We start from the raw sequence: 57,671 nt of genomic DNA on the forward strand, positions 1-57,671 counted from the left end.
CGCGCAGCACCCACAGCAGGGGCATCTCCGCGGGGACGTCGACCTCGACGTCCTTGCCGTTGACGGTGAACTCGTACTTGGGCATGTCGCTCGGGGACTCCTTAGCGGAAGATCTCTTCAGGCCGGAATCAGTAGTTGACCGGGAAGCTGCGCGGCTTGGTGCCGGTCGCGCGGGCGTAGGCGGTGGCGATCGCACCCGCGGACACCGGCACGCCCAGCTCGCCCACACCGCCCGGCTCGTCGGTGGTGGCCGGCATGACGTGGATCTGCAGGTCGGTGGGGGTGTGACGCTGACGCGCCCACAGGAAGTCCCCGAAGCTGCCCTCGCGCACCGCACCGTTGTCGATGTGGATGCCCGCCTGCAGCACCGTGGAGATCGCGTCGGTCAGGCCGCCCATCATCTGAGCCTCGATGCCGCGCGGGTTCAGCGGAACGCCCGCGTCGACGGCGATCACGGCCTTGGTGACCCGCGGCTTCTTCGGGTCGGTGGCGTTGATCTCGACCAGGCAGGCCGCGACCGACTTGAACTCCTCGTGCAACGAGATGCCCTGCGCGTGGCCCTGGGGCATCGAGCGGCCCCACTTGCCGTCCTTCATGACCTTCTGCAGCACGGCCTTGGCGCGGTCGCTCTTGGCGTTCTCCAGCCGGAAGTTCGCCGCGTCGGAACCGGCCTTCTCCGCGATCTGGTCGACGACCAGGTCCTCCGCGGTGCGGAAGGTCGCCGAGTGCACCGACCGCCAGCTGCCGGTGTGCACGCCCTCCAGCGGGTAGTCGCTCAGCGAGATCGTGGTCGCGCCGAACTCGTAGGGCACGGACTGGGTGAGGTTGAAGTACAGCTGCGCGGCCGGGAGCTTGCCGATCCCGGACTGCACGGCGGTCGAGGTGATCAGGTCACCGATGCCGTGGTTGAAGTCGGTCGAGACGCTGGCCATCTTGTGCGCCCAGGACCGCACCTTGCCGCTGCGGAAGGAAGCCTTCACGCGGTGGTGCGAGGCGGGACGCATCCGGCCGTGGCGGGTGTCGTCGTTGCGGGTCCACATCAGCTTGACCGGCTTGCCGATGGCCTTGGAGACCTCGGCGGCCTCGATCGCGGCGTCGTGGAACAGGTGCCGGCCGAAGGAACCGCCGGCGCGGGTGACGTGCACCTTGACGTCGAGGACGCCCACGGCCGCGGCGACGTCCTTCTGCGTGACCTGCGGGGACTGGGCGGGAACCCAGATCTCGGCGCTGCTGTCCTTGACGTCGGCGATCGCGTAGTTGACCTCCATCGGCGCGTGGCTGACGAAGGCGAAGTCGAAGCTCTCGTCGATCTCGTCGCCGTCGCTGTCGGAGATCGCGTCGTCGAGGCTGCCGGTCATCCCGGCCAGCTTCTCCTGGATGTCCGCCGACGACATGTCGGCGATGGGGCCCTGCTTCCAGGTGACGTCGAGCTTCTTGGCCAGCTCCATGGCCTGCCAGGTGTACTCGGCGCACACCGCGACACCGGTGGAGATCTCAGCGGTGCCCTTGAACCCGGGGGCGTTGCGGATGGCGGAGTCGTCGTAGGACTGGACCTCGCCGTCCAGCGTCGGCGGGCGGACCACGACGGCCACCACGGAACCCGGGATCTTCAGGTCGGAGACGAAGTGGGCCTGGCCGGTGACGATGGCGGCGGCGTCGGAGCGGGTGTGCCCCTTGCCGAGGACCTTGAACTCGTCCGGGCTCTTCGGCGTGGCCGGCACCGAGGGGGCGACCACCTTGGCGGCGTCCTTGGCCAGCTCGGCGAAGGTGGCCTTGCGGCCGCCCGGACCGACGATGCCGGTGCCCTGGGCCGTGAGGCCGCTGGCGGAGACGCTCCACTTCTTGGCGGCGGCGGTGACCAGCCGGGAACGCGCGGTGGCGGCCATCTGGCGCAGCGGCTTCCAGAACGTGCGCACCGACGACGAAGCCGCGGTGAACTGGTTGAACATCAGCTCGGGGCGGGCGTCGGAGAGCTCGACCACGACGTCCTGGGTGCGCGCGCCGAGCTCCTCGGCCAGCATCATCACCACTGCGGTGTTGAGGCCCTGCCCGGATTCGAGGCGCGGGAGCTCGAAGCGGACCTTGTTGTCCGCGGTGAACTCCAGCTTCATCAGCGCCATGGTCGGCGCGGTGGCGATCTCCATGAGGTCGCCGAAGTCCATGAGCCCGGAGACGGGGGGAAGTGGCAGCTGACCGGCGACCGGGCCGGGAGCGGCGGCGGCTTCGCCTTCCAGGACGAACTTGCCGGCGACGGTCAGCATCGGAGCCGCCGCGACGTAGGTGAGGAAGCGTCGGCGTCCCGTGCCGGGCGCCGGAGCGGCTTCCTCGTGAGCGGTGGCGGGGTGAACCATCCAAACTCCTCTCGCGCGCCAGCACTCAAATGGCCGACCGGGGACCATTCACCGAGCGGAAAAGACGTGCCGACGTACTCAAACAGGCCAAGGCAGGACTTGTCCGACTTCAGGTCCGTCGCTAACCCCGTGCGATGCGGAGGGGTGTGCACCGCGTCATCGAAAATTCATTTCCGGTCGCCAGGAGTAGTCGAATTGCGACGTTTGGCCGCGCCGTCACTTCCAGTGACCAGAAGCTATTCGAAGATGACTTTCCGGGGTTGTGTTGACTTCCTCTGGGGTCGGGGGAAATGGTGCTTGAAAAGTCGGTGCGGCCGGTTTTCACCTGCCAACGTCGCGAGAGCCTACCTGACGGTAAAGTTGGGTCTGAATCACCCTTTCAGCAGAGTTTTGACTACTCTGAATGGAGTAGTCGTGCGTAAGTCCGGACCAGTTCTGACCGGGTGGCCAATCAGTCGGAACCGGTACAGGACAGGCGGTCTCGCCCCTGGAGTTCTGAAGCAGTTCGCTGCGTGATGGGATAAGTCGCAATGCAATTCAGCATTGCCGAGCGCGTCTGCTAATCTTCCCGCGCATACTGCCCGACCAGCGTATATAACAATTGTGTCGATAGGTCCCAATAGCGCGTTGACCATGCATGACTGCAGTCCTAGGCTGCGTCGTCATCTGATGCGCCGGTGGGTCCGAAATTTTTCGGCGCACCCGCAGGCCCGGCCGTTTCGGGGTACGCAGGTCGGCGTGGGTTCTTCTTGCTGCGGCCAACCAACGGAGAAGGTTTGAGACGAGGTCCATGTCAACGCTGAAAAGCTCCTTCGCCTCCGGCACGATCAAGGCGCGCCTGCTGGCCATCGCACTCGTCCCGAGTGTCGCGGCCCTGCTCGTCGGCGTGGGCTTGTCCGGGTACCTGATCTTCCACGGCCTGAGCGTTCAGAACTACGTCGGCAGACTCGCCGACGCCAAGGACCCCTCGGCCCGATTCGTCGCGAACCTGCAGGACGAGCGCCAGCTGACCCTCGTCTACCTCAGCAACCGCAACGAGCGCCGCAACCTCGACGAGGTCCGCCAGAAGTTCGACGCCTCGCTGGCCGAGATGGACGGCGTCGCCGAGGAGTTCTCCGACGCCGTGCCGAGCGACGCGCGTGGCAACTTCGACGAGTTCCGCTCGCAGCTCAACACCGTCAAAGAGGTGCGCAAGCAGGTCGACGGCGGACCGGCCGAACTGGACGCGGTCTACAAGTTCTACAACGGCCTGTTCGACGCCTACAACATGAGCCTGCGGACCTACGTCCGGTACGCGCCGGACGCCCAGGTCTCCTACGAGAGCTCGGTGTCCGCCGACCTCATGGACGCGGCCGACGCCATGGCCCGAGGCCACGCGCTCGCGCTTGGCCGCACCTCGGTCGGCATGACCCCGGCGCAGTACCACGAGTACGCGCACCAGATCGGCGCCTTCCACGACAACCTGAACTCGCTGACGCCGCGAATGACGCCGGTCGAGGAGCAGACCTACAAGGACCTCCAGAAGGGCTCGGCCTGGACCCGCGTCGACGCGGTGCAGGACGCCATGGAGGTCGCCGGTGCCCAGGCCGCGGCCGGTCAGGTCATCAAGGTCCCGGTCAGCACCACCGACTGGATCAGCTCCACGCACGACCTGGCGCGCGAGCTCAACGCGCTGTCGACCTCGCACTACCAGTACGCGCTGGTGCTCGGTGGCGCCGTCGCCGGCGAGACGCTGCTGACCTCGGCGATCACCGGCGCGATCATCGTGCTGATCGTGCTGATCGTCTTCCTGATCGCCCTGCGGCTGGCGAACCTGCTGGTGCGACGGCTCAACAAGCTGCGCAGCGAGACGCTGGCGCTGGCCGAGCGGGAGATGCCGTCGGTCGTGGCGCGGCTGCGCAACGGGAAGCAGGTCGACGTCGAGCGCGAGGTCTCCTGGCTGCGCTTCGGCGACGACGAGATCGGTGAGGTCGCCAACGCCTTCAACGAGGCGCAGCGCACCGCGATCCGCGCGACCGTCGCCGAAGCCGAGACCCGGCAGGGCGTCCGCTCGGTGTTCCTCAACATCGCCCACCGCAGCCAGGTCATGGTCCACCGCCAGCTGCAGGTGCTCGACAAGGCCGAGCGCAAGCTGGAGGACCCGGACCAGCTGGAGCTGCTGTTCCAGCTCGACCACCTGGCCACCCAGTCCCGCCGGAACGCCGAGAACCTGATCATCCTCGGTGGTCAGCGCCCCGGCCGGCAGTGGCGCAACCCGGTTCTGCTGCACGACGTCGTGCAGGGCGCGGTCGCCGAGACCGAGCTCTACGCACGCGTCGAGATCCAGCAGCTGCCGGAGATCTCGGTGCAGGGCCGCGCGGTCGCCGACCTCGTTCACCTGCTTGCCGAGCTGGTGGACAACGCGACCTCGTTCTCGCCGCCGGAATCGCACGTCGAGGTCCGCGGCAACGTGGTCGGCAAGGGCATCATCGTCGAGATCGAGGACCAGGGCATCGGCCTGGAGGCCGAGAAGCTCGAGGAACTCAACCAGCTGCTGATCAGCCCGCCCGACTTCTCGGTGATGGCGCTGTCCGAAGAGGCCCGGATGGGTCTGTTCGTGGTCGCGCAGCTGGCGGGCAGGCACGGGATCAAGGTCACCCTGCGCGACTCCGCCTACGGCGGGATCCGGGCCGTGGCGCTGATCCCGAACCACATCGTCGCCGAGCGCGGTCCGCAGACCGAGCGTCAGGAACGCGTCGAGCAGAGCGGCTCGCAGCCCGCGATCGCGGCCGCCGAGCCCGAGACCCGGCCGAAGATCCCGCGCAAGCGCTGGATGGAGGGTCGGCTCGACCCGGACGTCATGCCGGACCCGATCGGACCGGACAGCCCGATCACCCCGCACAACCCGGTCGGCCACGAGACGGCCACGCAGCGCTGGACCCACCCGGGTGCCAACGGATCCGGGCCGGCCACCGGTGAAATCGGTGCGCCGAAGCAGAACCCGGCCGAGCAGCGTCGCCCAGCCGCGCCGCCGCGCCAGCCGGAGCCGCCGCGCCAGCCCGAGCCCCGGGTCAACGAACAGCAGCGTCCGGCGATGGGACGGCGGATCGCGCCGGAGACCCCGGCGAACATGCCGGGGCTGTCGTCGAACATGCCCAACGCGTCTGGTGAAATCCTCCCGACGGAGGTCGTTGCGAACGGAACCAACGGCTCTGGCCCGCCGAAGAGCGGTACCACGGCCGGGGTTTCGGTGAACACGTCGGTTTCCAGCTCGGCCGACAAGCCGCCGCTCCCGCAGCGTCGGCGCGGTCAGAAGGCCAATCTCGCGGCGCCGCTCCGCGCCCAGATCGACCAGAACCAGAAGCCGGAAGCCGCGCCGCAGCAGCCCGCTCCCAGCAGCGGTCCGCCGCGGACGCCCGACAGGTTCCGCAACAGCATGAACGCCTTCCAGACAGGCACCAAGCGAGCGCGCACCAACGACGTGAACAACGACGGTGCGCGGCCAGGAGGAAACGAGGCATGACGCTGAAGGCTTATAGCAAGGAAGTTGACTGGCTGCTCAACGATCTCGTGCAGCGGCTGGCCGGTGCGGACAAGGCCGCGTTGCTGTCCTCCGACGGTCTGCTGCTGGGCAAGACGCCGCAGCTCGGCCAAGCCGACGCGGAGCACTTGGCGGCGGTCGCCTCCGGTTTCCAGAGCCTGTCGAAGGGCGCGGCGCTGCAGTTCGACGGCGGTGAGGTCTACCAGACCGTCGTGGAGATGGCGAACTGCTTCCTGATGGTCACCGCGGCCAGCGAGGGCGCCTGCCTCGCGCTGATCGCCGCCGCGGACGCCGACCTCGGCATGATCGCCTTCGAGGCGAACCGCATGGTGACCAGGGTGGGCAACTACCTGAGCTCCGCGCCCCGTGCCGCCGGTTCTCCCCTTGATGTGTGAGCGCCATGTCAGGTGGGCGAGGATGGTTCGACGAGGATGCGGGACCGGTGGTGCGTCCGTACGCCCTGACCAAGGGGCGTACGCGGGCCACGAGCTACGAGCTCGACCTGATCACGCTCGTCGTGGCGCGCCAACCGCTGCCGCCGAACGCGCGTGCGCTTTCGCCCAACTACCAGCGGGTCCTGGCGGGATGCGGCTATCCGGTCTCGGTCGCCGAGGTCGCCGCACGAGCGGACTTGCCGCTGGGCGTGGTGAAGATTCTGATCAGTGACTTGATCGAGCGGGACTACGTGGTCTTCGGACCGGATTCGTCGCCGACGACCGGCCCGAGCCTCGACATGATGCAGAAGGTGCTGGATGGGATCCGCAAACTCTGAACAAGCCAGCCTCAACGCGGTCGCCGCGAAGATCCTCATCGCGGGCGGGTTCGGTGTCGGCAAGACGACCCTGGTGGGGTCGGTCAGCGAGATCGTGCCCCTGCGGACCGAGGAGACGCTGACCGAGGCGAGCGCCGGGGTCGACGACCTGACGGGCGTGGAGCGCAAGACCACCACCACGGTGGCCTTCGACTTCGGCCGCATCACCATCAGTTCCGACCTGATCCTGTACCTGTTCGGGACCCCGGGCCAGGAGCGCTTCTGGTTCATGTGGAACGAACTGGCCAACGGGGCGCTCGGGGCGATCGTGCTGGCCGACACCCGGCGACTGGACACCTGCTTCGCGGCGATCGACTACTTCGAGGGCCGCGGGCTGCCGTTCATCATCGGCGTGAACTGCTTCAACGGCACCCAGATCTACGATCCGGAAGAGGTCCGGCGCGCGCTGGACATCGACGAGAACGTGCCGATCATGCTGTGCGACGCGCGGCAGCGGGACTCCAACAAGCAGCTGCTGACGACCCTGATGGAGCACGTCATGGCCGTCACCCGCGCCAAGCAGCAGCACGCGATGCGCTGATCGTCCCCACGGGAGCTGGCCCCGGTGCGAGCCGGGGCCAGCTCGCACCCGGGGTGCGGTCGCAGCGGTGTCCGCTGCCCCGATGGACGTCCGTGACCAGCGCTGACGTACGCTGGATAGCTGTGCTCGTCATTGCGCTGGACACCTCGACGCCCGCGGTCACGGCGGGGCTGGTCGACCTCGACGAAGGCCGCCCGCGGGTTCTCGCCGAGCGCGTCACGATCAACCCGCGCGCGCACGGCGAACTGCTGATGCCACAACTGGTCGACGTCGTGGAGGAGGCCGGTCGCGGCTTCGCCGAAGTCGATGCGATCGTCGCCGGGATCGGACCGGGGCCCTTCACCGGCCTGCGGGTCGGCCTGGCCACCGCCGCCGCGCTCGGCCAGGCCTGCGACGTCCCGGTGCACCCGGTGTGCAGCCTGGACGCCATCGCCGCCGCCGCTGAGGTGACCGGCCCGCTGCTGGTCGCCACCGATGCGCGCCGCAAGGAGACCTACTGGGCCGCCTACGACGGCGCGACCCGCGTCGACGGCCCGCACGTCGCGCGCCCCGCCGACGTCCCCACCAGCGGATACGCGGTCGCGGCGGGGGAGCTGGCCGAGGACGTCGGCCTCGACGCCGTCGAACCGCGGTTCCCCACCCCCGCCGGGCTGGTGGCCGCCGCCGCGCTCGACGCCGACCCCGAGCCGCTGGTGCCGCTGTACCTGCGGCGACCGGACGCCGAGGCGCCCGGGAAGCGGAAGTCGGTGCTCACCCGGTGAGCGAGTCGGTCACCGAGGTCAAGGTCCTCAAGCTGCGGCGGGCCGACGTGCGCCGCTGCGCTCAGCTGGAGCAGGTGCTGTTCGACGGCGACGACCCGTGGTCGCAGTCGGCGTTCGCCTCCGAGCTGGACCAGGGCCACCACTACCTCGGCGCCTACCTCGGCGAACGGCTGATCGGCTACGCGGGCCTGGCGGTCAACGGCCGCCCGCCGCACGCGGAGGCCGAGGTGCACACCATCGGCGTCGACCCCGCGCACCAGGGACGCGGCGTCGGCAAGGCCCTGCTGCGCGGTCTGCTGACGCGCGCCGACGAGCACCGGGCGACGACGTTCCTGGAGGTGCGCACCGACAACGAGCCGGCGATCGCGATGTACCGCGACCACGGCTTCGAGATCGTCGGCCTGCGCCCGCGGTACTACCAGCCCTCGGGGGCCGATGCCCACACCATGCGACGCGAAGCCGTGGAGGCGTCATGAGCGACACTGTTGCTCCCCGCGCTCGTGTAAGCCGACCGGGTGCGGGTGCCCCGCATGACACTGGAGGCGTCATGAGCGACCGGATCGTTCTGGGGATCGAGAGTTCCTGCGACGAGACGGGAGTCGGTCTGGTCCGGCTCTCCGCCGACGGCCGCGTGGAACTGCTGGCCGACGCGGTCGCGTCCAGTGTGGACGAGCACGCGCGGTTCGGCGGTGTGGTTCCGGAGATCGCCAGCCGCGCGCACCTGGCCGCCATGGCGCCGACGATGCGCCGCGCGCTGGGCGAATCCGGGCTCTCGCTGTCCGATGTGGATGCGATCGCCGTCACGGCCGGTCCCGGCCTGGCCGGGGCGCTGATGGTCGGCGTCGCCTCCGCCAAGGCGTACGCGACCGCGCTCGACGTGCCGCTGTTCGGCGTGAACCACCTGGGCGGGCACGTCGCCGTGGACACCCTGGAGCACGGCCCGCTGCCGGAACGCTGCCTGGCCCTGCTGGTCTCCGGCGGACACAGCCAGTTGCTGCTGGTGGAGGGCGTCGGGGAGAAGATCACCGAGGTCGGCACGACCATCGACGACGCCGCGGGCGAGGCCTACGACAAGGTCGCCCGCATCCTCGACCTGCCCTACCCGGGCGGTCCGCCGATCGACAAGCAGGCCAAGCTCGGCGACCCGAAGGCCATCGCGTTCCCGCGCGGACTCACCGGGCCGCGCGACGCCAAGTACGACTTCTCCTTCTCCGGCCTGAAGACCGCCGTCGCCCGCTGGGTGGAGACCGAGCAGCGCGCGGGCCGGGACATCCCGATCCCGGACGTGTGCGCCTCGTTCCAGGAGGCCGTCGCCGACGTGCTCACCCTCAAGGCGGTTCGCGCGGCGCGGGACCACGACATCGACACCCTGGTGATCTCCGGTGGGGTGGCGGCGAATTCGCGGCTGTCGGAGCTGGCGCGCGAGCGCTGCGCGGCGGCCGGGATCACGCTGCGCGTACCGCGTCCCCGGCTGTGCACCGACAACGGCGCGATGATCGCCGCGCTGGGCGCGCACGTGCTGCACTCCGGCGCCAAGCCGTCGCCGCTGGACATGCCGGCGAACCCGGGGCTGCCGGTGCACACCATCGTCGTGCGGTAGGGGTCAGCGGGGCAGCCAGAACGCCTTGACGGTCGCGAGGACCTCGCGACGGGTCGCGCGCGCGTTGACCCGCCGCAGCCCGTCCGCGGCGGCGTCGTGGCCGACGCCGTGGGCGTCGATCCCGTGGCGTCGCGCCAGCGCGATCGAGCGCCGCAGGTGGAATCGGGTGGTCACCACGATCAGCGAGTCGTGCTCCTGGGCCGCCGTCCGGCACGAGGAGTAGGTGTCCACACCGGATTCGTCGAGCACCACGGCCTCGTCCGGGACCCCGCGCGCCCGCAGGTAGCGCCGCATCACCACCGGCTCGCTGTGCCCCCGAGACTCCGGCGACCCGCTGACGATGATCCGCCGGACCTTCCCGGCCCGGAACAGCTCGAACGCCACGTCCAACCGCCCCTGCAAGATCCGGCTGGGCACGCCGTCCCACCGAACCCCAGCCCCCAGCACCAGGGCGACACCCGTCGCGGGCACGTCATCGACCCGCCGAACGCGCCCGAAGCTCCGCCCCCAAGCCCACCCCAAGGGCAGCGCGATCCCCCCGACGACCACCCCGAAAACCACCCACACGGCACGCACACCCCAAGTCTGCCACCTCCCACCCACCCGCAGCCGACCCGAATACCCCGGTAATCCGGCCCCGAATACGGCGGTATTCCGGTCGAGAACCCGAATACCCCGGTAATCGGGGACCTGATCACCGGGGTAATCCGGGTCCGTCCGGTGCGGCTCGGGGTCAGGCGGGGTTGAGGGTGGGGTTGCCGTCTTCGACCGTGAAGGTCTTGGCGGTCTTGGCCGGGGCGTCCTGTTCGGACACCTTCGTCAGGGTCCGGTAGTCGGCCGTGAGCTGGGACTCGGTGAACTTCGTCCGGACGTAGCCCCGGCGGTTCGCGTAGTACTTCACGTGCGGGTTCTCGGCCAGGACGTCCTCGTTGGTGTCGTCGCTGCCGTCTCCGCCGCTGGTGATCGACGTGGTCACCAGCTCGGTGCCGACCGCGGGGGAGTCCGGGTCGTCGTGGGTGCGCTTGATCTCCGCCGCCCAGTGCCGGTGGACGTCACCGGTGAGCACGACCCCGTTGCGGACCGCGCTGTCGGCCATGGCGTCGGCGATGCGGTCGCGGTTGGCGACGTAGCCGTCCCAGGCGTCCATGTTGTAGCCCTCTTCGGAACCCGGGGTGAGGTCGATCTTGGAGAAGAACACCTGCTGCCCCAGCACGTCCCAGCGGGCCGACGTGCTGTTGAACCCGTCGATGAGCCACTGCTCCTGCTCGGCGCCGGTCAGCGAGCGGTTCGGGTCCTCGCGATCGTCGCAACCGGATTGGACGCCGTCGCCGCAGGCCTGGTCGCTGCGGTACTGCCGGGTGTCGAGCATGTGGAAGTTCACCAGCGAACCCCACGAAAGTCGCCGGTAAAGCTGGAGATCGATCCCGTTGGGCTTGGAACCCGAACGCAGCGGCATGTTCTCGTAGTACGCCTGGAACGCGGCCTCGCGGCGGTCGAGGAAGCCGTCGTCGGGCTTCTCCGGGGTCTCGTCGGCCCAGTTGTTCTCGGTCTCGTGGTCGTCCCAGACCACGACCCACGGCGCCGTGGCGTGCGCGAGCTGCAGGTCCGGGTCGGTCTTGTACTGCGCGTGGCGCTGCCGGTAGTTGGCGAGCGTGCGGGTCTCCGGTCCGAGGACCTTCCGGACGTCGTCGTCGGACGCGGCGTACTCGTACTGGTAGTCGCCGAGGTGCAGGATCAGGTGCGGTTCGTCCTCGGCCATCCGCTTGTAGGCGGTGAAGTAGCCCTCGCCGTAGTGCGCGCACGAGGCGAAGCACATGGTCAGCTCGCCGAGCGATCCTGCGGCCGGCGCGGTCCGGGTGCGGCCGACCGGCGAGATCGCGTCCTGCGCCTTGAACCGGTAGAAGTACTCCGCGCCCGGCCGGAGGCCCTCCAGCTCGACGTGGACGCTGTGCCCGAGCTCCGGCGCGGCCTGCGCCTCACCGGACTGCACGACGTCGCTGAACTTCTCGTCGGTGGCGACCTCCCACTGCACCGGCACGACCTTCTCGGGCATCCCGCCCAGGCCGTCGTCGTTGGTGGGTTCGGGTGCGAGCCGGGTCCACAGCACCACGCCATCGGACAGCGGGTCGCCGGAGGCGACGCCGAGAGTGAAGGGGTCGGCCAGCTTGCGCACTCCCGCGCCGGGCATCGCCAGCGCATTGGCCACGGCCGATCCACCCAGCGCGGTCGCGCCGAGGGCGGCGGCGCCGCCCAGCAGCACGGCGCGCCGGGTGAGTCGGCCGGGTAACGGAACGTTGGAATCGGACATCTCAAGCCCTCCAGGTCTTCCTGCGGACGCATCCGGAGTTCGACGGTGCTCGCCTGGCGAAGGCGAAAACTACCGACATGCCTGGAGGGTTTGGTGAATTGTCGGCAAAATCAGGCGACCGCACCAGTGCGGTCTGGTCTGAGTGGAGCCCGCATGCGCTGCAAGCGGCGCAGCCGCGAAATCCACCCTCGGGGCCGGCACCGCCGCGGGTTCTGAGACGCCGTCTGGGGAGGACGCCGCGACGCCGTGCATTGGCATGCATCAGGAGTGGCGCCCGGAGCCAGGCGGCGTCTCAGGTTCCGCTACCTGCACCGCTGCGCGAATTGGGCATTGAAGATCGGCTTGCGGCGTCGCTTACTTCGGACGCCAGCCGGATCGGGTCGGGGGGCCGGACGGACCAGGCGGGCGAGCGGGTCGGGGACGTCGCTCCCACGGCCGGTTCGCGGGCTTGGAGAGGGCTGGCATGCCGAGCAACCTAGGCCACCGGACACCGCAGGTGTGAACCACCTGGAGGCATTGGTGAGATTCCCCGCATGCCGATCTACCAGCGATGATCACTGTCCGCACAGCACAGGTCACGACTTCGCAGGTGGGCTGGGGTGCGGTGATCGACACCGCGTTCCGCCACTTTCGGTGATGCTGTGGCCCCGTTGGGTGAAAGAGGTCGAAACGGGGATCGCGGAGGGTTCGGTGCGGGTTGAATGAACCCCGCTCGTCGTGAGCTGTGAGCGGTGCCGTTGAATGCGCGAAGTCGCGTTCCGGCGTTCGGGTGAGCGGGTGGTTGTTGAGCGCTGGCACTCTCCTGGGTAGAGTGCTAGCAGCACGGCGCCAACGCGTCCCGGCACCCGCGACGACGGGGGGCAGCGGAGCCGTCATTCCCAGCCAACGCTTCGAAGGCCCCAGAAGGTGGAGGTCACACCGTGGCGAGCATCAAGCCGCTTGAGGACAAGATCGTGGTCCAGGCGAGCGAAGCCGAGACGACGACTGCGTCCGGCATCGTGATCCCGGACACCGCCAAGGAAAAGCCCCAGGAGGGCAAGGTCCTGGCAGTCGGCCCGGGTCGCATCGACGACAAGGGCAACCGCATCCCCGTGGATGTGAATGAAGGCGACGTCGTCATCTACTCGAAGTACGGCGGCACCGAGGTCAAGTACAACGGCGAGGAGTACCTGATCCTCTCCGCCCGCGACGTGCTGGCCGTCGTCAACTGACGCCAGATCATCGTGCGCCCACGCAGCGTGGGCACAGCCGCCCCGGCGGTCCCGACCGCGGGACCGCCGGGGCGGCTGCATGTTCGGGATCAGGCACTCATCTGAAGGGCTGTAGCAAAAATGGCTAAGCAGATCACCTTCGACGAGCAGGCGCGCCGTGCGCTGGAAAGCGGCGTCAACCAGCTCGCCGACGCGGTGAAGGTCACGCTCGGGCCGCGAGGCCGGCACGTCGTGCTGGACAAGCAGTTCGGCGGACCGCAGATCACCAACGACGGCGTCACCATCGCTCGCGAGATCGAGCTCGAGGACCCGTTCGAGAACCTCGGCGCCCAGCTCGCCAAGAACGTCGCGACCAAGACCAACGACGTCGCCGGTGACGGAACCACCACCGCGACCGTGCTGGCCCAGTCGCTGGTCCGCGAGGGCCTGCGCAACCTGGCCGCGGGCGCGAACCCGGCGTCGCTGAACAAGGGCGTCACCCTGGCCGCCGAGGCCGTGGTCGAGGCGCTGAAGGCCAAGGCCACCCCGGTCAAGGGCCGTGACAACATCGCCCAGATCGCCACCGTGTCCTCGCGCGACGAGGCCATCGGCGACCTGATCGGCGAGGCCATGGAGAAGGTCGGCGAGGACGGCGTCATCAGCATCGAGGAGTCCTCGACGCTGGCCACCGAGCTGGACCTCACCGAGGGCGTGCAGTTCGACAAGGGCTTCGTCTCGCCGCACTTCGTCACCGACGCCGAGCGCCAGGAAGCCGTCCTGGAGGACGCGCAGATCCTGCTGCACCGGGAGAAGATCTCCACATTCCAGGAGCTGCTGCCGCTGCTGGAGAAGGTCGTGCAGGACGGCAAGCCGCTGCTGATCGTGGCCGAGGACGTCGAGGGCGAGGCGCTGTCGACCCTGGCCGTCAACGCCGTGCGCAAGACCCTCAAGGTCGTCGCGGTCAAGGCTCCGTTCTTCGGCGACCGCCGCAAGGCGTTCATGGACGACCTGGCCATCGTCACCGGTGCTCAGGTCATCGCGCCGGAGCTGGGTCTGAAGCTCTCCGAGGTCGGTCCCGAGGTGCTGGGTGCGGCCCGCCGCGTCACCGTCACCAAGGACGAGACCACCCTGGTCGACGGTCGCGGTTCCGCCGCGGACGTCTCCGAGCGCGCCGCTCAGCTCCGCAAGGAGATCGAGGCGACCGACTCCGACTGGGACCGCGAGAAGCTGCAGGAGCGGCTGGCCAAGCTGGCCGGCGGCGTCGCGGTGATCAAGGTCGGTGCGGCCACCGAGACCGAGCTCAAGGAGCGCAAGTCCCGGATCGAGGACGCCGTCGCGGCCTCCAAGGCCGCCGCGGAGGAGGGCAGCGTGCCCGGTGGTGGGTCCGCGCTGATCCACGCCGCCAAGTCGCTGGAGGGCAACCTCGGCCTGACCGGTGACGAGGCGACCGGTGTGCAGCTGGTCCGCCGCGCGCTGGAGGCTCCGCTGTTCTGGATCGCCGCCAACGCCGGGCAGGAGGGCGCCGTCGTGGTGTCCAAGGTCCGCGACCTCGACTGGGGCTCCGGCTACAACGCAGCCACCGACGAGTACGGCGACCTGGTGCAGGCCGGCATCGTCGACCCGCTGAAGGTGACCCGCTCCGCGGTCGCCAACGCGGCCTCCATCGCCCGCATGGTGCTCACCACCGAGAGCGCCGTCGTGGACAAGCCGGAGGAGACCGAGGAAGCCGCGGGCCACGGTCACGGCCACGGCCACGGTCACTGACCAGAGCTGATCTGAGCGACTCGCCTCGCGCGGCGGTGCGGGTCGCTCAGCTGCGGCGAGAGGGAGCGACCGCGTCGCCCCCTTGACATGAAGATCGGGGCGGTACCCATGCCTGGGTACCGCCCCGATCTCTTTCGTCTGCGCCGGGAGCGAATGACGCCCCTCGTGCCATTCGTTCCCGGCCCACCTGACCTGCGGAGCTTCCCCCACCGCCGGTCATGGGCCTGGGGTCAGCCGGCCGCTACCGCCAGCTGGTGGCGCTTGCGCGCCTTGATGATCACTTCTCGTTCCGACTCGGACAGTCCTCCCCAGATGCCGTACGGCTCCTGGACCGCCAACGCATGAGTGCGGCATTGGGCTAGCACAGGGCAGTGCTGGCACACCTCCTTCGCCTTCGCCTCACGCCTCGCTCGTGCCGGACCTCGCTCTCCGTCCGGATGAAAGAAGTACGCGCTGTCCATCCCCCTGCACGAGCCCCGTATCTGCCAATCCCAGATATCGGCGTTCGGTCCTGGAAGACGTCGAGTGTCTGCCATTGCGACAACCACCTCCCACCGGTGGATCCCCTCCCTCGCTACGACGGGACCGCCGCAGCCTCGCATGATCCGACCGTAGAACCGAGTCAAAACTTGTTCAACCCCTTTCGCGTCAAAAGCTGTTCATCGTTGGTGTGATCCTTGGAAATGGGGTGATCGAAGTCCGACCGGCTTGCTCTCGGCGGGCGAGAACCGGAATATGTGCCGGGTGACGACGCGGCCTGAACCAATTGCGGGGGTGCACGCCCCCGACCCGCTCGGCGATTCACCGGCTGGTGATCGAGCGGACGCGTCGGAGACGTCAGCGCAGGAGCCGGAGGGGATCGGTCTGGACGACGAACCGAGGCTCAGCGTCGCCGCGGTCGCACGCAGGCTGGGCGTCGCGCCCGCCACGCTGCGCACCTGGGACCGCCGGTACGGCTTGGGTCCCAGCGATCACACCAGCGGCAGGCACCGCCGCTACGGGCCGGACGACATCGCTCGCCTGGAGCAGATGCAGCGCGCGCTGCTGCGCGGCGCTTCGCCGATGGAGGCCGCCCGCTACGCCCGCACGGTCGCGGCACCGCCTCCGCAGCGCCGCTCGGACGGTTCCTCGCCGGAGCGGGCCGAGATCGAGGAAGGTCCGCTGCTGCTGTCCGGCGTGCTCGACGGCGCCGATGACGAACTCGCCCTGGCCGGGGCCAACACCGGCGGCCGGGGCCTCAAGCTCTCCGGTGCCGGGCCGCGAACCCGCGGACTGGGCCGTGCCGCGCTGGCGCTGGACTCGTGGTCGGTGCAGCAGCTGCTGCTCGAGGCCATGGACGGCGACGGCGTGGTCCGGACCTGGCAGGCGATGTTGCAGCCGGTGCTGCGCGCGGTCAGCGAGCGCAGGCAGCGCTCCGGGACCGGTGTGGAAGTGCTGCAGCTGCTCAACGACTGCGCGTCGACCGCGCTGCGCTCGGTCATCGCGCGGGCCCCGAAGCCGGAGAACCCGCGCCCGGTGGTGCTCGCGCCGGTCCCCGGCGAGAACCAGGAGCTCGAACTGGTGGCGCTGGCCGCGGCGCTGGCGGCGAACCGGATCGGGCACCGGCTGTTCGGCGCCGCCCTGCCGCGCGAGGGCCTGGCCGCCGCTGTGAAGCGCTCCGCGCCGGCCGCGGTGGTGCTGTGGGCGGACCAGCCGTACTACGCGGCTCCGCGCGTCCTCGACGACATCCCGATCACCCGGCAGCGGGCCCGCGCGTTCGTCGCCGGGGCGGGCTGGTCGGCCGAGGCGCTGCCCGGCCACGTGGAGCTGCTCGGGTCGCTCGAGACGGCCGTGTCCCGGGTTTCCGCTACCGTCCTGGGCTGATTTGAGTACGATGTGACCCAAATCACAGAACCATTTGCGGGGTCGATCTCGATGTTCGTTCGGACGGGCGAAGTGATCGCCACCTTCTCAGCGATCGGGTGAACACCGCAGGTATGACCCGGGGTCGAGTCCTCTCAGGGGGTAACGATCGGGGCCTGCTCCGTTTTGGTGAATATCCCTCATGAGTGTCCGCGGCTCGAATTCTGGAGGGAATAAGCACCGGATCGTGTCAAGGTTTCGCCCCATGCGTCCGATAGGGGATGTGGAACGTCACTCGCCTGCAGGAAGGAGTTCCCGTGACGACGGTCTTGATCTGTGATGACCGACGTAGCGTCCGGGAAGGGCTCACTCGTGTGATGTCAGCTGTCCCCGGAGTGAGCCGGATCGATTGCGTCGCACATGGCGACGAGCTGTTGGCCCGTTTCTCGCGGCAGGCCGTGGACGTCGTGCTGGTGGGAACCCAGCGCGCCGTGCCCAACGGCGTCGAGGCCACGCGTCGGCTCGTCTCCGCGCATCCCCAAGCCAACGTGATCGTCTTCGGCGCCCCCGACGACGCGGCGAGCATCGCCGCGGCCATCGCCGGTGGTGCCCGCGGTTACCTCCGCTGGGACGCGTCCCGGCCCGAACTCGTCGCGGCGCTGGCCCACACGCTGGCAAGCACCTCGGTGCCCGCACCGCGGCAACCGTCCGACCCCGGCGTGCAGCTCACGGAGCGCGAGCTCCAGGTGCTGCGCGGCATGAGCCAGGGCAAGAGCAACGGCCAGATCGGCCGCGAGCTCTACCTCTCCGAAGACACCGTCAAGACCCACGCGCGCCGGCTGTTCCGCAAGCTCGGCGTCCGCGACCGCGCTCAAGCGGTGGCGCACGGGTTCCGCCGCGGTCTCGTCGCCTGAGCTGGTGACGAGGTGGCACCGGCACGGAGTTGGGGGACGCCGGTGACCGCCCGACGAGAGTGCCTTCCGGTGAGCTGACGCTTCGGGAGTGGCTGTGGCTCGCATCGCGCTCGCCCCCGCCGTGTTTCACGGCGATGCAGGGGGTTTCGTGATGTGAGCCATAGCCGCCTCCGGTCGGCCCGATTTCAGGTGCCGGCGGCGAGAACCTTCTCCACTCGGCCGTCGCCGCCGCCGCGCACCTACGCCGAGACGATGTGAAGATCGTCTCCGACCGCTGTCCCACGCACCACGACGATGTCGGTGGCCTGGACAAACACCGCCGGCCACAGCTTCTGGTAGATGTGGATGGGTGACGACGACGGCCCCCGACCCCCGGTCCCTGTTCTGCGAACGCCTCCTGCCCGGTACGGTGACCACGGCGCGGCGTGCGGTGCACGCGAAACACGCCGGGCAAATCCGAATCGCTTGAACGCGTAACACCAGGGCTGCTGTCTGCGATGACCAATGTGGGGGACGGGCTGGACGCTCTTGTAAGCGCCGCCGTCGACGGCGATCGTCAGTCGATTGAGCGCTTGCTGGCCGAAATCCGTCCTTTGGTGGTGCGGTACTGCCGCGCCAGGGTCGGACGAAACGAGAGGTCGTTCGCGTCAGCGGACGACGTCGCCCAGGAAGTGTGCTTGGCGGTGCTCACCGCGCTGCCCACTTACAAGGACCAGGGTCGTCCGTTCTTGGCGTTCGTGTACGGCATCGCCGCGCACAAGGTGGCTGATGCGCACCGTGCGTCAGCTCGCAACCGTTCAGAACCGGTCGCGGACATGCCGGACACCCCGGAGTCCGAGGCCGGTCCAGAGCAGCGGGCGATGCAGGGTGAGCTCTCGGGCAGGATGGCGCAGTTGCTCCAAATCCTTCCGGCCAAGCAGCGGGAAATCCTGCTGCTCCGGGTGGTAGTCGGGCTGTCGGCGGAGGAAACCGCCGAAGCGGTCGGCTCGACACCGGGCGCTGTGCGCGTAGCACAACATCGCGCACTGGCCCGGTTGCGGAAGACGCTGTCCGCGGAGGAGGTGGTCTGAATGGCTGAGCGGAAAGGGCCCGATGGGGAGCTGGGAGGCGAACCCGTCGAGGAATCCGCCCTGGAGCAGGACCGTTCGACCCATGCAGACGAGCGGGACGTAGCTCCTGCTGAGGGATCCGCAGGCGAGGGAACGGAACTGAGCGACAACCACCGGGACTCCGGCTCTGATGAGTCCGAGACCTCCCGCGAAGAGGCCGGCGCCGAGGTGCTGACCTTCCGCCCGCGCGGTGACGCGGGCGAGGAGCTCACCGACCTCGACGACTTCAGCGACGAACCGATCGACCTGGCCGCGCTGCAGGAGGACGACGCCCTCCTCGACGCGCTGGGCGGGACCAACCCAGACGTGCCCGTGACGGCCGACGGCGGCCCCAGCCTGGAACAGCTGCTGGTGGCGTGGCGTCAGGACGTCGACTCGGCACCGATCGGTGACCTGGTGGACACCGACACCGCCGTCGCGGCGATCGCCGAGGCCGGCCGGCCGCGCAGTTTCCTGCGCCGCAGGCACCTCGTCCCGGTGGCCACCGCGGCAGCGGTTCTGATGATCACCTTCACCGGCGTCGGCGTGGCCGCTCGCGATGCGCAGCCCGGCGACATGCTGTGGGGCGTGGCCCAGGTGCTCTACACCGATCACACGCGCGCGGTTCAGGCAGCCGCCTCGGCTCGCACGGACCTCGACACGGCCGAGAGCGCGGTGGACCGGGGCAACCGGATCGCCGCCGAAGAAGCGCTGCGCTCGGCCAAGGAGCACATGGCCAAGGTCGACGCCGAGAACGGGTTGTCCGAGCTCAGGGCCGCGCACGAGTCGCTGACCATGCGCATCGATCACGGTGGCAGCGGTTCCTCGCAGTCCTCGACGCCGACGACGACGCTGCCGCCGACCAGTCAGCCGTCCCCGTCCCAGCCGTTGCCGCCGCCCCCGGGCGTGCCGCCCACCGGCAGCACCACCCCGCCGTCGAGCACCACCGGCCCCACCTCGCCGACCACGTCGCCGAGCGAGACCAGCAGCTCGGAGAGCTCGTCAGGCGGATGGTTCTGGCCCAACCAACCGCAGACCTCAACGCCTTGATCAGGGAAGGACCCCTCTTTGAAAGAGGGGTCCTCCTTCTTGCGCCTTCTGCGTGGCGGTGCGGGTGGCGGAACCTCAGACGCCTTCCGGCTCCGGGATCCGAGACTTGAGTATGAACGGATACGCGGCGCTACGGCTGTCCTCGCCAGACGACGTCTGAGAACCCGCGGCGGTGCAAGTTGCTCAGGTGGGTACTGAGAAAGCACCTTCGGCGCTTGCCTGACGTGAACCGCGTAGGAGGGCGCCCTTAGAGTGCGCTTTCGCTCTCGGTCATTCCGTCTGCGTAGCCTCGGCAGTACTCCCAGGTGACGTACTGGCCCGGGTCCGGGTCGAAGGCCGGTTCGTGGGGGCGCATGCGGCCGTCGTGCAGGAGCTGGGAAAGACTGGAACGCAGCAGCTCCCAGTCGTGGTAGTGGCACTCTCCGCAGTCCGCGCAGTCGACCACGATGCCCCGAACGCCCCTGGGCTCCAGGAGTGCCTGGTAAACGGCCAGGTCGGTCAGGTCGGCGAGCAGCTCGGCGCGCTCCTCGTCGCCGAGCGGCGGGCCGTCCTCGGCGTCGTGATCACCGAGTGCCATGCTCGGATCTTCCGGGTCACCCGCGAACGGGTCTGGTGGCATCGGATCGTGCGGCACGGCCCGCACGGTACCGGGCGCATCGCCTGCGCGGGGCTCTCGGGGCGGGTTTCACACGCCTGCGACCACTGTCCGTGGTCTGGGGCACCCCTGCCGGGACGGGGCAACCGCGCCCTGACCTGTGGTCTCTATCATCTGGGGAATCCTCTATCCGGACACCGCGTTGCTACTCAGCACAGCTGATGCGCAGGACGCGATCGCCGTGGTAATCCCAGCAAGCCGCACCTTGAAGGTTTGTGGGCCATATCGTGAAGGAAGGCACATCCCTCGCCATGACCAGCGAACTCTCCGCACCCGGCCTCCCCTCGAAGTTCGCGACGCTGGGTCTGACCTTCGATGACGTGCTCCTGCTGCCCGACGAGTCGGACGTCATCCCGAGCGCGGTGGACACCTCGACCCAGCTCTCCCGCAACGTCCGCCTCCGCGTCCCGCTGCTGTCCGCCGCGATGGACACCGTGACCGAGGCTCGGATGGCGATCGCGATGGCCCGCCAGGGCGGCGTCGGCATCCTGCAGCGCAACCTCTCCGTCGAGGAGCAGGCGTCGCAGGTCGAGGTCGTCAAGCGCTCCGAGGCGGGCATGGTGACCGACCCGGTGACCTGTTCGCCCGAGGACACCCTCGCCGAGGTCGACGCGCTGTGCGCCCGGTTCCGGATCTCCGGTGTCCCGGTGACCGACCCCGACGGCACGCTGGTCGGCATCATCACCAACCGCGACATGCGCTTCGAGGTCGACTACACGCGCAAGGTGCGCGAGGTCATGACCACCGCGCCGCTGATCACCGCGCAGGTCGGCGTTACCGCCGACGCGGCGCTCGGCCTGCTGCGCCGCAACAAGATCGAGAAGCTGCCGATCGTCGACGGCGCGGGCAAGCTGCGCGGCCTGATCACCGTCAAGGACTTCGTCAAGACCGAGCAGTACCCGAGCGCCACCAAGGACCCCGACGGCCGGCTGCTGTGCGGCGCCGCCGTCGGCGTCGGCGCGGACTCGCACGAGCGCGCGATGGCTCTGGTCGACGCGGGTGTGGACGTGCTGATCGTGGACACCGCCCACGGTCACTCCCGCGCCGTGCTGGACACCGTCTCGACCCTGAAGAAGGAACTGGGCAACTCCGTCGACGTCATCGGCGGCAACGTGGCCTCCCGCGCGGGCGCGCAGGCGCTCGTGGACGCGGGCGCGGACGCGGTCAAGGTCGGCGTCGGTCCGGGCTCGATCTGCACCACCCGCGTGGTCGCCGGCGTCGGCGTCCCGCAGATCAGCGCGATCTACGAAGCCAGCGTCGCCTGCAAGCCGGCCGGTGTGCCGATCATCGGCGACGGCGGCATCCAGTACTCCGGTGACATCGGCAAGGCCATCGCCGCCGGTGCCAGCTCGGTCATGCTGGGCAGCCTGCTCGCAGGCACCGCCGAGTCGCCCGGCGACCTGGTGCTGGTCAACGGCAAGCAGTTCAAGGTCTACCGGGGCATGGGGTCGCTGGGCGCGATGCAGTCGCGCGGCCAGGCCAAGTCCTACTCCAAGGACCGCTACTTCCAGGACGACGTGCTCTCCGAGGACAAGCTGGTCCCGGAGGGCATCGAAGGCCGGGTCCCGTTCCGCGGCCCCCTGTCCCAGGTCGTCGACCAGCTCGTGGGTGGTCTGCGCTCCGGCATGGGCTACACGGGTTCCACCACGATCCCGGAGCTCCAGGAGGCCAAGCTGGTGCGGATCACCGCGGCCGGGTTGAAGGAGTCGCACCCGCACGACATCACCATGACGGTAGAAGCCCCGAACTACACGACGCGCTGATCGGCTGGTCGTTTTGCTGAGCGGTGCGGGTGGCAGAACCTGAGCGGCTCTCTGGGCTGCGGGTGCCACTCCTGATGCATGGCCAATGCACGGCGGAGTGGCCGTCCTCGCCAGAGAGCCGCTCAGAACCTGCGGCGGTGCCGGTTGCTCGGGTGGGTTGCTGAGGAAGCGGCTTCGCCGCTTGCCTGACGTGCGCTGCGTCGGGTTGCTGCTGCGGAGTGCGGCTTCGCCGCTGCCTGACGGTGTGAGTTGTGTTGTGCGCTGAGCGTGATCGTGGGACCCGGCCAGCGGGAGTTCTGGGCCTGCGGAGAGAATGTTTCGCTGGACATCCGCTGCTAGGAGGGACACACGGTGCGCGATCAGGTTGAGATCGGCATGGGCCGGACCGCGATGCGCGGCTACGACTTGGACGATGTCGAGATCGTGCCCTCGCGGCGCACCCGATCGTCCAAGGACGTGTCGCTGGCCTGGCAGATCGATGCCTACCGCTTCGACATCCCGGCGATCACGCATCCGACCGATGCCGTCGTCTCGCCCGCCTCGGCGGTGCGCATGGGCGAGCTCGGTGGTCTGGGCGTGCTCAACGCCGAGGGCCTGTGGGCCCGGCACACCGACGTCGAGGACAAGCTCGCCGACGTGGTCCGCCTCGCCGAGGAGAGCAGCGACCTGGAGGCGCCGATCGCGCGGCTGCAGGAGCTGCACTCCGCGCCGATCCGGCTGGACCTGCTCAGCGAGGCACTCAGGCAGGTCAAGGACTCCGGTGTCACCGTCGCGGCTCGCGTCAGCCCGCAGCACGCCGAGGAGCTCACCCCCGACCTGCTGGCCGCGGGCGTCGAGCTGCTGTTCGTGCAGGGCACGATCATCTCCGCCGAGCACGTGGCCCGCGACGGCGAGCCGCTGAACCTCAAGCGCTTCATCAACGAGCTGGACGTGCCGGTGGTGGCCGGTGGCGTCGGCGACTACCGGACCGCGATGCACCTGATGCGCACCGGTGCCGCCGGTGTGATCGTCGGCTTCGGCCAGTCCCGCGCGGCCACGACCACGCAGGTGCTGGGCATCGGCGTGCCGATGGCGACCGCGGTCGCCGACGCCGCCGCGGCCCGCCGCGACTACCTGGACGAGACCGGCGGCCGCTACGTGCACGTCATCGCCGACGGCGGGCTCTCCTACTCGGGTGACATCGCCAAGGCCATCGCCTGCGGTGCCGACGCGGTGATGCTGGGCGAGGCGCTCAGCGAGTCCACCGAATCGCCCGCCCAGGGCTACTACTGGACCTCCGCCGCCGCGCACCCGAACCTGCCGCGCAGCGAGATCGTCGGCTTCGCCGGGACCGACGCCGACCTGGAGAAGATGCTGTTCGGCCCGAGCAGCGACCCGTACGGAACGCTGAACCTCATGGGCGGCCTGCGCCGGGCCATGGCCAAGACGGGCTACCGCGACCTCAAGGAGTTCCAGAAGGTCGGTCTGATGCTGCGCGGGTGACGGGTTTTCAGCCCGAAACTCACCTCCCACACCCCGGAACGGGACTAGCTACTGACCAGTAGGTTCCTTTAGTCTGTCGCGCATGGCACAACGTGGTGATGGCGGTACCGATTTCGACGTGGTGGTGATCGGTTCGGGCTTCGGCGGCAGTGTTGCCGCTCTGCGCCTGACCGAGAAGGGCTACCGGGTCGCGGTGCTCGAAGCGGGTCGCCGGTTCTCCGACGAGGAGCTGCCGAAGACCTCCTGGGACCTGCGCAAGTTCCTGTGGGCCCCGCAGCTGGGCTGCTTCGGCGTGCAGCGGATCCACATGCTCCGCGACGTGCTCATCCTCGCCGGGGCCGGCGTCGGCGGCGGATCGCTGAACTACGCCAACACGCTCTACCGGCCGCTCAAGCCCTTCTACCAGGACTCGCAGTGGGCGCACATCACCGACTGGGAGTCCGAGCTGGCGCCCTACTACGACCAGGCCACCAAGATGCTCGGCGTGGTCGAGCAGCCCTCTGAGACCCCGCACGACGTGGTGATGAAGCAGGTCGCCGCGGACATGGGCGTGGCCGACACGTTCCACGCGACCCCGGTCGGCGTGTACTTCAACGAACCCGGCCGCACCGACGGCGACCCCTACTTCGGCGGGGCGGGACCGGCGCGCACCGGCTGCACCGAGTGCGGCGCCTGCATGACCGGATGCCGGGTCGGGGCGAAGAACACGCTGGTCAAGAACTACCTGTACCTCGCGGAGCGGGCCGGAGCGGAGATCATCCCGCTCACCACGGTCAACCGGCTCGGCAAGGGCGCCGACGGGCGCTGGCGGATCGCCACCTCGCGCACCGGCGCGAAGCTCAACCGCAGGCCGAAGATCTTCAGCGCCGACCAGGTCGTGGTCGCCGCCGGTACCTGGGGCACCCAGAACCTGCTGCACGGCAGCGTCGACAACGGCGACCTGCCGCGGCTGTCCAAGCGGCTGGGCAAGCTGACCCGCACCAACTCCGAGGCGATCATCGGTTCGCAGGTGAGCGAGGTCGACCCGGACCGCGACTTCTCCACCGGTGTCGCGATCACCTCCTCGTTCCACCCCGACGAGGACACCCACATCGAGCCGGTTCGCTACACCAAGGGCGCCAACGCGATGGGACTGCTGCAGATCCCCGCGACCAAGGGCGGTAACGGCTCGCGGTGGAAGCAGCTGGGACGGTTCCTGCGCGAGAACCCGCTGCTGTCGCTGCGGATGCTCTCGGTGCGCAAGTGGAGCCAGCGCACGGTGATCCTGCTGGTCATGCAGAGCCTCGACAACTCGCTGACCACCAGCGTGAAGCGGATGTTCGGCAAGCGGTTCCTGACCTCCGAGCAGGGGCACGGCGCGCCGAACCCGAGCTACATCCCGGCCGGTGAACGCGCCAACGACCTGGTCGCCGACAAGATCGGCGGCATCGCGGGCGGCACCTGGGGCGAGATGTTCGACATCCCGCTGACCGCGCACTTCCTCGGCGGCTGCGCGATCGGCGACAGCCCGGAAACCGGCGTCATCGACCCGTACCACCGCGCGTGGTCCTACCCGACGCTGTCGATCGTGGACGGCTCGGCGGTCAGCGCGAACCTGGGCGTGAACCCGTCGCTGACCATCACCGCCCAGGCCGAGCGCGCCTTCTCCCTGTGGCCGAACAAGGGCGAGCCCGACTCCCGGCCGGACCAGTCCCAGGGCTACCGGAAGATCGCCCCGGTCGAACCCAAGTCGCCGGCCGTCCCGCCGTCGGCCCCGGCGGCCCTCCGCCTCCCGATCGTCTGAGGTCACCCAGGTCATCGGATTTCAGTGGAAATCGGGTCCCGGATTTCAGTGGAAATCGGGAACCTGGTTTCCACTGAAATCGTGTGACCCGATGCCGGGGTGCGCGTGCAGGTGAAGCGGGTGGCTGCGGCGGCCTCGTCGTCGCCGCGGCCGGCGGCGGGGTCGGCGCAATCCCTGGGTCGATGCGGTTGTGGCCTTCGTTACCTGCGACAATGACCGGACCGCACTGCGATGGCCAAGGAGGTCGGCGACCACGTGTCCGGTTCCGCAAGCAACAGCGCCAACGGGCCTGTTCTCGTTGTCGACTACGGCGCCCAGTACGCCCAGCTGATCGCTCGGCGCGTGCGCGAGGCGCAGGTCTACTCCGAGGTCGTGCCGCACGACACCCCGGTGTCCGAGATCGCCGCCCGCAATCCCGCGGCGATCGTCCTCTCCGGGGGCCCCTCCAGCGTCTACGCCGACGGTGCGCCGCAGGTCGATCCCGAGCTGTTCAACGCCGGGATCCCGGTGTTCGGCATCTGCTACGGATTCCAGGCGATGACCGCCGCCCTCGGCGGCACCGTCGAGCACACCGGCACCCGCGAGTACGGCCGCACCGAGGTCGAGATCAGCGGGGACGGCGGTCGGCTGCACAACGACCTGCCCGGCCACCACCCGGTGTGGATGAGCCACGGCGACTCGGTCAGCAAGGCCCCCGAAGGTTTCCAGGTCACCGCGGGCACCAAGGACACCCCGGTCGCGGCGTACGAGAACGTCGAGCGCCGGCTGGCGGGCGTGCAGTACCACCCCGAGGTCGTGCACTCCCCGCACGGCCAGGAGGTCCTGCGCCGCTTCCTGCACGAGATCGCCGGAGTCCGCCCGCAGTGGACGACCTCGTCCATCGTCGACGACACCGTCGCCGCGATCCGCGAGCAGGTCGGCGACCGCCGCGCGATCTGCGGTCTGTCCGGCGGCGTGGACTCCGCCGTCGCCGCCGCGCTCGTGCAGCGCGCCATCGGCGACCAGCTGACCTGCGTGTTCGTCGACCACGGCCTGCTGCGCGCGGGTGAGCGGGCGCAGGTCGAGCGGGACTTCGTCGCCGCCACCGGCGTCCGGCTGGTGACCATCGACGCCGTCGATCGGTTCATGGGCGCCCTCGCCGGGTTCACCGACCCCGAGGAGAAGCGCAAGATCATCGGTCGCGAGTTCATCCGCGTCTTCGAGCAGGCCGCCCGCGACCTGCAGGCCGAAGCCGGAGCCGAGGGCGACCACATCGACTTCCTGGTGCAGGGCACCCTCTACCCGGACGTCGTGGAGTCCGGCGGCGGTTCCGGTGCTGCCAACATCAAGAGCCACCACAACGTCGGCGGGCTTCCCGAAGACCTGCAGTTCTCGCTGGTCGAGCCGCTGCGCGCGCTGTTCAAGGACGAGGTCCGCCGGGTCGGCCTGGAACTGGGCCTGCCCGAGACGATCGTGCACCGGCAGCCGTTCCCCGGCCCTGGCCTGGGCATCCGCATCATCGGTGAGGTCACCCCGGGTCGGCTGGAGACGCTGCGCGCCGCCGACGCCATCGCCCGCGAGGAGCTCACCGCCGCCGGCCTGGACCGCGACATCTGGCAGTGCCCGGTGGTGCTGCTGGCCGACGTCCGCTCCGTCGGCGTGCAGGGCGACGGCCGCACCTACGGCCACCCGGTCGTGCTGCGGCCGGTGTCCAGCGAGGACGCGATGACCGCGGACTGGACTCGGTTGCCCTACGACGTCCTGGAGCAGATCTCCACCCGCATCACCAACGAGGTCGCCGATGTGAACCGGGTGACGTTGGACGTGACGTCCAAGCCCCCAGGCACCATCGAGTGGGAGTGACCGTCCTTTTTGGACTGAACTGCTCTGCGGTCGGTTTGCTTGTCGGTGCGGGTAGCGGAACCTGAGCGGCTCTCTGGCTCCGGGATCCGAGACTTGAGTATTGAGAGATACGCGGCGCTACGGCTGTCCTCCCCAGAGAGCCGGTCAGAACCCGCGGCGGTGCTAGTTGCTTTCGTGGGGTACTGAGAAAGCACCTCCGGTGCTTGCCTGACGTGTGAGAGGGCCCTTCTGACCGGCTCGTCAGAAGGGCTCTCTCGTCGTTCGTCAGTGCCTCACTGCTCGACCTTGACCCAGTCGACGAGGTAGCGGGCCGTGCCGTTCTTGACCTTGTCGACGCTCTCCTGGGGGAGGCCCGGGTAGGGCTCGGTGACGCCGTTGACGCCCTGCGGGTACTGGCCGCCGAGGGCGAAGTTCAGGATCATGTACTGCGGGTCGTCGAAGACCCAGGTCCAGCCGTTGCTGTCGAACTCCTGCTTGGTGACCTGGTACGTCTGGGTGTCGTCGAGGAAGAAGGTGAAGCCCTCCGGCGTCCAGTCCACCCGGTAGGTGTGCCAGTCGGCGGGGTCCTTGCCCTCGAAGTTCTGCTGGTGGGTGATCGGCGTGTTGCCGTTGTACTCGGGCCCGTGCATGGCCGAGCTCGTCCACGGCTCGCCGACGTGCTCCATCACGTCGACCTCGCCGCACTCGGGCCACGGCTTGCCCTCGTTGATGCTGGTGCCCAAAGACCAGAAGGCGGGCCACAGACCGGACGCCGTGGCGTTCTCCGGCAGCTTGATGCGCGCGGAGTAGCTGCCGTAGGTGAACTCGTACTTGTCCTCGGTCTTCACCCGGCCCGACACGAAGTCGTAGGTGCCGCCGTCGGGGGCCTGGAAGCCCTGCTTGTAGCGCGGGTGCAGCGCCAAGGCGCCGTTCTGCGCACCGGTGCCACCGTCGTGGTCGATGTAGATCGTCTCGGGCGAGTCGACGTACGCCTGCTGCTCGTTGTTGACGGTGCCGAAGTTCTCGCCCGTCACCTCGACCTGCCACTTCGAGCGGTCGAGCTCGCTTCCGGAGAAGTCGTCGAAGAAGACCTCGGCGCGCGGCTTGACGTCCTTCGGCGCCTCGCTCGGGCTCGCCGCCGCGGCGGACGGGAGCGAGGCGAACAGGGCGAGCGCGGCACCGCCGGCGAGCACGCGGTTCCTGGTCATGGCAGCTCCTTGCGGGGATTGTGGGGAGCAACGCTGTTCGGATCGATCAAGACCGCAGTATCAGCAGACCGGCACCGCACCCGGAGGGTGTTGGCGAGTTTTGGAAGAGTACAGATCGGCGTTCGGAGCAGGAACGGGAAAAATTCCCGGAGAACTTCACCATCGTCCGCGAAAACCGCGGTGCAACTGGGAATCTCAGTCGCTTCGCTTGCGCAGTGAGATGACCAGCAGCACGATACCCACGAGCACCGCGGCGCTGGCCAGGATCCACTGCAACTGGCTCTCCAGGTCGAGCGCCACGGCGGCCGCGATGATCGCCGAGATGGTGCCCGCGATCAGCAGGATCGGGTCGGGTCCGTCGTAGGGCTTGGTCTCGTCAGTCACGGATGACCTCCACGTTTCCGGTGCCCGCCGTCGCGGTGAGCACGATTTCCCCGCCGCCGGGCCCGTCCGGGCCCTGGTCGTTGATCGTCTGGTGCAGGTCCGGGCCATTGGCGTACCGGTTCAAGCAGTCGACCTCGCCCACGTCGGCAGCGCACTCCGCCCGGACGTCCACAGTGGAGGGGACCCGGATCTGGACGTGACCCGCGCCCACGTTGGCGCTGGTGTGCACGACCTGGCCGCTGCTGATCTGCAGCTGGGACAGGTCGAGGTCGATCGTTCCGGCGGAGCGGTCGTAGTTCGGCAACACCTGGGAGGTCGAGGTGGGGGCGAACCGCACGTCGCCGACGCCGAAGTCGGCGACGTCCATGTCGCTGATCCGCTCCTGGTGCACCACCGAGGCGAGCAGGGCGATCATCGTCAGCGGCACGGCGATCACGATCGGCCAGCGTCCCACGTGCAGGAACGCGCCGATCACCATCGCCACGCCCAGGAGCCCGAGCGCGGTCGCCAGCACGAAGTAGGCCGGTGCGCCCATCGACGCGATGACCGTCGTGCACACGAACGTGACGAGCAGCGCGGCCGGGTTGTACCAGCGGAAGCGCCGATTCTGGGGTTCCGGCGGTTCGGGCTCGTGCGGTTCCGGGAGGTCCCACGCGAACGGCGCAGCCCCCAGCGGGTCCCACGCGGGCGGCGTCTGCTGCTGCGGGGCCACGCCCGGGTAGACCCAGGTGTTCTCGCCGGTCGGCGTCGCCTGCGGCGGTGGGTTCTCCGTCCCGGTGACCTGGCGGTCGCCCTGGTTCCGGTGCAGGAAGTACAGCGCGATCGGCCCCGCAGCCAGCCCCAGCACCGCCATCGAGTTGATCATCCACAGCATCCCGGGGAACAGCAGGACCACCAGCACGGCCGCGATCCAGGTCCGGGTGGGTTCGCGGCGCGGCGTCGTCTGACCGGGCAGCGGCGCGGCCTCCTTCGGGAACAGCAGCCAGCCCAGCATGTACAGGACGATCCCGGCGCCGCCGTAGAAGGTGAGCACCACGAAGGAGACGCGCACGAGGATCGGGTCGACGCCGTAGCGCCGCGCGATCGCCGCCGACACACCGGCCGCCTTGCTCCCGGCGGTCGGCCGGACGGGCCTGGTGGCCCAGAAGTCGCGCACGGTGGCCTCGACACCACCGGCTTGCTGCGTGCTGTTCATACCGACCACTATCCGATCCGGCGCGGTTCGCGGGTATCGGGGACGCCCCTGAGTGCGACCCGGAACCGGGCCGTTTCCGGGTTTGTCAGGGCAGTCCCTGATGCCTGGTGGCGCCCGACCGTGTGACCATCGATGACGTGATGGCCCCCGACGAGAAGACTCCGCGCGCTCAGCACAAGGTGAACCCGCTGCGGACCGACCGGCTGAACGTCGTGAGTCACTCCGCCGACGAGGCGCACCCCGCTCAGCCGCAGTTGCGGCGGACCCGCGACGGGCGGCTGCTGGCCGGGGTGTGCGCGGGCGTGGCCGAGCACCTGGGCGTCCGGGTGCTGTGGGTGCGGATGACCTTCGCGATTCTCTCGGCCCTGGGCGGTGCCGGAATCCTCGCCTACGCGCTGCTGTGGGTGTTCGTGCCGCAGGGCGGCGGGTCGCGCCCGGCGACGAGGCAGGAGTGGCAGCAGGGATTCGGGATCGTGCTGCTCGGCGTCGGTGCGCTGGTCGCCTTCGGCGCGGTGCTGTCGATGCCGGCCTGGCTGACCGTGCCGCTGGTCGTCGCCCTGGTGGGCGCGGCCGTCGTGTGGCGGGAGGCCGACGACTCGCAACGCCGCCGCTGGCGCCAGGGAGCCCGTTCCGGGGTCGCGGGCGCCCTGCTGGGATCGGGTGCGCGCAGCGCCTGGATCCGCGTCCTGTCCGGCGCGGTGCTGGTGGTGCTCGGCATGGCCCTGCTGGTGGGCAGCACGACCTCGCTGGACGCGCTGCCGACCGGGCTGCTCGCCTCCGGCGCCACGTTGGTCGGGGTCGCCGTGCTCACCGTGCCCTGGTGGGTGCGCCTGGTGCGCGATCTCAACGTGGAGCGGGCCAGCCGCATCCGCTCCCAGGAGCGCGCCGAGATCGCCGCGCACCTGCACGATTCGGTGCTGCAGACGTTGGCGCTGATCCAGAAGCAGGCCGATTCCGAGCGCGAGGTCCGCAGGCTCGCCCGGGGGCAGGAGCGCGAGCTGCGCGGCTGGCTCTACGGCCCGGACGGCTACGGAGCCGAGACCGAGGTGGCGAGCAAGGGGACCTTCGCCGCCGAGGTGGCGCGGATCTGCGGAGAGGTGGAGGACCACTTCGCGATCACCGTGCAGCAGGTCGTCGTCGGGGACTGCGAGGTCGACGACCGGCTCACCGCCCAGCTCAACGCGGCCCGGGAGGCCCTGGTCAACGCCGCCAAGCACGCCGGGGTCAGCGAGGTCAGCGCCTACGCGGAGGTCGAGCCGGAACTGGTGTCGGTGTTCGTGCGCGACCGCGGCGCCGGGTTCGACCCGGACGCCGTTCCCGACGACCGGCACGGGCTGTCCGATTCGATCCGCGGCCGCATGCAGCGGCACGGCGGCAAGGTCAAGGTGCGCACCTCGCCCGGTCAGGGCACCGAGGTGGCCATGGAAATGCCCAGGTCGGCGGCGTGAAGCGTAGCCTGCCAGGGGAAACGACGTTGCGGAGGATGTTGTGACCGGTGAAGCCACCGAGGAGTCCGGCCCGGTCCGGGTGTTCCTCGTCGACGACCACGCGCTGTTCCGCGCCGGGGTGCGCGCCGAGCTCGCCGCCGCCGACGCCGTCGAGGTGGTCGGCGAAGCGGGCTCGGTCGCCGAGGCGGTGGCCGGGATCGGCCACTACCGGCCCGAGGTGGTGCTGCTCGACGTCCACATGCCCGACGGCGGCGGTGCCGAAGTCCTCCGGCAGGTCCGCGCCCGGTCCGGTGACGACAAGAGCGAGATCGTCTTCCTGGCCCTGTCGGTCTCCGACGCGGCCGAGGACGTCATAGCGGTCATCCGGGGCGGCGCCCGCGGTTACGTCACCAAGACCATCTCCGGACGCGAACTGGTGGACGCGATCTCCCGGGTGAAGGCCGGAGACGCGGTGTTCTCGCCGCGCCTGGCCGGTTTCGTCCTCGACGCCTTCTCCGAGGGCCCGAACGCGGCACCCGTCGGTGACCCCGAGCTGGACCTGCTCACCCGGCGGGAGCGGGAGGTCCTGCGCCTGCTGGCGCGCGGTTACGCCTACAAGGAGATCGCGTCCGAGCTGTTCATCTCGGTCAAGACCGTGGAGACCCACGTCTCCAGCGTCCTGCGCAAGACCCAGCTCTCCAACCGCTACGAGCTCTCCCGCTGGGCCTCGGACCGACGCCTCGTCTGAGTTCTGGGTGATTCGAATTTCGCGCGAAATTCGAACGCGAACTTCGGCACTCGAATTTCGCGCGAAATTCGAATTGATCGGCGGGAGGGTCACTTCATCGGGTGGTTGGTGGCGAGGTCCGCTTGGAGGTGCGAGGCTCGGTTGAGGGCCGTCCAGAGACGGCCTGCGATCGACGGGCCTGAGCTCTTGCGGTGGGTCAGGGCGACGCCGATCAGGACCACGGCCATGCCGAGCAGGACCCGGAGCGGGAGCTGCTCGCCGAGCAGGAGCCAGCCGAGCAGCACCGAGAAGATCGGCATGACGTAGGTGACGGTGGACGCCGTGGTGGCGCCTTCGTCGCCGATCAGACGGTAGTTCAGCGCGAAGCCGATGCCGGTGCCGACGACGCCGAGGGCGAGGACCGCCAGCAGTGCCACCGGATCCCAGTGCACCATCCGCAGCCCGTCGATCGGCAGCGCGAGCAGCGAGAAGCCGATCGCGGCGGTGAGCTGCATGCTCGCCAGGACCAGCGGTGGTGTGCCCCGCCCGGCGATGAACCGTCCTGTGTAGACGAAGCCGATGCCGTAGCTCGCCGACGCGGCGACGCACGCGAGCACGCCCCAGCCGAGCATCGCGCCGCCCTGCCAGGGGGCGAAGATGACCAGCACGCCGAGGAATCCGATCAGCAGTCCGGCGGCGCGACGCGGTGGCAGCGCCTCACGTCCGGCCAGCAGTCCGAAGAGCACCGTCCACAGTGGCGTCGTCGCGTTGAGGACGCCTGCCAGCCCGGACTCGACGCTCTGCTCGCCGACGGCCAGCAGCACCCACGGTAGCGCGTTCGCGAAGACGGCGGCGACGGCGATGTGCCGCCACAGGTTCCGGTCACCCGGGATGCGCAGGCCGCGCACCGCGCAGATCGCCAGCAGGGTCAGCGCGCCCAGCACGATGCGGCCCAGCGCGATCTGGGTCGGCGACATGGCTTCGAGCCCGATCTTGATCAGCAGGAAGCTCGCTCCCCAGAAGAGCGCGAGCGCGCCCAGTCGCAGATAGCTGGTCGGGTTGTTCATCGCCGCTCCCCAGTGCCGTCGAGTTGTCAGGACCAGCTTGCAAAAGCCGAGGCGTAAGAACAAGCGAATTAATCTCAACGAACCTTTAAGCATTGCTGTAGCATCGGCCGCATGCTCGACGTCAGGCGGATGCAGGTCCTGCGCGCGGTGGTCACCAGCGGTTCGGTGAGCGCCGCCGCGTCCAACCTCGGGTTCACCCCCTCGGCCATCAGCCAGCAGCTGTCCACGCTGGAGAAGGAGGCCGGGACCCCGCTGCTGGAGAAGGTGGGTCGCGGCCTGCGCCCGACCCCGGCGGGCACGCTGCTGGCCGAACGGGCGGGGCAGATCTCCGAGGTGCTCAACGAGACCGAGGTCGAGCTCGCCGACATCCGCGCGGGCCGGACCGGGCTGCTGCGCGTGCGGTTCTTCACCACCGCGGCCGTCGGCCTGATCCCGCAGGCGGTCGCCAAGTTCCGCGCCGAGCATCCCGAGGTGCAGCTGGACCTGCAGCTGCAGGAGGAGGGCCTGCTCGACGACGTCGTCGCCGGCGAGGCGGACCTGGCGGTCATCGTGCTCGACGACTCGGTGCCGCAGCGGCACGGCGTGCGGTTGGTGCACCTGGCCGACGACCCGTACCGAGTGGTGCTGCCCCGCTCCCACCCGCAGGTCGAGCAGGACAGCGTCGACATGGCGAGGCTGGCCGACGACTCCTGGATCAACAGCGCGGTGACCAGCGGCGGGATCTGCTCGCGGCTGCTGCGGGACGCCTACGCCAGCGCCGGTTTCACCCCGCGCGTCGCGCTGGAGACCGACAGCACCTACTCCGCGCAGGGTTTCGTCGCGGCGGGCCTGGGCGTCGCCCTGGTGCCGCAGCTGGGTCTGGACGTGGTGCACCCGGACGTGGAGATCCGCGCGGTCACCAATCCTGAGCCGGTCCGCGGCCTCCACGTCGCCGTCCGGGAGGCCGTCGCCGACCTGCCTGCGGCGAGATCCCTGATCGACTGCCTGACCGAGATCGCGGTCGCGGCCTGATCAGCTCCGGTTGTCGGTGTTGATGAGAGCGTCTCCGTCGGTGTTGGCGACCATGCCGAGGACGTGCATCTCGGTGCTTCTCTTGCCGTCCTTGGTGAACTGCAGGGTGACCACGACGTTGGCGCCGGACTGCACCGGCTCACCGATGATCTTGACGTCGTCGATCTGCTTCCAGAACGCCTCGTAGCGGTCCTTGCCCTGCGACTGCAGGCTGGGGCCGAGCAGCTTCCAGGACTCGTCCAGGTTCTCGGGCACCAGCTTGTAGTACCTCTTGACCGTGGAGACCAGCTCTTCCTTGGTCACCTGCTTGTTGGTGCTCGTCGCGCTCGACGTCGGGGCGTGACTGCTCGTCGGTGCCGTCGACTTCGTGGACGTCGGCGTGGCCGAGCTCGTCGGCGCGGGCGGAGCGGCCGGCGGTGGCACGGGGGCGGACGACGGAGCGCCCTGGTTCCGCGAGCCGGAGCCGAAGGCGTTCGCGGCGAGCACGCCCACCAGGATCGCCACCACGATCGCCACGATCCACAGCGCGACCTGCTTGCCACCGCGACGCGGCGGAGCGGCGGCGGCCACCGGACCGGCGGCACCCACGCGGGTGGGCGGGTTCGCGCCGCCGCCCATGCCCTGGTGCGCCATCATCGCCCCGCCGTGCGGCGCGGTCGGCGCGGGAGCCTGCTGCTGGCGCTGCCAGCCCGCACCGGCGCCCGGGGCCGCGTTGGGCACCGGACGGCCGTCGAGGACGGCCTGCAGAAGGTCGCGGGTGTGCGCCATCGTCGGCCGGTCGACCGGGTCCGGGCACAGCATCTGCATCAGCACCGGGGTCATCGGCCCGGCCTGGCGCGGCGGCTCGAACTGGCCGCGCGCGACCCGGTGCAGCAGGCTGATCGCGTTCTCGTCGGTGCCGAACGGCGGACCGCCCTCGATCGCCGCGTACAGCGTCGAACCCAGCGAGAACACGTCCGAAGCGGGTGCCGGGTCGCGGCCCAGCGCGACCTCCGGCGCCAGGTAGGCGGGAGTGCCGGCGAGGATGCCGCTCTTGGTGACCGCGACGTCGCCGATGGCGCGCGAGATGCCGAAGTCGGTGATCTTGGCGAGGTCGTTCTCGCCGAGCAGGATGTTGCCCGGCTTGAGGTCGCGGTGGACGATGCCGGCCATGTGCGCGGCGGCGAGCGCCCCGGCCACCTGGACGGCGATGCGGGCCACCCGCATCGGCGGCTGCACGCCCTGCTCGTCGATGACCGCGGCCAGGCTCGTCGAGGGCAGGTACTCCATGACCAGCACCGGCTGGCCCTCGTCCTCGGCCACGTCGAACACCACGATGGCGTTCTGGTGCTGGAGGCGGGCGGCGATGCGACCCTCGCGCATCGACCGCTGACGTGCTTCCTCGGTTTCTTCGGGGGTGTAACCGGGCTGCAGCAGCAGTTGCTTGACGGCGATCGTGCGGTGGAGGCGCTCGTCCACGGCCTTCCACACCACGCCCATGGCGCCGCTACCGATCTTTTGCTGCAAGCGGTACCGGCCCGCGATCAAACGACCTTCGGCGCTCACCGGTGTCTCCTGGTACTGGCTCGCCCGACGGGGCTCGCCTGTCTAAGGACTGCCTGATTTTCGTTTGCACTGAGGACGGAACGACTCCCCGCTGCCGGCTTCACCCGACGGTGTCACGCCCGCGACCACGTTACTGGGCCACGCCTTCCAGGCGGCACCCCGGGGCCGAAATGCGCCTGCGGCCGGGGCGCTCACCTGTCGATGAGCACTCCGGCCGCGGGACGTTGACCTTGATCGGGTCTACCTCACTGCGTGGTGACGCTGCCGCTCGGGCTGGTGCTGGTCCGGGTCGGCCGCTGCGAGGTCGGTTCGCTGCCGGTCGACGTCGGCTCGCTGCCGGTGGACGTCGGCTCCTCGGCGGAGGTGGGGGCCTCCTCGGACGAGCTCTGCGTCTCCCGCGTGGAGGTGCGGGTCTGCTTGGTGGTCGTCTCCTGCTCGCTGGTGGTCTCCGGCGGCGGGACGGGGACCTGCGGGGCCTCCGTCGGCTGGTTGGCGGGCGGCTGCGGCGCCGGTTCCGGGCCGCGCAGCGCCGAGGTGACCAGCACCGCGATCACCGCGACCGCGACCAGCGCGATCGCCGAGATGATCACCGGGCGCTTGCTGCGCCGGGGCTCCTCGTAGGCGGCCGAGTCGGCACGCGTGTCGGCGCCCATGTAGGACGTGGCGTCCTCGTACGGCCGCTCGGAGTACGGGTCGTCCTCGTAGTAGGCGACCGTGGTGCCCGCTGCGGCGCCCGAGCCCATCACGCTCGTCGCGTTGTCCGGGGCCTCCGGTACCAGCGCGGGCGGGATCGGCGCGGCCATCGTGGGGATGGAGTTCACCGAACCGCCGTCGGCCACGGCCTGCAGCATCTCGCGGGACTGCGCCATGTCCGGCCGGTCCTGCACGCGCGCGGCCATCATCGCCATCAGCGGCTGGGCCATCGGACCGGCCTGCTGCGGCGGCTCGATCTTGCCCGCGGCCACCGCGTGCAGCAGCGCCAGCGTGTTCTCGTTGAGACCGAACGGCGGGTGGCCCTCGATGGCGGCGTAGAGCGTGGCTCCGAGGGAGAACACGTCCGAGGCCGGGGTCGGCTCCTGGCCCATCGCCACGTCCGGCGACAGGTAGGCGGGCGTCCCGGCGAGCATGCCGGTCTTGGTGACCTGCACGTCGCCCTGGGCCCGCGAGATGCCGAAGTCGGTGATCTTCACCTGGCCGTTGTCGCCGAGCAGGATGTTGCCCGGCTTGATGTCGCGGTGCACCACACCGGCCGCGTGCGCGGCACCGAGAGCCGATGCGACCTCCGCACCGATCCGCGCGACCTCGCGCGGCGGCAGCGGACCGTGATCGGACATCATCGCTGCCAGGCTCGTCGACGGCAGGTACTCCATGACGAGGACCGGTTGTCCCTCGTCCTCGGCCACGTCGTACACCGAGATCGCGTTCGAGTGCTGGAGCCGGGCCGCGATCCGGCCCTCTCGCATTGCCCGTTGCCGCGCTTCCTCGGCTTCTCCCGGATCAAGACCGGGCTGCAACAGCAACTGCTTGACCGCAACGGTGCGGTGCAGGCGCTCGTCAACACACTCCCACACCACGCCCATCGCGCCACTGCCGATGCGTCGCTGCACCCGGTAGCGTCCGGCGACCAGGCGACCTTCGTCGCTCACCGACGTCTCCCCGTACTGCTATCGATGCCCAGCGGCGGCCGCACCCCGGGGATCCCGGACGTTGCCCCACCGAACACCGGCGGATTAGGCGGACCGGCTTTGGCCCCCCACAAGTACACGTTCAAAGCACGACTCGGGTTGCTACCGAACCGCGATACGGCAGCCTAGCCGACGCCGTGTGGGCGTAGGTCCGAAGTCGAAAAGATCGGTAGGACCGGTTTCGACGTTACGCCGACCGCGCCGGAGGCCACGGTGATCCGGGCCTTTCTCACAGGCGTTTTCGCTGGTGATCGGGCTCCGGGCCGTCGGGCGCTCCGGGTTCGTGACCCTCGGCACCTACCGGCTCACGTCACGGTACCGGCGGTGGCGTTCCCGATGGGAGCCGGTCGGCATGGGTGCGGGTCGTTGCCGCATTGTTGTGCAGCTCAGCCCGGCTGGAGCTGCCGTGCGCTGCGCAACTCGGCGGAGACGATGCGCGGCAGCGGGCCCGGCGAGACGTGCAGGTGCTGGTCCAGCAGCACCCCGCGGCCGCCCGGGTAGACCGCCTCCACCTGGGCGTGCACCGAACCGTCCGGCTCCATCCGCAGCTCGATGAGCCGCACCGCGTCGACCGCGCTCCAGGCCCGGGTGAGCTCGGTCGCCTGCCCGAGCTCGGGTGCGAGCAGCTCACCGATCCGGTCCGGGGAGTCCTGCGCGCGACCGTAGAAGTCCTTGACGAGGCCCAGGGTGGTGCTCGCGCTGCCCGCCGCGGGGTTGGCCAGGTGGGCGTCGTCCGGTTCGGCGGAGGAGGCGTTGCCGCCGCTCTCCGCGGCAGCGGCGAAGCCGCCGTTGCCCTCGAAGGGCCAGGTCGCTTCGAGCACCAGATCGGGGCGCAGCGCGGGGACTCCGCTGATCGCGGCGGCGGAGTGGGGGGGACGCGGGGCCTGCGCGGGCTTGGCCATGATCAGCGCGGCGGCCCCGGCGGCCGAGAACAGCAGCAGCACGCCGAGCGCGGTGAGCACGACCAGCCCGCCCTGCGGACTGCGGGTGGGCGCGGCGTCGGAGCCGGCGAGCTCGTCGGCCAGGCCGACCTGCTCGGGGGTCTGCGGGCCGCGCCGGATCAGCTCGGCGACCGTGACGGTGTCGTCGAAGGTCGTGCGCTCTCTGGCGTGCTCCACGGCGTGAAGAGGTACTCGCCTTCCGCTCGAATGGGAAGGCTTTTCAGATAGATCACCGGAAGGGATGGCCCCGAAGATCACGAACGGCCCAGTGAATCACGTTCCGTGGTCAGGAGATCCGCTCGTCCGACGAGACCATCGGGCTCTCGGCCATCTCGTAGCGCAGCACGCGGCGCTCCTCGCGCTCCGAGCCGTCCGGCAAGGTCAGCCGCAGGGCGTGCGCGGTGCTCGTGGGCGTCACGTAGACCTGCAGGACCTCGATCCGCGTCGCGTAGGAGTAGCGGGCCGCGAAGGACTCGTAGCCCTCGGCGCGCAGCGCGCCGGTGGTCATCGCGTACGCGCCGGGCAGGTCCCCGCTGGAGATCGCGCCGTAGTACTGCTCGCTGGTGCGCTGCATCCCCTCGGTGTCGGTCAGCTGCAGCAGCTGCGGTGCCTCGGTGGTGGGCGGCCTGCTCGTGCCGGGAGGTGTTCCGTTGCCGGGCGATCCGACGCCGGGCGTGCCGGGTTCCTCGTCGTCGCCGCCGGGCTCGTCACCGGCGTGCTCGCCGGGCGCGGCCTGCTCGGGCGTTCCGGTCGGCAGCACCCCCGCGACCAGCTGGTTCGGACTGCGAGGCGGTGTGGCGGTGCTGCTCGCGACCGACGGTCGCGTCGGGTCACCGGTCAGGAAGTAGGGATCGCGGGGCAGCGGCGGGTACGCGCCGCCGCGCGGCATGCTCGGCAGTTCCAGGCCCTCGATGCGGGGCGTGTGCTGGGACACCAGCGTCGTGGCGAACACCAGGCCGCCCAGCGCGGCCACCGATGAGGCGATCGCGAACCACGCCGCGCGGCGCCAGCTCGGAGGCGGGGTGACCGAGGCGGGCACCATGCCGAGGTCGAACTTGTGCAGCCCGCCCACGGGTGCGGTGTCGGTCAGCGGATCGATCACCACGCAGGACGAGGACTCCTCGGGCCCGGTCCGCTGCGGTGGGATCTGCGCCCACGCAGCGCCGGTGGCGGTCCTGCGGTGCCGGCCCGGGGCGGGGTTCTGCGCCGCGGACGGTGTGGGTGTCGGTGCCGGCGGCGGCCAATCGAGTCGGCCGCTCCAGCCGATGGTTTTGCCGCTGTGCATCGGAGGTCTCGACTTTCTGCAACCCGCAAGTGGTTCACGGCGAGCTTCGCGTCGGTGTTATCGGTACTCCGAACGGCGCTCTTGATGCACCGAAAGGGTGATATCACCGCGCGACCACTCGAACGAACGTCGCCGAAAGACGGACCGAGGATGCGGAGGCGCCCCCGAGCCGCACGATTGCGCGAGCGGCGCAGCCGGAATCCGTTCGAGCGTGCAGAAGAACCGGCTCCCGGAGCCGGACGGCGAGCCAGGTTTCCTACCCGCACCGCCGAGCGAGTTGTCAGAAATCGCCCTTGCGGAAGCGGGACTGCGTGCTCTGGAGCGCCTTGAGCGAACCGACGCCACCGCCGAGACCGAGCAGGGTCGCGAAGACGTCCGCGCCCACGGAGTCGCCGTTGCTGATCAGCAGCGCCAGCAGCGTCACACCGAGGCCGACGCCGGCGATCGGGTAGCGCTTCTTGGCGAAGTCAGCAGCCGGCTGCCCGCCCGGACGCTTCTTCGCAGCAGAGGTCAGCATCGCCAGATAGCCGGCGTGCCCCGCTGCCGCGATCACCGCGGCGAGCGTCACCAGGAGTGCGACCAGACCGATAACCATGCCCATGCCACCAGTCTGCTCCTTGACGAGCCCTGTCCGATATGGGGGATCCCCCTGATTTGCCGATCGGTTCGAAAAGGTTGTGGATCAAGTCTGGTTCGAGACCGTCGTCACGCCTAGGTTCTGTCGCTATGAGCGAGCGAACGGGTCTCGATCTGGACGGCAAGCGGGTCCTGGTCACCGGGGCCGCGAGCGGCATCGGAGCCGCTCTGACCAGGCGATTCGTCGCGGCGGGAGCCGAGGTGATCGCCGCCGACAAGGCCGCCGATGCCGTCACCGCGCTCGCCGACGAGCTGGGCGCGACGGCCCGGGTGGTCGATCTCGGCGAGCCCGACGACGCCGACGACCTCGGCGAGGGCGCCGACGTCGTGGTGAACAACGCCGGGTTCCAGCACGTCGCGCCGCTGCAGGAGTTCCCGCCGGAGGTCTTCGCCGCGATCCTGCGCGTGATGGTCGAGTCGCCGTTCCGCATCGTGCGGTCCGCGCTGCCGGGCATGTACCAGCGAGGCTGGGGCCGGGTCATCAACATCTCGTCGGTGCACGGGCTGCGCGCCTCGCCCTTCAAGAGCGCCTACGTCACCGCCAAGCACGCCGTCGAGGGCCTGTCCAAGACGATCGCGCTGGAGGGGGCGCCGCACGGCGTCACCTCCAACTGCCTGTGCCCGGGATTCGTGCGCACACCGCTGCTGGAGCGCCAGGTCGCCGAGCAGGCCCGACTGCACCGGGTGCCCGAGGCCCAGGTCACCGAGGACGTGCTGCTGGCCCGGACCCCGGTGAAGCGGCTGGTCGAACCCGACGAGGTCGCCGAGTTTGCGGCCTGGCTGTGCGGGCCGGGCACCACGTCGATCACCGGAGCGTCGCTGTCCATGGACGGAGGCTGGACGGCGAACTGATCAGGCAAGTCCCGAGGTGAACACCGGCACGTCAAGGAGGACGCAGCCATGACCACCGAATCCGCTCCCAGCAGATCGTCGACCACCCGCGTGGTGGTGGCGAGCCTCGTCGGCACCACCGTCGAGTGGTACGACTTCTTCCTCTACGGATCGGCCGCCGCGCTGGTGTTCAACCAGCTGTTCTTCCCGGCAGGCGATCCGCTGATGGGCACCCTGCTCGCGTTCATCACCTACGCGGTCGGCTTCGTCGCCCGGCCGCTGGGCGGCCTGGTCTTCGGCCACTACGGCGACCGGATCGGCCGGAAGAAGCTGCTGGTCCTCAGCCTGGTGATGATGGGTGCCGCGACGTTCGCGATCGGCCTGCTGCCCACCTACCAGTCGGTGGGCGTGCTGGCTCCGCTGCTGCTCACCGCGCTGCGGTTGATCCAGGGCTTCGCGATCGGCGGCGAGTGGGGCGGTGCGGTGCTCATCGTCTCCGAGCACGGATCCAGCGAGCGCCGCGGTTTCTGGGCGTCGTGGCCGCAGGCCGGGGTGCCGCTGGGCAACGTCTTCGGCACCGCCGTGCTGGCGGTGCTGGCGGCGGTGCAGTCCGACGAGGCGTTCCTGGCCTGGGGCTGGCGGATCGCGTTCCTGCTCTCCGGCGTGCTGGTGCTGATCGGCCTGTGGGTGCGGCTGGCGGTCTCCGAGTCGCCGGTGTTCCTGGAGGCCCAGCGCAAGGCGGCGGAGAGCGGCGCCGAGCAGAAGCCGCCGATCCTGGAGGTGCTGCGCCGCTACCGCAGCGAGGTGCTCACGGCGATGGGCGCCCGGTTCGCCGAGAACGTCGTCTACTACGTGCTGACCTCGTTCGTGCTCACCTACGTGGCCACGTTCCTGGACCTGCCGCGCGGGGTCGCGCTCAACGCGGCGCTGATCGCCTCGGTGCTGCACTTCATCAGCATCCCGATCTGGGGCGCGCTGTCGGACCGGTTCGGCAGAAGACCGATCTACCTGCTGGGCACGGTCGGCACGGGCGTGTGGGCGTTCTTCTTCTTCACGATGCTCGACACCAAGTCGTTCTGGGTGATCACCTTGGCGACCACCATCGGCCTGGTGTTCCACGGCGCGATGTACGGGCCGCAGGCGGCGTTCTTCGCGGAGCTGTTCGGCACCAGGGTGCGCTACTCGGGCGCTTCGATCGGCTACCAGCTGGCGTCGATCGTGGCGGGTTCGCTGGCGCCGATCATCGCGACCGCGCTGCTGGCCGCGTTCGACTCCTCGCTGCCGATCTCGATCTACGTGGCGCTGTGCTCGGTGGTCACCCTGGTCGCGGTGTTCCGCGCACCGGAGACCCGGGAGCGCGACCTCGCCGCAGACCACGCGGTGTGACGGGACCGCGGGCGCCTTCGACCAGGCCGGAGGCGCCCGCGGCGCACGTCAGGAGTGGCCCAGCCGACCTCGGCCGAGGCGGAGCAGGATCATGGCGATCTCGCGACCCTCCGGGCCGAGCTCGCGGTAGCGGGCGAGCACGTCCATCTCGCGGTTGTAGACGATGCGCGGGCCGCCCGCGGCCATGCGGGCCTGCCCGACCTGCTGGGAGATCTCGGCCCGGCGCTTGATCAGGCGCAGGATCTCGGCGTCGAGGTAGTCGATCTCTTCGCGGAAGTTGCTGATGGCCTCTGCAGCCCGTTCAGTCGAGGGCTTCTCGGACTGCGGTTGGTCACCGTCCACAGTGGCGTTCATCGGACGTAATCCTCCGGCTCCGGCCCCGTTCCCGTCCCGGAACGCGAAACGCCCCGAGTCCGAGGACCCCGGGGCGTCGTAGTGGTTTTCGAGCTCACGCAGCTACGGGCGCCGGAGTCCCGGGCCCGTAGAAAAACTCGTACTGCTGCGTTCGCACACCACCAGTCTGCCACAACCCCGACCCCCGATCCACTGCCTGGTCACCGCGTCCCACCAACTGGACGCATTCACCCGGGCGAGGAGTGGAGGTCTTGATCGTGTTGCGCGATCGGGAGATTCGGGTTCTGTCCGAGGGGTTCGGTAACGTGGTTCGACGATGAGCACCCCTCTCGATCTCGAATGGCAGGGCGACGAGTCCCGGCCCGCGCAGCCCTCCGCACCTCAGGCCCGGTCGGGCCCGGACCCGGAGGCGCTGCTGGCTGGGCTCAACCCGCAGCAGCGCGACGCCGTGACGCACACCGGCTCGCCGCTGCTGGTGGTGGCCGGCGCCGGATCGGGCAAGACCCGGGTGCTGACCAACCGCATCGCCCACCTGCTGGCCAGCGGTGCGCACCCCGGCCAGATCATGGCCATCACCTTCACCAACAAGGCCGCGGCCGAGATGAAGGAGCGTGTCGCCGACCTGGTCGGCCGCCGGGCCAACGTGATGTGGGTGTCGACGTTCCACTCGATGTGCGTGCGGGTGCTGCGGCGCGAGGCCAAGACGCTCGGCATGTCGTCGAACTTCTCGATCTACGACTCCGACGACTCCAAGCGGCTGATCACCATGATCGCCCGCGAGCAGGACCTGGACTCCAAGCGCTACCCGGCGCGGACGCTGTCGATCAACATCTCGAACCTGAAGAACGAGCTGATCACGCCGGAGGACGCGGCGCAGCAGGCGGGCAACGACGTGGAGCGCAAGGTCGCCCAGGTCTACGCCGCCTACCAGCGCAGGCTCGTCGACTCCAACGCGATGGACTTCGACGATCTGATCATGCGCACGGTCGAGCTGCTGCAGCAGCACCCGGCGGTCGCCGAGTACTACCGCCGCCGCTTCCGCCACGTGCTCGTCGACGAGTACCAGGACACCAACCACGCGCAGTACGCGCTGGTCAGGGAGCTGGTCGGCACCGGTCCCACCGAGAGCGGCGTGGAACCGGCCGAGCTGTGCGTGGTCGGTGACGCCGACCAGTCGATCTACGCGTTCCGCGGCGCCACGATCCGCAACATCGAGGAGTTCGAGCGCGACTACCCGCAGGCCCGCAGCATCCTGCTGGAGCAGAACTACCGGTCCACGCAGACGATCCTGTCGGCCGCCAACGCCGTGATCCGGCGCAACCCGAACCGTCGCGACAAGCGGCTGTGGAGCGACGCGGGAGACGGTGAGCCGATCGTCGGTTACGTCGCCGACAACGAGCACGACGAGGCCGCCTTCGTCGCCGGTGAGATCGACAAGCTCGTCGATCAGGGCGACGCCACCTTCAACGACATCGCGGTCTTCTACCGCACCAACAACCAGTCGCGCGTGTTCGAGGAGGTGTTCATCCGCCTCGGCCTGCCGTACCGGGTCGTCGGCGGTGTCCGCTTCTACGAGCGCCGCGAGGTCCGCGACGCCCTCGCCTACCTGCGGGTCCTGGACAACCCGGACGACACGGTGAGCCTGCGCCGCATCCTCAACGTGCCCAAGCGCGGCATCGGCGATCGCGCGGAGGCCGTGGTCGCGGTGCACGCCGAGCAGGAGCGGATCTCCTTCGGCGCCGCCCTGCGCCGGGCCGCCGCCGGTGAGGTCCCGCTGCTCAACACCCGCGCCCGCAACGCGATCTCCGGCTTCGTCGAGCTGCTCGACGAGCTGCACAAGGTCGCCGCGGACCACGACGTCGCCGAAACCCTCGACACGCTTCTGGAGCGCACCGGGTACCGGGGTGAGCTGGAGGCCAGCGATGATCCGCAGGACGCGACGCGGCTGGAGAACCTGACCGAGCTGATCACCGTCGCCCGCGAGTTCACCGAGGCCCGCGCGGGAGCTCCGCTGCCGGTCGACGCCGAGGTCTCGCCGTCGGCGGAGGCCGTGGTGTCCGGTGTGACGCCTGCGGCGGAGGACGACGCGGACGACGTCCTCGAAGACCCGCTGGCCGACGATTCGCTGGCGGCGTTCCTGGAGCGGGTCTCGCTGGTCGCCGACGCCGACTCGCTGCCGGAGACCGGCGACGGCCTGGTCACCCTGATGACCCTGCACACCGCCAAGGGCCTGGAGTTCCCGGTGGTGTTCTCCAGCGGCTGGGAGGACGGCGTCTTCCCGCACAACCGGGCCCTGGGCGATCCGACCGAGCTCGCCGAGGAGCGGCGACTGGCCTACGTCGGCATCACCCGGGCTCGCCAGCGGCTCTACCTGTCGCGCGCCATGATGCGCTCGGCGTGGGGGCAGCCGATGACGAACCCGGCCTCGCGGTTCCTCACCGAGATCCCCGAGGAGCTGATGCACTGGCGCCGCATCGAGCCCGAGCGCGCGGCCCCGCAGGTCCGCAGCACCTGGGGCAGCCGAGGAGGCGGTTTCGACCGCACCGGCGGCGACTCGGCTCAGGCGGGCCTTGCCGAGCGCGGCATGCGCAGCACCAGCATGAAGGGCTGGAAGGACACGGTCGCGCTCAAGCTCGAAGCGGGCGACAAGGTCACCCACGACAAGTACGGCCTCGGCACGGTGGTCGCCACCGACGGCGAAGGCCCCCGAGCCACGGCCACCATCGACTTCGGCACGGCAGGCACGGTCAAGCTCATGCTCATCGGCACCGTCCCCCTCACCAAGCTCTGACCAGCTGCGGGAGGTGCTGCGGATCCGGTTCCGCAGCCCTTCCTCCACACCTTCACCGGAGTTCCGGGCCCCGCTCCGGATCAGGTCACGGTGCCCGGTTCCTGGGGCGCCGGGTCGTAATCGCCTGCGGCGGTGGTGCGTTGGAGGCGGGTGGCGGCGGCGAGGACGTCGTGGTGCGAGGTGTAGAGGGCGTTGACGCCGAAGCGGAGGATGTCGGGCGGCCGCATGTCGGCGACGACGCCGTGCGCCGCGAGGGCCTGGATCAGGCCGTAGGCGTGCGGGTGGCGCAGCGACACCTGGCTGGCGCGGGCCTCGGGTTCCGCCGGGGTGATCGGCTCGAAGCCCTCCGCGGCCAGCAGCTGCTCGGCGCAGCGGAGGAAGAACCCGGTCAGCGACAGGCTCTTCGCGCGGACCTGCGCGAGGTCGACGCCGTCGAACGCGGTCAGCGCCGCCTCCAGGGCCAGCAGCGACAGGATCGGCGGCGTGCCGATGCGGGCGCGGGCGATGCCGGGCGCGGGAACGTAGTCGGTCTGCAGGCCGAAGGGCTCGGCGTGGCCGGTCCAGCCGTTCAGCGGTGTGCGCCAGGAATCGTGGTGCCGCTCGGCGGCGTACAGGAAGGCCGGGGCGCCGGGCCCGCCGGAGAGGAACTTGTAGCCGCAGCCGACCGCGAAGTCCACCCCGAGGTCGTCGAGGTGCACCGGCATCGCCCCGGCCGCGTGGCACAGGTCCCACAGCGCCAGCGCGCCCACCCGGTGGGCGGCCCGCGTCAGCGCGGCCATGTCGTGCAGTTCGCCGCTGCGGAAGTCGACGGGTGAGTAGCTGATCACCGCCACCTGGTCACCGTGCTCGTCGAGGAACTCCGGCAGGTCCGCGGGAGCCACCCGGCGGACCTGCCGCCCGTGCGCTCGGGCGACCGAGTCGGCCAGGTAGCGGTCGGTGGGGAAGTGCTCCGGGTCGGTGACCAGCAGCGGGCGGTCCGGGCGCAGCTCCGCCGCGGCGCTGAGCGCGGTGAACAGCTGCACGCTGGTGGAATCACCGGCGATCGTCCGCCCCGGCGCGGCACCGATCAGCGCGCCGATGGAGTCGCCGACCCGCAGCGGGGCCTGCCACCAGTCGTGGGTGTTCCAGGAGCGGATCAGGTCGGTGCCCCACTGGCGGTGCACCACGTCCTCCAGCACCGGCGGCACCGCGGCGGGCAGCGGGCCGAGGGAGTTCCCGTCGAGGTAGATCACGCCCTCCGGCAGCAGGAAGCGCTCCCGGACGTGCGCGAGCGGGTCGGTGGCGTCGAGGTCCTCGGCGAGGTCGGTGAGGTGTTGTGTCATCGCGAGCACTCTCCCGCAGAGTTGTCGTCCCGCCGCAGCACGTCGGCAACGTCGAGTGCCAGCGGATGCGGCGGGCAGCAGCTCACGAGCCCGTCAGAAGCGGTAGTGCAGGAGGCGGCCGAGTCGGTTGAAGGTGGGGACCTTGGCCACTGCGCGGAAGGCGAGCCTGGCGGGCAGCGGGTACCTCGCCAGTTCCGGCGCGTCCAGGAACGAGATCTCCGAGACCAGCTGGAGGCCGGGGATTCCCAGCCCGTTCGGGTCGTCGATGCCCCAGTGCAGGCGCGAGCCCGAGCGCGTCACCGCGGGGTTGGCGACGTTGTTGAGGTGGATGCTCGGCGTGTTGAACGCGTCGAACAGCAGCTCGCCGCTGGGGAAGTGCGCGACGATCCGGCGCAGCAGCGACAGGCCGTCCGGCTCGGTCAGGTACATCGTCAGGCCCTCGGCGACCACGAGAACGGGCCGGTCGGAGGGGATTCCGGTCAGCAGGTCCGGATCCGTGACGGAGCGGCCGGTGGTGTGCCGGTTGCTCGACGACGGGAACAGCTGCTCGCGCAGTGCGATGACCTCGGGTTGGTCGACGTCGTACCACTCGACGTCCGCCGGCGGGTTCACCCGCTCGAAGCGGCTGTCCAGCCCGCAGCCCAGGTGCAGCACGCTCATCCCCGGGCGCAGCGCGGCGCGCACCCGGTCGTCGAGGGCCTTGGCGCGGACGGCCACCGAGATCGCGTTGTTCGCGCGCATTCCCAGCTTGGTGAAGTCGTAGTCGAGCCTTCGCACGGCGTCGTCGGCCCACCGGTCGTGCAGCAGCGGCTCCGCTGACCGGTTGTCCAGGGCGCGCAGGTGAAGCGTGGCGAGCATGGTCGCCGCCGGTCCGGTCAGCTCGACCGGGATGCGGCTCTCGCGCTCGAAACCGAAGCGCACCACCCGCATCGCGTCGCGCACCGGCGGCACGGCGTTCATTGCGCGGGCGATGAAGCGGTCACGCGGTGCGACCTTCGCCACCCCGGGCAGCGTGGTGACCGGGACCGACCCGCGCAGGTGCAGGCCCGGGACCTTGATCTCCAGATCGTGCGGGTCACCGACTCCCCAGTGGAAGCTCGCTCCGGTGGTGCGGAGGAAACCCGAGAACTGCGCGGCCCGCACGGTCCACGGCGCGACCACGTCGAAGAGCATCTCGCCGTAGCCGAAGCGCTCGACGAGCCTGCGCAGCAACGCGATCCCGTCCGCCTCCGACAGGTAGGGGGTCAGCCCCTCGGCGATGACCAGCGTCGGCCGACCGGTCGGGATGTCGTCCAGCCAACCGGTTTCGGTCACCGAGGACGCGATCGTGCGGTGGTTGTCCGGAACTCGCGGGTAGAGCCGGTCGCGCAGCTCGACGACGTCGGGCATGTCCACGTCGAACCACCGCGCCTCGGCGGGCAGGTCGAGCCGGAACGCCCGGGAGTCCAGACCGCACGCCAGGTGCAGCACGACCGCGTCCGGGTGCTCGGCGAGGAACTCCCCGGCCCGGTCGTCGATCTCCTTGGCGCGCAGCACCACTGCCATCATGTCGCCGGAATCGAGCCGGAGGCCGGAGAAGTCGAAGTCGATGCGCGACGCCAGCTGAGCGGCGGCGTCGTCGCCCAGCACCGGATCGGTGCGGCGGCTGTCGAGGGCGCGTGCGTGGAGCGGACCGAGGAGCGTCTGCTGCGCTCCGGTCAAGCGGATCTGTTCGGCCACGGGCGCCACGCTACTGCGAGCCGGCGCCGGAAGTGCGCTAACGACGCGTAAAGAAATGGGTTCGGCGACCACGGGATGGTCGCCGAACCCAGTGCGAAGAGTCGGGGATCAGGTCGGCGAGATGCCGCGCTCGCGCATCCACGGCAGCGGGTTGATCTTCTTGCCGCCGGCGTTCCACACCTCGAAGTGCAGGTGGGTGCCGGTGGAGAAGCCGCGGTTGCCCATGGTCGCGATCTGGTCGCCCGCCTTGACCTTGTCGCCCTCGTCAGCGGTGATGGTGTTGACGTGGCCGTAGACGGTGATGGTGCCGTCCTCGTGCTGGACCCGGACCCACATGCCGAAACCGCTGGCCGGACCGGCTTCGATGACCACGCCGTCGGCGACCGCCATGATCGGCGTGCCCTTGGCGTTGGCGATGTCGATGCCGTAGTGGGTGGTGCCCCAGCGGCCACCGAAGCCGGAGGTGAAGTTGCCCAGCGCCGGAACGTGGAACTTCGGCTGCTTGGCGACTTCTTCGGCCGCGCGCTGAGCCGCTTCGCGGGCCTCGGTGATCCGCTCGCTCTTGGTCAGCTTCTCCATCTCGGAGCTGACGTCGGAGCTCTTGGCGACCGGGAGCATGGCGGGCGCCGGGGCGCTGCCGCCCATGCCCTTGTAGGAGGTGGTGTCCCCGGACATCGCGGTGTTGTACGAACCCGCGGCGTCGGAGGCGTTGAAGTCATCGCTGTCGGGGGAGGCGTTTCCCTCGCCTGCTGCCAGCGACTGACCGGCTGCTGCGAATGCGCCCGCCGCTACTGCTGCGACGACGACGCGGCCGCGCCAGGCCGATGCTGCTGATGCACCCCGGCTCCGATCCCGATTGCTGGAGGAGTCGTCGGGGGACACCTCCGGATAACCGGGAAAGGGTCGTTCGCCGCCGGGGGAGCGGTGGTGAGCCAATGCCTGCCCTTCCGTCTCGGGGAGCCTGATCTCCGCGGGCCCGGAACGGGGATTTCCGGGTGGCCGGTCGGGGAACCGGTCGAAGGTTGTCCTTCGTGATCAGACCGTGACAACGGACCGGGGGACAGTAACCAAGCTGATCCCCTAGGGGCAAATCCCGATCTGTTACGCGTCGGCCACCGCGTGTGGTCGAAAGAACCTTCGTCAGGCGGATCGTCGGGCCTTCGCCGATACTGCGCGTGGTCGTCGCACAGCGGAGCCACCTGCGGCTTCGTGATCGGAACCAGCGGTTCCGAACGGACCAGCGCCCCGGGTCTTCGGAACCGATCCGGACACCCCGGAGTGTTGCTCTGTGCTGCAAGTCACACTCCAAGAGCGTCTTGTCGGCGCGTCGAAAATGCTCCGTTCGGGCGCTCCTCGGGCGTGTCGGCGCGCACGGATCCCCGAACAGCGACTGCGGGTGGTGTCCGGAAACGGTCACCCGGTTGCTAGCGTCTGCGCGGTGACTGCGCGGCCCGACCTTCCGTCCGGTTCGTCTGCCTCGGCGGCTCCCGCCAAGGCCACGGACCCGCAGCCAACGCTCGGCACGTCGGCCCGCCTGCGTGCCGCGATCGTGCTCGCAGCCCTCGGTGCCGTGCTCACCGGCGCAGGCCCGCTGCTGGGGTTGACCAGCCCGGCCGTTCCCGCCGCGTACCCGGGTTGGCCGCTGCTGCTGGTGCTCGCGCTGCTCGCGCCGGTGGCCGCCGCGCTGTTCGCGCGGGCCGGAAAGCCGCTGGCCGCCGCCGCGGTGCTCGTCGGCCCGGCCGCCTTCGCGCCCGGAAGGCTCGGGCAGGACGTCCAGTTCGCCGTCGAAGCGGGCATGGCCGCCCGCCCGGAACTCCTCCGAGCCTCCTCGCTGATCAACTTCGCACCCGCCGTCGGCTGGTGGCTGCTGGCGGCCGGGCACGTGCTCGTGCTGGTCGCGGGAATCCTGGCCACCTGGGGCACCCGCGAGTCCGGCGCCGGAACGCAGCGGCAGGGCCTGCTCACCTCGGCGCTGTGCGCCGGAGTGCTGGGCGGCGTCGCGGTGCTGATGGCGCCGTTCTCCTCCGACGACCCCTACTTGCCCGCCGAAACCGCGCTGGACGGGCCGCTGCCGGTGCTCATCGGCAGCGCGCTGCTGGCCGTCGCGGTGCCCTGCGCCGCCGGTCTGCTCGCCGGTTCGACCGACCTGGAGTTCGCGCGCGGCGGGCTGCTGGGCGTGGCGCTCTCGCTGGTCGCGGTCGTCGTGCCGCCGCTGGTGTCGGTGCTGGTGCTCGACGAGGTGATCTTCGCCTGGGGACCGCTGCTCGGACTGCTGGCCGCCGCGGTGCTGCTCGTGCTCGCGGCGCGGGCCGGTCGCGGCGAGCAGGCCGAAGACGTCGGCGAACTGCGGCTTCCCGCGCTGACCCGACTGCTCACCCTCGCCGGTGCGTTCGCGCTGCTGGCCGGTGCCGTCGCGGTGCTGGCCGCGCTGACCCCGCACGTGTCCATGCCCTACGGGCTGCGCGATCCGTCGGAGTACCCGGCGCGAATGCTGCTGCCCGCCGGAATCCTGCTGGCCCTGGTCGGTGCGGGCATGCTGCTGCCGAAGTTCGCGCTGCTGCTGCGGCCGGTGCTGACCGTGCTGTGGGCGGCGGTTCCGCTGGCCGCGGCCGGATCGCTGGACGCGGTGTTCACCGCCGTGCAGGCCGCCGGCGCCGGTGCCGGTCTCGGAGCCTGGGCGGCCGGTGCGTCCGTGCTGCTCGCCGCGATCGCGGCGGTGCTCGCGGTGATCGCCGGAGCCGTGGAGCGCGACGACGTCGACCTGACCGAGATGGCGATGCGCCGCCTGGTCCTGATCCCGTCGCTGGTCGCGCTCGTCCTCGGCGCCGGTGCGTTCTCGCTGCCGGTGCTGACCGCTCCCGGCTACAGCGCTCCGGGCGTGTTCACCGACTTCGGCACCACCTCGTGGGGTCTGGTGCTCGCGCTCGCCGCCGTGGTCGGCGCGACCGCGCTGGCGCCGATGTGCCGTCCCGGTCAGGCCGCCGCGCTGCTGTGCGGTGCCGCGCTGCTGGTGGGCGTGCGCGCGCTGGAGTTCCCGCTGACCGCCGAGCGCCTGCCCGGAACAGCGCCCGGACTCGGCCTGTGGTTCGGGCTCGGGTGCGTCGTGGTCCTGCTCGGCACGGCGCTGGCCGCCCGCACCACCGCCGAACCGACCAACTGAGTTCACTCGCCCGGACGTCTTGTGGGCGGCGTTCCGGTGCCCGAACATGGGCGCAGCGCCGTCACGGCGTCTGTTCCGTTCGTCACGCGAACGCAGATATCGCTCCTGCCGCACAAGGCGATTCCCCGTGTTGGACGGGTCGACCCAGGCAGACGCCCTACCTCAGGTGAGGCAGTTCACCAGGTGCGCCGCCCCATGCGTCATCGCAGGTCGATATCGTCACCGAGTCCGACACCGACGTCGCAGGAGAGTCGAGTGGACCTGTACGAGTACCAGGCGAAGGAGCTCTTCGCCTCCCACGACGTGCCGACGCTGCCCGGCACCGTGGCGACCGATCCGCAAGGGGCCAAGGCAGCAGCCGAAGAACTCGGCGGGCCCGTAGTCATCAAAGCCCAGGTCATGACCGGTGGCCGGGGCAAGGCCGGCGGCGTGAAGCTGGCTGAGAACCCGGATGAGGCCCAGACCAAGGCCGAGGCCATCCTCGGTCTGGACATCAAGGGCCACATCACCAACAAGGTGCTGGTCACGACCGCCTCCGACATCGCGGAGGAGTACTACTTCTCCTTCCTCCTCGACCGCGCGAATCGCAACTTCCTCGCGATGGCCTCGGTCGAGGGCGGCATGGAGATCGAAGAGGTCGCGGCCACCAAGCCCGAGGCTCTGGCGAAGATCGCGATCGACCCGATCGAGGGCGTCGACCTGGACAAGGCGAAGGAGATCGTTTCCGCCGCCAAGTTCCCGGCCGAGGTCGCCGACCAGGTCGCCGACGTGATCGTCAAGCTGTGGGAGACCTTCGTCGCCGAAGACGCCACTCTGGTGGAGGTCAACCCGCTGGTGAAGGACCCCGAGGGCAAGATCATCGCCCTCGACGGGAAGGTCACCCTCGACGAGAACGCCGCGTTCCGCCAGGCCAAGCAGGCCGAGCTGGTGGACAAGGACGCGGAGAACCCGCTCGAGGCCAAGGCCAAGGAGAAGGGCCTCAACTACGTCAAGCTGGACGGCGAGGTCGGCATCATCGGTAACGGTGCCGGGCTCGTCATGTCCACGCTGGACGTCGTGGCCTACGCCGGCGAGAAGCACAGCAACGTCAAGCCGGCGAACTTCCTCGACATCGGCGGCGGCGCCTCCGCCGAGGTCATGGCCGCCGGTCTGGACGTCATCCTGGGCGACTCGGACGTCAAGTCGGTGTTCGTCAACGTCTTCGGTGGAATCACCGCCTGCGACGCCGTGGCCAACGGCATCGTGCAGGCGCTGGAGATCCTCGGTGACGAGGCCACCAAGCCGCTGATCGTCCGCCTCGACGGCAACAACGTCGACGAGGGCCGCCGCATCCTGGCCGAGGCCAACCACCCGGTCGTCACCGTGGTGGACACGATGGACGGTGCGGCCGACAAGGCCGCCGAGCTGGCAGCGGGGGCGTGAGGCGATCATGGCTATCTTCCTCAACGAGAACAGCAAGGTGATCGTTCAGGGCATCACCGGCTCTGAAGGCACCAAGCACACCGCTCGCATGCTGCGCTCCGGCACGAACATCGTCGGCGGTGTCAACGCCCGCAAGGCCGGGCAGACCGTCGAGATCGAGGGCAAGGAGCTCGCGGTCTACGGCAGCGTTCAGGAGGCGATGAAGGAGACCGGCGCCGACGTGTCGGTCGTCTTCGTGCCGCCGAAGTTCGCCAAGGACGCCGTGATCGAGGCCATCGACGCCGAGATCGGCCTGGCCGTTGTCATCACCGAGGGCATCCCGGTGCACGACTCGGCCTACTTCTGGGCGCACGCGAACGCCACGGGCAACAAGACCCGGATCATCGGGCCGAACTGCCCCGGCATCATCTCGCCCGGCAAGTCCAACGCGGGCATCATCCCGGCCGACATCACCGGCGCGGGCAAGATCGGTCTCGTGTCGAAGTCGGGCACGCTGACCTACCAGATGATGTACGAGCTGCGGGACATCGGTTTCTCCAGCGCCGTCGGCATCGGTGGTGACCCGATCATCGGCACCACCCACATCGACGCGCTGCAGGCCTTCGAAGAAGACCCGGAGACCGAGGCCATCGTGATGATCGGTGAGATCGGTGGCGACGCCGAGGAGCGCGCGGCCGACTTCATCAAGGCCAACATCACCAAGCCGGTGGTCGGCTACGTCGCGGGTTTCACCGCGCCGGAGGGCAAGACCATGGGTCACGCGGGCGCCATCGTCTCCGGTTCGTCGGGCACCGCCTCGGCGAAGAAGGAGGCCCTGGAGGCCGCGGGCGTCAAGGTCGGCAAGACGCCGAGCGAGACCGCCAAGCTGATGCGCGAGATCGTCAAGGGCTGAGACCCGCACCGACCTCGTTCGTTCGGGGCCGGGTTCCCCGCAGGGGAATCCGGCCCCGACGGCTTTTGCGGGACTCGGTCCGCACCGCTGGGGCTCCGCGACTCCTGCCGCCGAACGAGGTGATTCCTGAACAACTCCTAGCCGGGCGGGCCGCCCTGCTGATGGCTCGTATTCGGTACCGTCGATCAGCAGCCCGATCGAGTGCCTTCGAGGAGTCCGATCAAGTCATGTCCGCCCCGTATCCGCAACAGCCGAACACCGACGGGGGTCGTCGGTCGTTCGAGCTGAAAGAAGTCCTCGCGATGGTGGCGGCCGGCGCCGGCGTTGTCGGCTACCTGCTCGGGTTCTTCGACGACGGCGTCGGCGCCCTGATGGGCAGCATGGCCGGTTTCGGCCTCGTCGCCTCCGCGGCGCTCGCGGGCCTGCGTTTCCTGCCGAAGACGCCGGACGCGCTGTTCGCGGCCGTCCCGCTGGCGGCCTACTCCGCGCTGGCGCTGCTGCAGGACGTCATCCGCAACACCGCATCCGGCCTGGTCTCAGTGCTGATGGTGCTGGCGCTCGCGCAGCTGGCCGCCGTGGTGGGCGTGCTGCTGGTCGAGGGCGGCGTGATCAAGGCCGGTGGCGCCTCCGGCCCGGCGAGCAGCCCCAAGTCCCAGTCGTACGGGCAGCCGTTCCCGCAGGGACCCGGCCCGCGCGGTCCTGGCCCGGGTGGTCCGGCCGGTCCCGGTGGCGCTCGCCCCGGCCCCGGTCCCTCCGGCCCCGGCTGGGGCCCGCAGGGGCAGCCCGCTCCCGGCGCCCAGTTCGGCGGCCCGCCGCCGTGGAACCCGTCCAGCGGCGGTCAGCCCGCCCAGCAGCCGGGAAGCCGGAACCCGTCGTCCGACGGGTTCGCCACGCCCAACCCGGATTCCAGCGGTCCCCAGCCGAACCGGCCCGCGAACCAGTCCGGTCCGATCTCGCAGCCCGGTCAGCAGCAGAACGGCCAAGCCGCGCCGCAGCCACCGGCCCAGCCCGCGCAACAGCCGCAGACCCCGCAGCCGAAGTCGGAACAGGACAGCGGCGGCCCCCAGGGCACCCGCCAGATGCCCCACCCGGGCGCGAACCCACCCACCTTCTGACCCGCCCCCATCACGCCGGCCATGACGTGGCGGCCGTGGGCGGTTCTGGTCCGGACCGTCCATGATCAACGCCCGTTATGTCCGGTCGGTTCGGGCCAAAACCGCCCAATGCCTCAGGCGCGTCGCCCGATGGGCGGAGGCGCTGGCGTGTTCGGGGCCGTTCGGAGCAGTGGTGGTGCGACATTCGGTCGCGTGTCTGCGCTGGATCCGATCCCCCACGCCGTGGCCGCCGGCCATTCCGACCGGAAGCAGGGTCTGCGCCGGTGGTTGTTCATCGCCGTCGTCGGCGCGGTGCCGCTGATCGGGTTCTTCGCCGTCGCCGCCCTGGTCGCGCTGATCGTGGGCATCGCCAGCGGGGCGAGCCTCAACCCGCTGCTGGTCCTGATGGCCGCGATGCCCGGATGGCTGGTGCTCTACCAGTCGCCGCTGGTGATCTCGGGCGCTCCGCTGACCGTGCTGCCGATGCTGCCCACGATCGGCGTGGTGCTGCTGGTGGCAGCCGCGTCGGCGTTCGTCGCCCGCCGCTGCCGGCTGCGCCGTCCCGACCAGGCCTGGCCGGTGATCGCGACGATGGCGCTGGTGCACGCGTTCGTGGGCGCGCTGTTCGCGCTGCTGCTGACCGATCCGTTCAGCGCGGTCCCGGTCGAAGCGTTCCTGAGCTGCGGCCTGACCGCCGCGATCGCGGCGACCGCCGGGGTCGCGAACCGGTGCGGACTGTTCTACCTGGTGTGGGAGCGCACCGACGCCTACGTCTGGACGGGCCTGCGGATCGGGTTGCTGACCATCGCCACCGTGGTCGCCGCCGGCGCGGGCGTGCTGCTGGTCGCGATCGCGCTCTCGGCGCCGGAGATGGTCACCTCGATGTCGCGGATGGGCGGTGCGGGAGACGCCGTCGGTGCCACGTTGTTCTCCCTGCTGTACCTCCCGAACGCGGTGCTGGCCGGCTGGTCCTTCGCCGCCGGCAGCGGGTTCTCCCTCGGCTCCCAGGTCGTCCAGCCGTTGGAGCACGCGCCGGGGCCGATGCCGGACCTGCCGCTGCTGGCGGTGCTGCCGGACGACGGGCCGTCCGTGTGGTGGTCGGCGGTGCTGCTGCTCCCGCTGCTGGTCGGAATGCTGATGGGGCTGGTCGCCAGGCGCGTTCCCGGTCCGCTCGTCCGTCGCCTGGTGGTGGTGCTGGTCGCGGCCGGGGTGGCGGCGCTGGCGGTGCTGGTGCTGGCGGCGGTCGCCGGTGGCAAGCTCGGCAACGGTCCGATCGGGGTGGTGTCGTTCCACCCGGTCGCTCTCGCGCTGGCGACGTCGTGCTGGCTGGCGATCCCGGCGCTGGTGATGACCTGGCTGGGCGGCGTGGAGGAGGCCGACGACCCGGCGCTGAACGCCTTCGGCACCGACGAGTTCGACGAGGACATCGATCCAGAACCGGCCGAGGACACCGAGCAGGACGAGGACTTCGACTACACCGACCTCGACGACCTGATCGCCGAAATCCCGGCCGCCCGCCCAGAATCCGACGCTGAAGCCGATTCCGCCGCGCACGTCACCGCCGAGGAGTTCGACGCCGAGCAGGACGAGGAGGAGCCCGCACCGCGCGACCGGCGGTGAGCGCTGCGCCACTCGCCCGGGCCCTGCCGGAGCCGACCCCGCAACCAGGTCTTACGCTGCGGGGGAGATCGTGCCGAGGCATGTCAGGAGCGAACGCTGAACCCGAGTACGCCCGACCAGCCGAGCACCGCCGCGCACCCGAACCGGATCACGACCGCCGCTCCGGCGCGGGTGGTCGTGCTCGTCTCCGGTTCCGGCACCCTGCTGCAGGCCCTGCTCGACGCCACCAGCGAACCCGACTACCCGGTCGAGGTGGTCGCGGTGGGCGCCGACCGCGACGGCATCGAGGGGCTGGCCCGCGCCGAGCGCGCCGGCGTCCCCACGTTCGTCCGCAAGGTCGGTGACCACACCTCCCGCGAGGAGTGGGACCGCGCGCTGACCGAGGCCTGCGCCGAGCACGAGCCGGACCTGGTGGTCTCCGCCGGGTTCATGAAGCTCGTCGGCGCCGACTTCCTGGCCCGCTTCGACGGCCGATACCTCAACAGCCACCCGGCGCTGCTTCCCTCGTTCCCCGGCATGCACGGGGTGCGGGATGCGCTGGAGTATGGAGTCCGCGTCACCGGTTGCACCCTGTTCGTGGTGGACGCCGGTGTGGACACCGGGCCGATCCTGGCCCAGGAAGCCGTCGAGGTGCTGCCCGATGACGACGAGGCGAGCCTCCACGAGCGGATCAAGGCCGTCGAGCGGCGGCTGCTGGTCGGCACTCTTCAAAAGCTGGCGTTGCA

Annotated in this window: 47 protein-coding genes (1 of these 47 running past the window's edge); 29 read left to right on the forward strand and 18 right to left on the reverse strand. The window is 70.0% G+C overall.

What is annotated here, in order from left to right; genetic code table 11:
* Positions 1-128: 128 nt before the first annotated feature.
* The gene (locus AB0J91_RS11650) at positions 129-2,351 is read right to left on the reverse strand and encodes a molybdopterin cofactor-binding domain-containing protein (RefSeq protein ID WP_363866944.1); all 2,223 of its coding nucleotides are present in this window, start codon (positions 2,349-2,351) and stop codon (positions 129-131) included.
* A gap of 790 nt (positions 2,352-3,141) precedes the next feature.
* Here AB0J91_RS11650 and AB0J91_RS11655 point away from each other — a divergent pair.
* The 7 genes from AB0J91_RS11655 (at position 3,142) to tsaD (ending at position 9,584) form a co-directional block, all read left to right on the forward strand.
* Complete coding sequence (locus AB0J91_RS11655) at positions 3,142-5,853, forward strand: nitrate- and nitrite sensing domain-containing protein (RefSeq protein WP_363866947.1); 2,712 nt, start codon at positions 3,142-3,144, stop codon at positions 5,851-5,853.
* The gene (locus AB0J91_RS11660) at positions 5,850-6,266 is read left to right on the forward strand and encodes a roadblock/LC7 domain-containing protein (RefSeq protein WP_132682647.1); all 417 of its coding nucleotides are present in this window, start codon (positions 5,850-5,852) and stop codon (positions 6,264-6,266) included. Before AB0J91_RS11655 ends, AB0J91_RS11660 begins: the two co-directional genes overlap by 4 nt.
* A gap of 5 nt (positions 6,267-6,271) precedes the next feature.
* A complete protein-coding gene (locus AB0J91_RS11665) occupies positions 6,272-6,643 on the forward strand; it encodes a DUF742 domain-containing protein (protein ID WP_132624548.1) in 372 nt (123 codons plus the stop codon).
* On the forward strand, positions 6,624-7,223 hold the full coding sequence (locus AB0J91_RS11670) for an ATP/GTP-binding protein (RefSeq protein ID WP_132676949.1): 600 nt from the start codon (positions 6,624-6,626) through the stop codon (positions 7,221-7,223). The genes AB0J91_RS11665 and AB0J91_RS11670 overlap by 20 nt, the downstream gene beginning before the upstream one ends.
* A 122-nt stretch (positions 7,224-7,345) precedes the next feature.
* The gene (gene tsaB, locus AB0J91_RS11675) at positions 7,346-7,984 is read left to right on the forward strand and encodes a tRNA (adenosine(37)-N6)-threonylcarbamoyltransferase complex dimerization subunit type 1 TsaB (protein WP_363866950.1); all 639 of its coding nucleotides are present in this window, start codon (positions 7,346-7,348) and stop codon (positions 7,982-7,984) included.
* Entirely contained in the window at positions 7,981-8,460 is a 480-nt protein-coding gene (gene rimI / locus AB0J91_RS11680; RefSeq protein WP_363866953.1) for a ribosomal protein S18-alanine N-acetyltransferase, read from the forward strand. Before tsaB ends, rimI begins: the two co-directional genes overlap by 4 nt.
* A gap of 71 nt (positions 8,461-8,531) precedes the next feature.
* Positions 8,532-9,584, forward strand: coding sequence for a tRNA (adenosine(37)-N6)-threonylcarbamoyltransferase complex transferase subunit TsaD (gene tsaD / locus AB0J91_RS11685; protein WP_363790407.1), 1,053 nt, complete (start codon positions 8,532-8,534; stop codon positions 9,582-9,584).
* Positions 9,585-9,587: 3 nt separating this feature from the next.
* Here the strand turns inward: tsaD and AB0J91_RS11690 are convergent, their stop codons facing one another.
* Together AB0J91_RS11690 and AB0J91_RS11695 are read right to left on the reverse strand one after the other, a co-directional pair.
* A complete protein-coding gene (locus AB0J91_RS11690; protein ID WP_363866956.1) occupies positions 9,588-10,160 on the reverse strand; it encodes an ElyC/SanA/YdcF family protein in 573 nt (190 codons plus the stop codon).
* A 157-nt stretch (positions 10,161-10,317) separates the two neighbouring features.
* Positions 10,318-11,892, reverse strand: a complete 1,575-nt coding sequence (locus tag AB0J91_RS11695; protein WP_363866959.1) for an alkaline phosphatase D family protein — start codon at positions 11,890-11,892, stop codon at positions 10,318-10,320.
* Positions 11,893-12,812: 920 nt separating this feature from the next.
* On the opposite strand from AB0J91_RS11695, the gene groES reads away from it, so the two are divergent.
* Complete coding sequence (gene groES / locus AB0J91_RS11700; protein WP_145744409.1) at positions 12,813-13,103, forward strand: co-chaperone GroES; 291 nt, start codon at positions 12,813-12,815, stop codon at positions 13,101-13,103.
* Positions 13,104-13,223: 120 nt separating this feature from the next.
* The gene (gene groL / locus AB0J91_RS11705; protein WP_363866962.1) at positions 13,224-14,846 is read left to right on the forward strand and encodes a chaperonin GroEL; all 1,623 of its coding nucleotides are present in this window, start codon (positions 13,224-13,226) and stop codon (positions 14,844-14,846) included.
* Positions 14,847-15,076: 230 nt separating this feature from the next.
* On the opposite strand, the gene AB0J91_RS11710 is transcribed toward groL, so the two are convergent.
* On the reverse strand, positions 15,077-15,382 hold the full coding sequence (locus AB0J91_RS11710) for a WhiB family transcriptional regulator (protein ID WP_132622826.1): 306 nt from the start codon (positions 15,380-15,382) through the stop codon (positions 15,077-15,079).
* A 238-nt stretch (positions 15,383-15,620) separates the two neighbouring features.
* On the opposite strand from AB0J91_RS11710, the gene AB0J91_RS11715 reads away from it, so the two are divergent.
* The 4 genes from AB0J91_RS11715 to AB0J91_RS11730 all read left to right on the forward strand — a co-directional run bounded on the left by AB0J91_RS11715 (position 15,621) and on the right by AB0J91_RS11730 (position 19,740).
* Positions 15,621-16,709 (forward strand): MerR family transcriptional regulator, encoded by a 1,089-nt coding sequence (locus AB0J91_RS11715; RefSeq protein ID WP_363866965.1) that lies wholly within the window; start codon positions 15,621-15,623, stop codon positions 16,707-16,709.
* 296 nt (positions 16,710-17,005) lie between these two features.
* Positions 17,006-17,602: a response regulator transcription factor gene (locus tag AB0J91_RS11720; RefSeq protein WP_029536209.1), complete on the forward strand. Its 597-nt coding sequence runs from the start codon at positions 17,006-17,008 to the stop codon at positions 17,600-17,602.
* Between the two features lie 497 nt (positions 17,603-18,099).
* Entirely contained in the window at positions 18,100-18,672 is a 573-nt protein-coding gene (locus tag AB0J91_RS11725; protein WP_093414059.1) for a sigma-70 family RNA polymerase sigma factor, read from the forward strand.
* On the forward strand, positions 18,673-19,740 hold the full coding sequence (locus AB0J91_RS11730; protein ID WP_363790396.1) for an anti-sigma-D factor RsdA: 1,068 nt from the start codon (positions 18,673-18,675) through the stop codon (positions 19,738-19,740). It abuts the gene before it with no gap.
* Between the two features lie 247 nt (positions 19,741-19,987).
* Here AB0J91_RS11730 and AB0J91_RS11735 read toward each other — a convergent pair whose 3' ends face one another.
* On the reverse strand, positions 19,988-20,359 hold the full coding sequence (locus tag AB0J91_RS11735) for a DUF5319 domain-containing protein (protein WP_132682682.1): 372 nt from the start codon (positions 20,357-20,359) through the stop codon (positions 19,988-19,990).
* Between the two features lie 287 nt (positions 20,360-20,646).
* On the opposite strand from AB0J91_RS11735, the gene guaB reads away from it, so the two are divergent.
* The 4 genes from guaB (at position 20,647) to guaA (ending at position 27,265) form a co-directional block, all read left to right on the forward strand.
* Positions 20,647-22,158 (forward strand): IMP dehydrogenase, encoded by a 1,512-nt coding sequence (gene guaB, locus AB0J91_RS11740; RefSeq protein ID WP_363790394.1) that lies wholly within the window; start codon positions 20,647-20,649, stop codon positions 22,156-22,158.
* A gap of 351 nt (positions 22,159-22,509) precedes the next feature.
* Positions 22,510-23,640, forward strand: a complete 1,131-nt coding sequence (locus AB0J91_RS11745; RefSeq protein WP_363866967.1) for a GuaB3 family IMP dehydrogenase-related protein — start codon at positions 22,510-22,512, stop codon at positions 23,638-23,640.
* A gap of 82 nt (positions 23,641-23,722) precedes the next feature.
* Positions 23,723-25,423: a GMC family oxidoreductase gene (locus AB0J91_RS11750; RefSeq protein ID WP_363866970.1), complete on the forward strand. Its 1,701-nt coding sequence runs from the start codon at positions 23,723-23,725 to the stop codon at positions 25,421-25,423.
* Positions 25,424-25,654: 231 nt separating this feature from the next.
* Positions 25,655-27,265: a glutamine-hydrolyzing GMP synthase gene (gene guaA, locus AB0J91_RS11755; protein ID WP_363866973.1), complete on the forward strand. Its 1,611-nt coding sequence runs from the start codon at positions 25,655-25,657 to the stop codon at positions 27,263-27,265.
* 272 nt (positions 27,266-27,537) lie between these two features.
* On the opposite strand, the gene AB0J91_RS11760 is transcribed toward guaA, so the two are convergent.
* The 3 genes from AB0J91_RS11760 to AB0J91_RS11770 all read right to left on the reverse strand — a co-directional run bounded on the left by AB0J91_RS11760 (position 27,538) and on the right by AB0J91_RS11770 (position 30,031).
* Positions 27,538-28,452: a glycoside hydrolase family 16 protein gene (locus tag AB0J91_RS11760; RefSeq protein ID WP_363790386.1), complete on the reverse strand. Its 915-nt coding sequence runs from the start codon at positions 28,450-28,452 to the stop codon at positions 27,538-27,540.
* Positions 28,453-28,647: 195 nt separating this feature from the next.
* A complete protein-coding gene (locus tag AB0J91_RS11765) occupies positions 28,648-28,836 on the reverse strand; it encodes a hypothetical protein (protein WP_363790384.1) in 189 nt (62 codons plus the stop codon).
* Positions 28,829-30,031 (reverse strand): PspC domain-containing protein, encoded by a 1,203-nt coding sequence (locus AB0J91_RS11770; protein WP_363866976.1) that lies wholly within the window; start codon positions 30,029-30,031, stop codon positions 28,829-28,831. The genes AB0J91_RS11765 and AB0J91_RS11770 overlap by 8 nt, the downstream gene beginning before the upstream one ends.
* Before the next feature lie 122 nt (positions 30,032-30,153).
* Here AB0J91_RS11770 and AB0J91_RS11775 point away from each other — a divergent pair, with 122 nt between their 5' ends.
* The gene (locus tag AB0J91_RS11775) at positions 30,154-31,479 is read left to right on the forward strand and encodes a PspC domain-containing protein (RefSeq protein WP_363866979.1); all 1,326 of its coding nucleotides are present in this window, start codon (positions 30,154-30,156) and stop codon (positions 31,477-31,479) included.
* A 40-nt stretch (positions 31,480-31,519) separates the two neighbouring features.
* Positions 31,520-32,206, forward strand: coding sequence for a response regulator transcription factor (locus AB0J91_RS11780; protein ID WP_363866981.1), 687 nt, complete (start codon positions 31,520-31,522; stop codon positions 32,204-32,206).
* Between the two features lie 89 nt (positions 32,207-32,295).
* Here the strand turns inward: AB0J91_RS11780 and AB0J91_RS11785 are convergent, their stop codons facing one another.
* Positions 32,296-33,252, reverse strand: a complete 957-nt coding sequence (locus tag AB0J91_RS11785; protein WP_363866984.1) for an EamA family transporter — start codon at positions 33,250-33,252, stop codon at positions 32,296-32,298.
* Between the two features lie 111 nt (positions 33,253-33,363).
* On the opposite strand from AB0J91_RS11785, the gene AB0J91_RS11790 reads away from it, so the two are divergent.
* Positions 33,364-34,263, forward strand: a complete 900-nt coding sequence (locus AB0J91_RS11790; RefSeq protein WP_363866987.1) for a LysR family transcriptional regulator — start codon at positions 33,364-33,366, stop codon at positions 34,261-34,263.
* On the opposite strand, the gene AB0J91_RS11795 is transcribed toward AB0J91_RS11790, so the two are convergent.
* The 5 genes from AB0J91_RS11795 to AB0J91_RS11815 all read right to left on the reverse strand — a co-directional run bounded on the left by AB0J91_RS11795 (position 34,264) and on the right by AB0J91_RS11815 (position 40,314).
* Complete coding sequence (locus AB0J91_RS11795; RefSeq protein WP_363866990.1) at positions 34,264-35,808, reverse strand: serine/threonine-protein kinase; 1,545 nt, start codon at positions 35,806-35,808, stop codon at positions 34,264-34,266. It lies immediately after the preceding gene.
* Positions 35,809-36,053: 245 nt separating this feature from the next.
* Positions 36,054-37,454 carry a serine/threonine-protein kinase gene (locus tag AB0J91_RS11800; protein ID WP_363790369.1) on the reverse strand — a complete coding sequence of 467 codons (1,401 nt, stop codon included), beginning with the start codon at positions 37,452-37,454 and terminating at the stop codon, positions 36,054-36,056.
* Positions 37,455-37,879: 425 nt separating this feature from the next.
* Positions 37,880-38,611, reverse strand: coding sequence for a hypothetical protein (locus AB0J91_RS11805; protein WP_363866993.1), 732 nt, complete (start codon positions 38,609-38,611; stop codon positions 37,880-37,882).
* Between the two features lie 109 nt (positions 38,612-38,720).
* Positions 38,721-39,719 (reverse strand): hypothetical protein, encoded by a 999-nt coding sequence (locus tag AB0J91_RS11810; RefSeq protein WP_363866997.1) that lies wholly within the window; start codon positions 39,717-39,719, stop codon positions 38,721-38,723.
* 280 nt (positions 39,720-39,999) lie between these two features.
* The gene (locus AB0J91_RS11815) at positions 40,000-40,314 is read right to left on the reverse strand and encodes a hypothetical protein (RefSeq protein ID WP_363867328.1); all 315 of its coding nucleotides are present in this window, start codon (positions 40,312-40,314) and stop codon (positions 40,000-40,002) included.
* 131 nt (positions 40,315-40,445) lie between these two features.
* Here AB0J91_RS11815 and AB0J91_RS11820 point away from each other — a divergent pair, with 131 nt between their 5' ends.
* Together AB0J91_RS11820 and AB0J91_RS11825 are read left to right on the forward strand one after the other, a co-directional pair.
* Entirely contained in the window at positions 40,446-41,207 is a 762-nt protein-coding gene (locus tag AB0J91_RS11820) for a 3-hydroxybutyrate dehydrogenase (RefSeq protein WP_363867000.1), read from the forward strand.
* A gap of 48 nt (positions 41,208-41,255) precedes the next feature.
* Entirely contained in the window at positions 41,256-42,572 is a 1,317-nt protein-coding gene (locus AB0J91_RS11825; RefSeq protein ID WP_363867003.1) for an MFS transporter, read from the forward strand.
* A gap of 48 nt (positions 42,573-42,620) precedes the next feature.
* On the opposite strand, the gene AB0J91_RS11830 is transcribed toward AB0J91_RS11825, so the two are convergent.
* On the reverse strand, positions 42,621-42,926 hold the full coding sequence (locus AB0J91_RS11830; protein WP_363790358.1) for a chorismate mutase: 306 nt from the start codon (positions 42,924-42,926) through the stop codon (positions 42,621-42,623).
* A 316-nt stretch (positions 42,927-43,242) separates the two neighbouring features.
* Between AB0J91_RS11830 and AB0J91_RS11835 the strand changes: the two genes are divergently transcribed.
* Positions 43,243-45,717, forward strand: a complete 2,475-nt coding sequence (locus tag AB0J91_RS11835) for a UvrD-helicase domain-containing protein (RefSeq protein WP_363867006.1) — start codon at positions 43,243-43,245, stop codon at positions 45,715-45,717.
* Between the two features lie 80 nt (positions 45,718-45,797).
* On the opposite strand, the gene kynU is transcribed toward AB0J91_RS11835, so the two are convergent.
* The 3 genes from kynU to AB0J91_RS11850 form a co-directional block, all read right to left on the reverse strand.
* Positions 45,798-47,039, reverse strand: a complete 1,242-nt coding sequence (gene kynU / locus AB0J91_RS11840; protein WP_363867009.1) for a kynureninase — start codon at positions 47,037-47,039, stop codon at positions 45,798-45,800.
* A 93-nt stretch (positions 47,040-47,132) separates the two neighbouring features.
* Positions 47,133-48,758: a class I SAM-dependent methyltransferase gene (locus tag AB0J91_RS11845; RefSeq protein ID WP_363867013.1), complete on the reverse strand. Its 1,626-nt coding sequence runs from the start codon at positions 48,756-48,758 to the stop codon at positions 47,133-47,135.
* A 108-nt stretch (positions 48,759-48,866) separates the two neighbouring features.
* The gene (locus tag AB0J91_RS11850; RefSeq protein ID WP_363867331.1) at positions 48,867-49,514 is read right to left on the reverse strand and encodes a M23 family metallopeptidase; all 648 of its coding nucleotides are present in this window, start codon (positions 49,512-49,514) and stop codon (positions 48,867-48,869) included.
* Between the two features lie 682 nt (positions 49,515-50,196).
* Here AB0J91_RS11850 and AB0J91_RS11855 point away from each other — a divergent pair.
* From AB0J91_RS11855 to purN, 6 genes are all read left to right on the forward strand, one after another.
* Positions 50,197-51,918 carry a hypothetical protein gene (locus tag AB0J91_RS11855; protein ID WP_363867016.1) on the forward strand — a complete coding sequence of 574 codons (1,722 nt, stop codon included), beginning with the start codon at positions 50,197-50,199 and terminating at the stop codon, positions 51,916-51,918.
* Positions 51,919-52,173: 255 nt separating this feature from the next.
* Positions 52,174-53,340, forward strand: coding sequence for an ADP-forming succinate--CoA ligase subunit beta (sucC, locus tag AB0J91_RS11860; RefSeq protein ID WP_363790348.1), 1,167 nt, complete (start codon positions 52,174-52,176; stop codon positions 53,338-53,340).
* Between the two features lie 7 nt (positions 53,341-53,347).
* Entirely contained in the window at positions 53,348-54,232 is an 885-nt protein-coding gene (gene sucD, locus AB0J91_RS11865; protein WP_363790346.1) for a succinate--CoA ligase subunit alpha, read from the forward strand.
* Between the two features lie 227 nt (positions 54,233-54,459).
* Positions 54,460-55,347, forward strand: coding sequence for a DUF5336 domain-containing protein (locus AB0J91_RS11870; RefSeq protein WP_363867019.1), 888 nt, complete (start codon positions 54,460-54,462; stop codon positions 55,345-55,347).
* A gap of 192 nt (positions 55,348-55,539) precedes the next feature.
* Positions 55,540-56,946, forward strand: a complete 1,407-nt coding sequence (locus tag AB0J91_RS11875) for a DUF6350 family protein (RefSeq protein WP_363867022.1) — start codon at positions 55,540-55,542, stop codon at positions 56,944-56,946.
* 177 nt (positions 56,947-57,123) lie between these two features.
* Positions 57,124-57,671, forward strand: partial view of a phosphoribosylglycinamide formyltransferase gene (gene purN / locus AB0J91_RS11880; protein WP_363867025.1) — the 5' portion only. The gene runs 40 nt beyond the window's last position; the window shows 548 of its 588 coding nt (coding positions 1-548); its start codon is at positions 57,124-57,126; the stop codon falls past the right edge of the window.

The sequence above is a fragment of the Saccharopolyspora sp. NPDC049357 genome (genome assembly GCF_040677225.1).
Lineage (GTDB): Bacteria > Actinomycetota > Actinomycetes > Mycobacteriales > Pseudonocardiaceae > Saccharopolyspora.

Bases quoted from the DNA above. Each gene is read 5' to 3' on its own strand.
- AB0J91_RS11790 (WP_363866987.1), top strand. From the start codon at position 33,364: ATGCTCGACGTCAGGCGGATGCAGGTCCTGCGCGCGGTGGTCACCAGC.
- guaA (WP_363866973.1), top strand. From the start codon at position 25,655: ATGGCCAAGGAGGTCGGCGACCACGTGTCCGGTTCCGCAAGCAACAGC.
- AB0J91_RS11815 (WP_363867328.1), bottom strand. From the start codon at position 40,314: ATGGTTATCGGTCTGGTCGCACTCCTGGTGACGCTCGCCGCGGTGATC.
- AB0J91_RS11830 (WP_363790358.1), bottom strand. From the start codon at position 42,926: ATGAACGCCACTGTGGACGGTGACCAACCGCAGTCCGAGAAGCCCTCG.
- AB0J91_RS11665 (WP_132624548.1), top strand. From the start codon at position 6,272: ATGTCAGGTGGGCGAGGATGGTTCGACGAGGATGCGGGACCGGTGGTG.
- AB0J91_RS11750 (WP_363866970.1), top strand. From the start codon at position 23,723: ATGGCACAACGTGGTGATGGCGGTACCGATTTCGACGTGGTGGTGATC.
- AB0J91_RS11695 (WP_363866959.1), bottom strand. From the start codon at position 11,892: ATGTCCGATTCCAACGTTCCGTTACCCGGCCGACTCACCCGGCGCGCC.
- AB0J91_RS11870 (WP_363867019.1), top strand. From the start codon at position 54,460: ATGTCCGCCCCGTATCCGCAACAGCCGAACACCGACGGGGGTCGTCGG.
- AB0J91_RS11660 (WP_132682647.1), top strand. From the start codon at position 5,850: ATGACGCTGAAGGCTTATAGCAAGGAAGTTGACTGGCTGCTCAACGAT.
- AB0J91_RS11710 (WP_132622826.1), bottom strand. From the start codon at position 15,382: ATGGCAGACACTCGACGTCTTCCAGGACCGAACGCCGATATCTGGGAT.
- AB0J91_RS11760 (WP_363790386.1), bottom strand. From the start codon at position 28,452: ATGACCAGGAACCGCGTGCTCGCCGGCGGTGCCGCGCTCGCCCTGTTC.
- AB0J91_RS11810 (WP_363866997.1), bottom strand. From the start codon at position 39,719: ATGCACAGCGGCAAAACCATCGGCTGGAGCGGCCGACTCGATTGGCCG.
- AB0J91_RS11730 (WP_363790396.1), top strand. From the start codon at position 18,673: ATGGCTGAGCGGAAAGGGCCCGATGGGGAGCTGGGAGGCGAACCCGTC.
- groL (WP_363866962.1), top strand. From the start codon at position 13,224: ATGGCTAAGCAGATCACCTTCGACGAGCAGGCGCGCCGTGCGCTGGAA.
- AB0J91_RS11770 (WP_363866976.1), bottom strand. From the start codon at position 30,031: ATGAACAGCACGCAGCAAGCCGGTGGTGTCGAGGCCACCGTGCGCGAC.
- tsaD (WP_363790407.1), top strand. From the start codon at position 8,532: ATGAGCGACCGGATCGTTCTGGGGATCGAGAGTTCCTGCGACGAGACG.
- AB0J91_RS11785 (WP_363866984.1), bottom strand. From the start codon at position 33,252: ATGAACAACCCGACCAGCTATCTGCGACTGGGCGCGCTCGCGCTCTTC.
- kynU (WP_363867009.1), bottom strand. From the start codon at position 47,039: ATGACACAACACCTCACCGACCTCGCCGAGGACCTCGACGCCACCGAC.
- AB0J91_RS11825 (WP_363867003.1), top strand. From the start codon at position 41,256: ATGACCACCGAATCCGCTCCCAGCAGATCGTCGACCACCCGCGTGGTG.
- AB0J91_RS11670 (WP_132676949.1), top strand. From the start codon at position 6,624: ATGGGATCCGCAAACTCTGAACAAGCCAGCCTCAACGCGGTCGCCGCG.
- AB0J91_RS11655 (WP_363866947.1), top strand. From the start codon at position 3,142: ATGTCAACGCTGAAAAGCTCCTTCGCCTCCGGCACGATCAAGGCGCGC.
- AB0J91_RS11835 (WP_363867006.1), top strand. From the start codon at position 43,243: ATGAGCACCCCTCTCGATCTCGAATGGCAGGGCGACGAGTCCCGGCCC.
- AB0J91_RS11650 (WP_363866944.1), bottom strand. From the start codon at position 2,351: ATGGTTCACCCCGCCACCGCTCACGAGGAAGCCGCTCCGGCGCCCGGC.
- sucD (WP_363790346.1), top strand. From the start codon at position 53,348: ATGGCTATCTTCCTCAACGAGAACAGCAAGGTGATCGTTCAGGGCATC.
- AB0J91_RS11735 (WP_132682682.1), bottom strand. From the start codon at position 20,359: ATGCCACCAGACCCGTTCGCGGGTGACCCGGAAGATCCGAGCATGGCA.
- AB0J91_RS11820 (WP_363867000.1), top strand. From the start codon at position 40,446: ATGAGCGAGCGAACGGGTCTCGATCTGGACGGCAAGCGGGTCCTGGTC.
- guaB (WP_363790394.1), top strand. From the start codon at position 20,647: ATGACCAGCGAACTCTCCGCACCCGGCCTCCCCTCGAAGTTCGCGACG.
- AB0J91_RS11725 (WP_093414059.1), top strand. From the start codon at position 18,100: ATGACCAATGTGGGGGACGGGCTGGACGCTCTTGTAAGCGCCGCCGTC.